General features: G+C 52.6%; 47 protein-coding genes and 1 tRNA gene (2 of these 48 cut by a window edge). 32 read left to right on the forward strand and 16 right to left on the reverse strand.

Annotation, left to right across the window (positions count from 1 at the left end; all coding sequences use genetic code 11):
* Positions 1 to 5,338, reverse strand: the 5' portion of a protein-coding gene (locus tag CEE36_02020) for a hypothetical protein (GenBank protein TKJ43916.1). Its footprint begins 53 nt before the window's first position; the window shows 5,338 of its 5,391 coding nt (coding positions 1-5,338); it begins with the start codon at positions 5,336 to 5,338; the stop codon falls past the left edge of the window.
* Between the two features lie 234 nt (positions 5,339 to 5,572).
* On the opposite strand from CEE36_02020, the gene CEE36_02025 reads away from it, so the two are divergent.
* From CEE36_02025 to CEE36_02050, 6 genes are read left to right on the forward strand one after another with little or no spacing between them, the layout of a single operon-like run.
* Positions 5,573 to 6,082 carry a gamma carbonic anhydrase family protein gene (locus CEE36_02025; protein TKJ43917.1) on the forward strand — a complete coding sequence of 170 codons (510 nt, stop codon included), beginning with the start codon at positions 5,573 to 5,575 and terminating at the stop codon, positions 6,080 to 6,082.
* A complete protein-coding gene (locus CEE36_02030) occupies positions 6,079 to 7,776 on the forward strand; it encodes a hypothetical protein (protein TKJ43918.1) in 1,698 nt (565 codons plus the stop codon). Before CEE36_02025 ends, CEE36_02030 begins: the two co-directional genes overlap by 4 nt.
* Positions 7,773 to 8,003, forward strand: coding sequence for a hypothetical protein (locus CEE36_02035; protein ID TKJ43919.1), 231 nt, complete (start codon positions 7,773 to 7,775; stop codon positions 8,001 to 8,003). The genes CEE36_02030 and CEE36_02035 overlap by 4 nt, the downstream gene beginning before the upstream one ends.
* Positions 7,996 to 8,544: a bifunctional pyr operon transcriptional regulator/uracil phosphoribosyltransferase gene (locus tag CEE36_02040; GenBank protein ID TKJ43920.1), complete on the forward strand. Its 549-nt coding sequence runs from the start codon at positions 7,996 to 7,998 to the stop codon at positions 8,542 to 8,544. Before CEE36_02035 ends, CEE36_02040 begins: the two co-directional genes overlap by 8 nt.
* Before the next feature lie 2 nt (positions 8,545 to 8,546).
* On the forward strand, positions 8,547 to 9,482 hold the full coding sequence (locus CEE36_02045; GenBank protein ID TKJ43921.1) for an aspartate carbamoyltransferase: 936 nt from the start codon (positions 8,547 to 8,549) through the stop codon (positions 9,480 to 9,482).
* A complete protein-coding gene (locus tag CEE36_02050) occupies positions 9,424 to 10,749 on the forward strand; it encodes a dihydroorotase (GenBank protein ID TKJ43922.1) in 1,326 nt (441 codons plus the stop codon). Before CEE36_02045 ends, CEE36_02050 begins: the two co-directional genes overlap by 59 nt.
* A gap of 12 nt (positions 10,750 to 10,761) precedes the next feature.
* On the opposite strand, the gene CEE36_02055 is transcribed toward CEE36_02050, so the two are convergent.
* The 3 genes from CEE36_02055 to CEE36_02065 all read right to left on the reverse strand — a co-directional run bounded on the left by CEE36_02055 (position 10,762) and on the right by CEE36_02065 (position 14,254).
* Positions 10,762 to 12,168: a hypothetical protein gene (locus tag CEE36_02055; GenBank protein TKJ43923.1), complete on the reverse strand. Its 1,407-nt coding sequence runs from the start codon at positions 12,166 to 12,168 to the stop codon at positions 10,762 to 10,764.
* A gap of 313 nt (positions 12,169 to 12,481) precedes the next feature.
* On the reverse strand, positions 12,482 to 13,789 hold the full coding sequence (locus tag CEE36_02060; GenBank protein TKJ43924.1) for a hypothetical protein: 1,308 nt from the start codon (positions 13,787 to 13,789) through the stop codon (positions 12,482 to 12,484).
* Positions 13,790 to 13,840: 51 nt separating this feature from the next.
* Complete coding sequence (locus CEE36_02065; protein TKJ43925.1) at positions 13,841 to 14,254, reverse strand: hypothetical protein; 414 nt, start codon at positions 14,252 to 14,254, stop codon at positions 13,841 to 13,843.
* 104 nt (positions 14,255 to 14,358) lie between these two features.
* Between CEE36_02065 and CEE36_02070 the strand changes: the two genes are divergently transcribed.
* Complete coding sequence (locus CEE36_02070) at positions 14,359 to 15,300, forward strand: UDP-glucose 4-epimerase (protein TKJ43926.1); 942 nt, start codon at positions 14,359 to 14,361, stop codon at positions 15,298 to 15,300.
* 40 nt (positions 15,301 to 15,340) lie between these two features.
* Here CEE36_02070 and CEE36_02075 read toward each other — a convergent pair whose 3' ends face one another.
* Positions 15,341 to 15,946, reverse strand: coding sequence for a hypothetical protein (locus tag CEE36_02075; GenBank protein ID TKJ43927.1), 606 nt, complete (start codon positions 15,944 to 15,946; stop codon positions 15,341 to 15,343).
* 39 nt (positions 15,947 to 15,985) lie between these two features.
* Complete coding sequence (locus tag CEE36_02080) at positions 15,986 to 16,306, reverse strand: hypothetical protein (protein TKJ43928.1); 321 nt, start codon at positions 16,304 to 16,306, stop codon at positions 15,986 to 15,988.
* Between the two features lie 392 nt (positions 16,307 to 16,698).
* Between CEE36_02080 and CEE36_02085 the strand changes: the two genes are divergently transcribed.
* Positions 16,699 to 17,088 (forward strand): hypothetical protein, encoded by a 390-nt coding sequence (locus CEE36_02085; protein ID TKJ43929.1) that lies wholly within the window; start codon positions 16,699 to 16,701, stop codon positions 17,086 to 17,088.
* Positions 17,089 to 17,319: 231 nt separating this feature from the next.
* Here the strand turns inward: CEE36_02085 and CEE36_02090 are convergent, their stop codons facing one another.
* Positions 17,320 to 18,330 carry a methionyl-tRNA formyltransferase gene (locus CEE36_02090; GenBank protein ID TKJ43930.1) on the reverse strand — a complete coding sequence of 337 codons (1,011 nt, stop codon included), beginning with the start codon at positions 18,328 to 18,330 and terminating at the stop codon, positions 17,320 to 17,322.
* The gene (gene yajC, locus CEE36_02095; protein ID TKJ43931.1) at positions 18,266 to 18,709 is read right to left on the reverse strand and encodes a preprotein translocase subunit YajC; all 444 of its coding nucleotides are present in this window, start codon (positions 18,707 to 18,709) and stop codon (positions 18,266 to 18,268) included. The genes CEE36_02090 and yajC overlap by 65 nt, the downstream gene beginning before the upstream one ends.
* Positions 18,710 to 19,296: 587 nt before the next feature.
* Between yajC and CEE36_02100 the strand changes: the two genes are divergently transcribed.
* From CEE36_02100 to CEE36_02130, 7 genes are all read left to right on the forward strand, one after another.
* Positions 19,297 to 19,369, forward strand: a tRNA-Ala gene (locus CEE36_02100).
* A gap of 319 nt (positions 19,370 to 19,688) precedes the next feature.
* Positions 19,689 to 20,123: a hypothetical protein gene (locus tag CEE36_02105; GenBank protein TKJ43932.1), complete on the forward strand. Its 435-nt coding sequence runs from the start codon at positions 19,689 to 19,691 to the stop codon at positions 20,121 to 20,123.
* Entirely contained in the window at positions 20,116 to 20,355 is a 240-nt protein-coding gene (locus CEE36_02110) for a ferrous iron transport protein A (GenBank protein TKJ43933.1), read from the forward strand. Before CEE36_02105 ends, CEE36_02110 begins: the two co-directional genes overlap by 8 nt.
* Complete coding sequence (locus CEE36_02115; protein TKJ43934.1) at positions 20,348 to 22,237, forward strand: ferrous iron transporter B; 1,890 nt, start codon at positions 20,348 to 20,350, stop codon at positions 22,235 to 22,237. Before CEE36_02110 ends, CEE36_02115 begins: the two co-directional genes overlap by 8 nt.
* Before the next feature lie 90 nt (positions 22,238 to 22,327).
* Entirely contained in the window at positions 22,328 to 23,716 is a 1,389-nt protein-coding gene (locus CEE36_02120; protein TKJ43935.1) for a hypothetical protein, read from the forward strand.
* Positions 23,717 to 23,975: 259 nt separating this feature from the next.
* Positions 23,976 to 24,932, forward strand: a complete 957-nt coding sequence (locus tag CEE36_02125) for a peptidase M23 (protein ID TKJ43936.1) — start codon at positions 23,976 to 23,978, stop codon at positions 24,930 to 24,932.
* 495 nt (positions 24,933 to 25,427) lie between these two features.
* A complete protein-coding gene (locus tag CEE36_02130) occupies positions 25,428 to 26,807 on the forward strand; it encodes an FAD-binding oxidoreductase (protein TKJ43937.1) in 1,380 nt (459 codons plus the stop codon).
* Positions 26,808 to 27,506: 699 nt separating this feature from the next.
* On the opposite strand, the gene CEE36_02135 is transcribed toward CEE36_02130, so the two are convergent.
* From CEE36_02135 to CEE36_02145, 3 genes are all read right to left on the reverse strand, one after another.
* Positions 27,507 to 28,304 carry a diaminopimelate epimerase gene (locus CEE36_02135; protein ID TKJ43938.1) on the reverse strand — a complete coding sequence of 266 codons (798 nt, stop codon included), beginning with the start codon at positions 28,302 to 28,304 and terminating at the stop codon, positions 27,507 to 27,509.
* A complete protein-coding gene (locus CEE36_02140; GenBank protein TKJ43939.1) occupies positions 28,301 to 28,618 on the reverse strand; it encodes a hypothetical protein in 318 nt (105 codons plus the stop codon). The genes CEE36_02135 and CEE36_02140 overlap by 4 nt, the downstream gene beginning before the upstream one ends.
* 378 nt (positions 28,619 to 28,996) lie before the next feature.
* Positions 28,997 to 30,310 (reverse strand): UDP-N-acetyl-D-glucosamine dehydrogenase, encoded by a 1,314-nt coding sequence (locus CEE36_02145; GenBank protein ID TKJ43940.1) that lies wholly within the window; start codon positions 30,308 to 30,310, stop codon positions 28,997 to 28,999.
* 178 nt (positions 30,311 to 30,488) lie between these two features.
* Between CEE36_02145 and CEE36_02150 the strand changes: the two genes are divergently transcribed.
* Together CEE36_02150 and CEE36_02155 are read left to right on the forward strand one after the other, a co-directional pair.
* On the forward strand, positions 30,489 to 32,438 hold the full coding sequence (locus CEE36_02150) for a hypothetical protein (GenBank protein TKJ43941.1): 1,950 nt from the start codon (positions 30,489 to 30,491) through the stop codon (positions 32,436 to 32,438).
* Positions 32,428 to 34,581 carry a hypothetical protein gene (locus tag CEE36_02155; protein ID TKJ43942.1) on the forward strand — a complete coding sequence of 718 codons (2,154 nt, stop codon included), beginning with the start codon at positions 32,428 to 32,430 and terminating at the stop codon, positions 34,579 to 34,581. The genes CEE36_02150 and CEE36_02155 overlap by 11 nt, the downstream gene beginning before the upstream one ends.
* Positions 34,582 to 34,636: 55 nt before the next feature.
* Here the strand turns inward: CEE36_02155 and CEE36_02160 are convergent, their stop codons facing one another.
* The 3 genes from CEE36_02160 to CEE36_02170 are packed head-to-tail and all read right to left on the reverse strand — an operon-like array spanning position 34,637 to position 36,357.
* The gene (locus CEE36_02160) at positions 34,637 to 35,269 is read right to left on the reverse strand and encodes a hypothetical protein (GenBank protein TKJ43943.1); all 633 of its coding nucleotides are present in this window, start codon (positions 35,267 to 35,269) and stop codon (positions 34,637 to 34,639) included.
* A 3-nt stretch (positions 35,270 to 35,272) separates the two neighbouring features.
* Positions 35,273 to 35,812: a hypothetical protein gene (locus CEE36_02165; GenBank protein TKJ43944.1), complete on the reverse strand. Its 540-nt coding sequence runs from the start codon at positions 35,810 to 35,812 to the stop codon at positions 35,273 to 35,275.
* Complete coding sequence (locus tag CEE36_02170) at positions 35,809 to 36,357, reverse strand: RNA polymerase subunit sigma-70 (GenBank protein TKJ43945.1); 549 nt, start codon at positions 36,355 to 36,357, stop codon at positions 35,809 to 35,811. Before CEE36_02170 ends, CEE36_02165 begins: the two co-directional genes overlap by 4 nt.
* Before the next feature lie 160 nt (positions 36,358 to 36,517).
* On the opposite strand from CEE36_02170, the gene CEE36_02175 reads away from it, so the two are divergent.
* The 11 genes from CEE36_02175 (at position 36,518) to CEE36_02225 (ending at position 49,406) form a co-directional block, all read left to right on the forward strand.
* Positions 36,518 to 39,709, forward strand: a complete 3,192-nt coding sequence (locus CEE36_02175) for a hypothetical protein (GenBank protein ID TKJ43946.1) — start codon at positions 36,518 to 36,520, stop codon at positions 39,707 to 39,709.
* A 17-nt stretch (positions 39,710 to 39,726) separates the two neighbouring features.
* Entirely contained in the window at positions 39,727 to 41,559 is a 1,833-nt protein-coding gene (locus tag CEE36_02180; protein ID TKJ43947.1) for a hypothetical protein, read from the forward strand.
* Positions 41,560 to 41,617: 58 nt separating this feature from the next.
* A complete protein-coding gene (locus CEE36_02185; GenBank protein ID TKJ43948.1) occupies positions 41,618 to 41,995 on the forward strand; it encodes a hypothetical protein in 378 nt (125 codons plus the stop codon).
* Positions 41,995 to 42,369 carry a hypothetical protein gene (locus tag CEE36_02190; GenBank protein TKJ43949.1) on the forward strand — a complete coding sequence of 125 codons (375 nt, stop codon included), beginning with the start codon at positions 41,995 to 41,997 and terminating at the stop codon, positions 42,367 to 42,369. Before CEE36_02185 ends, CEE36_02190 begins: the two co-directional genes overlap by 1 nt.
* A 223-nt stretch (positions 42,370 to 42,592) precedes the next feature.
* Positions 42,593 to 43,297 carry a TIGR02391 family protein gene (locus tag CEE36_02195; protein ID TKJ43950.1) on the forward strand — a complete coding sequence of 235 codons (705 nt, stop codon included), beginning with the start codon at positions 42,593 to 42,595 and terminating at the stop codon, positions 43,295 to 43,297.
* On the forward strand, positions 43,294 to 43,794 hold the full coding sequence (locus CEE36_02200) for a hypothetical protein (GenBank protein ID TKJ43951.1): 501 nt from the start codon (positions 43,294 to 43,296) through the stop codon (positions 43,792 to 43,794). The genes CEE36_02195 and CEE36_02200 overlap by 4 nt, the downstream gene beginning before the upstream one ends.
* 525 nt (positions 43,795 to 44,319) lie before the next feature.
* Positions 44,320 to 44,877, forward strand: coding sequence for an RNA polymerase (locus CEE36_02205; protein TKJ43952.1), 558 nt, complete (start codon positions 44,320 to 44,322; stop codon positions 44,875 to 44,877).
* Entirely contained in the window at positions 44,874 to 45,431 is a 558-nt protein-coding gene (locus CEE36_02210) for a hypothetical protein (GenBank protein TKJ43953.1), read from the forward strand. Before CEE36_02205 ends, CEE36_02210 begins: the two co-directional genes overlap by 4 nt.
* A gap of 13 nt (positions 45,432 to 45,444) precedes the next feature.
* Positions 45,445 to 46,662 (forward strand): hypothetical protein, encoded by a 1,218-nt coding sequence (locus CEE36_02215; GenBank protein ID TKJ43954.1) that lies wholly within the window; start codon positions 45,445 to 45,447, stop codon positions 46,660 to 46,662.
* Complete coding sequence (locus CEE36_02220; GenBank protein ID TKJ43955.1) at positions 46,659 to 47,492, forward strand: hypothetical protein; 834 nt, start codon at positions 46,659 to 46,661, stop codon at positions 47,490 to 47,492. The genes CEE36_02215 and CEE36_02220 overlap by 4 nt, the downstream gene beginning before the upstream one ends.
* Positions 47,493 to 47,702: 210 nt before the next feature.
* On the forward strand, positions 47,703 to 49,406 hold the full coding sequence (locus CEE36_02225) for a hypothetical protein (protein ID TKJ43956.1): 1,704 nt from the start codon (positions 47,703 to 47,705) through the stop codon (positions 49,404 to 49,406).
* A 135-nt stretch (positions 49,407 to 49,541) separates the two neighbouring features.
* Here CEE36_02225 and CEE36_02230 read toward each other — a convergent pair whose 3' ends face one another.
* Both CEE36_02230 and CEE36_02235 read right to left on the reverse strand, forming a co-directional pair.
* Positions 49,542 to 49,970, reverse strand: a complete 429-nt coding sequence (locus CEE36_02230) for a hypothetical protein (protein ID TKJ43957.1) — start codon at positions 49,968 to 49,970, stop codon at positions 49,542 to 49,544.
* Between the two features lie 2 nt (positions 49,971 to 49,972).
* Positions 49,973 to 51,910 (reverse strand): hypothetical protein, encoded by a 1,938-nt coding sequence (locus CEE36_02235; protein TKJ43958.1) that lies wholly within the window; start codon positions 51,908 to 51,910, stop codon positions 49,973 to 49,975.
* Between the two features lie 66 nt (positions 51,911 to 51,976).
* Here CEE36_02235 and CEE36_02240 point away from each other — a divergent pair, with 66 nt between their 5' ends.
* From CEE36_02240 to CEE36_02255, 4 genes are all read left to right on the forward strand, one after another.
* On the forward strand, positions 51,977 to 52,405 hold the full coding sequence (locus CEE36_02240) for a hypothetical protein (protein TKJ43959.1): 429 nt from the start codon (positions 51,977 to 51,979) through the stop codon (positions 52,403 to 52,405).
* A gap of 44 nt (positions 52,406 to 52,449) precedes the next feature.
* The gene (locus CEE36_02245) at positions 52,450 to 54,126 is read left to right on the forward strand and encodes a hypothetical protein (GenBank protein ID TKJ43960.1); all 1,677 of its coding nucleotides are present in this window, start codon (positions 52,450 to 52,452) and stop codon (positions 54,124 to 54,126) included.
* Positions 54,127 to 54,257: 131 nt separating this feature from the next.
* A complete protein-coding gene (locus CEE36_02250) occupies positions 54,258 to 55,508 on the forward strand; it encodes a glutamate dehydrogenase (protein ID TKJ43961.1) in 1,251 nt (416 codons plus the stop codon).
* A gap of 278 nt (positions 55,509 to 55,786) precedes the next feature.
* Positions 55,787 to 57,671: the 5' portion of a hypothetical protein gene (locus CEE36_02255; protein ID TKJ43962.1), read on the forward strand. 77 nt of this gene lie beyond the right edge of the window; 1,885 of the gene's 1,962 nt are visible here — the first part of the coding sequence; it begins with the start codon at positions 55,787 to 55,789; its stop codon lies beyond the right edge, outside the window.

Raw genomic sequence — 57,671 nt, forward strand, 5'->3', positions numbered from 1 at the left:
GCACTTGAGTCCCCTTTCCCACAGACGAATTCAACTCTATCCTGCCTCCGATCAGAGCCACGCGCTCATGTATCGAACGCAACCCCAATCCGCTGGAGGCAGAGGCAACCTTTTCTACATCGAAGCCCTTACCATCGTCCTCAACCATCACCCGAAGCTTGGGTTCAGTATACTCAAACCTGACTGTAATCTCATCAGGCTCTGCGTGCTTTAATGCGTTTGTAACCGCCTCCTGTATGACGCGGTAAAGCATGATCTCGGTATCAGGATCGGCTCGTGGGAAACCCTCATCCCCCTGAATCACAAAACTAACACCACTGCCTTCGGCTGCGGATCGGGCAAGGGCACGCACCGCAGCGGCAAGCCCAAGGTTCTCAAGCGCGGGTGGCAGCAGTTCGTAGGAGAGGTCTCTTATGAAGTTCTGTGTCTCCTTGACCAGTCCCTTGGCCTCATCCAAGCGTTCTTTCGCTCTACTCTCACGCGTCAACTCGGGAGCGGAAAGGACAAGAGAAACCCCTGTCAACTGCTGGGCAATCTCGTCATGCAGCACCCTTGCGATGCGGCGACGCTCATCCTCCTCAGCCTTAACCAGACGCAGATTGAGTTCTGAGATGCGCCGCTCCCGCTCCTGAAGATTCTCGTAAGACAAGGCAAGTTCCCTAGCCTTGCTTTCAGTAGCAAGTGCGGATGAAAGGATCTTGGAGGCGGTCCAGAGCAAACGTATATCCTCAACGTTCCACTCGCGTCTGCGCTTTACTTCGTCAAAACCGATGGCACCCCAGAAACGACCCTCTACAAAGATAGGCAAAACAAGAATGGCAAGTATTCCCTCGGCCTCGAACACCTCCCGCTCGCTGGCTGGCAGATCATCGGTAAGCCCATGGATTGCCTCTCCCGTGGAAAGGATTTTAAGCCATCGCTCGAATCCCTGATCATAGTAAACCTTGTCCATGCGGTCGTTATCGAGCTCGGAAGCCTCCTCAGAAACCCAACGATGGATGTGCTTCATAAATGGGCGGGAGTTCTCCTCCTCGTGGAAGAAAAGATATACCCGGCTGACCTCTGTGACCCTGGCCAGTCGTTCAAGGAACTCGCCAAGCGAGGAATCCGAAACCCCCTCACTTAAGAACAACGAGGATATCTCAAAAAGAACCTTCTCATACTCCATGCGCAACCGCAGAGCCCGCTCGGCCTGCTTACGTTCGGTAATGTCGCGAGCCACACCCTGCACGGCAAGGATACGTCCCTCATCGTCACGTATAAAGTTCCAACTCACCGCGAACCAATGACTACTCTCCTGGCTGTCATAAACTTTGCAGTCAATGTCGTGAATCGGTTTACCTTCACGCAGGGCCTTTGCAAACAGCGCTTGAAGCATCATAAAGTCATCCGGCGCAATCGCCTTGAGAAACGCTTTCGGCTCTCTCAGGATATCCTCAGGTTTGTACCCCATTCTTTCGATTGCAGGAGAGCCATAAAGAGGCTTACCAGAGGGGGAAAGGAGGAATATGATATCAGAGGATGTCTCCACCAGGGTCCGGTAGCGCTGCTCCGATTGGGCACGCGCCTCCTCTGCAACGCGCCGCTCCTGCTCCTCGAAGTAGCGGTCAATAACGGTACCTATCAAACGCGCAGCCGTGCGGAAAGCCTCGGTCTCACTATTACTCCATTGCCGCGCTACTCGGTACTCCTCGGCAACAATGAAGCCGTAGAAACCGTTGCGAAGACGCAAAGGGGCAAGGATCACCGAAAGCGCACCTTGGTCTCGGAATACACTGGAGTCGGCTTCCGGAAGTGAAGAAACCAAAGCAGCTATAGCCTCATCATCCTTAAGATGCTTGTGGATGTATCCAATCTTGGAATAGGAGTAATCAGTTCCAAGGAGAGTCTCGGCTCCCTGACCCAGCCACTCATGCGTCACATGCGCCCCAGGTCCCTCCTTTGGTGCTGAAGGATGCACTTCTTCTCCCTGTTTAGAGACCTCACGGTTGGTAGCAAGATACACCCTGCTTGCGTCTAAAGCATTGCCGAGAATCTCAAGACAGGCTTGGATAAATGTATCCAGGTTTTCAATCCCAATCGCCCGGTTCATTATCTGAGCGAAGGCGGTCTGGTAGATAAGGCGGAGCCGCAACTCGTCCTCTACCTTCTTAAGGTCGGTAATATCAGTTAATACACCCAAGGTGACGTAGAGTTGTCCTTCAGCATCATAGATAGGCGCAGCATTCACAAGCACCTTTCTTGGAGTCCCGTTTTTGTGGATAAGGGTTGTTTCATAACGGGAGGCCTCCCCCTTCATGCGTCGCCGGCTCTCAGAACGAATGAATTCAACCTCGTCAGATGGAACAAGCTCAAGCAAACTCCTTCCTATGAGCTCTTTCTGATCATAACCCACGAGATTTGCTATCTTCGGGTTAACAAAGAGGAACCTCTCTTCTGCATCTACAAGGCCTATACCCTCCTCGGCTGAATTGACAAGGGTTCTGTAAAGTTCCTCGCTTTCCCGCAGCGCCTCGCTGGCCCGCTTGCGTTCGGTGAACACTCCTATTTCTCCAGCAAGAGCATTTATCAACACCCTCTCTTCTTTAAGGAAAGGTCCCTCATGGGCTGCCGGTCTCTCTTGCAGGTAACATACATCTACAGACCCCACCTTTTCCCCGGAGACCCTGATGTCGGCAGATTGTTTCCAAGCCGTTTCGTTGAAGTTGTCTGTTTTAAACTCTTGCCCCTCGAAAGTGATTCTAGCACATGCTATGTCCGGATATTGCCAGGAGGGCGGAATTAAACGAACAACCCTCTGGAAGACTTCCTCTAGTGATCTGGTCGGTTCCGACATAAGTTTTAAAACCACATAGAGGCAGTTCAGCTCTTTGACTCGTTCCCCGAGATCGTACGTCCGTGTCTGCAGTTCCTCCTCTGCCCGCTTGCGCTCGGCGATATCACGGAGGAAAACAAGATCAGCCGCTCGGCCTTGATATTGGATAATCCCTGCATTAAGCTCAACGTCTATCTCCTCACCATCACGTGCAACTATTTTGGTTTCGTAGACTGAGGGCACCTGCTGGCCTGCCATACGGCGGCGGTAACGATCCAGCACACCATCGCGAAACCCCGGAGCCAGAAGGTCTTGGAACCCCATTCCAACAAGATCATCTAAGGCATATCCTCCAAGATTAGCGGCGGCTCGATTGGCAAACACAATCCTGGCGTCCTGAATAATCACGATCCCGTCAATCGCCTGCTCAACAAAGGAACGGTACTTCTCTTCGGACTCGCTCAGGCGAGAAAATAGACTGCTGTTTACTGCCGCATCGGCCACCTGGTTGGCGAAAAGACCGAACAATTCAAGATCGTGCTCTCTAAAGCCTTCTTCGCTCAGGCGAACAAGGGTCATTACCCCCCAAAGCTCTCCGTGAGCTACGAGAGGTGCAACCAAAAGACATCTAGGCGTCTCCTTGACGCCCGGTATACGTATCGCCCTATCATCGAGGTGAACGTTATTGGCAAGGATCGGCCTGCGTTCAAGCGCCGCTTTGCCGGTAATCCCTTCCCCAAGTGATATGTGATAGGCCAGTCTCTGCTCACGATCCTGGAGGATAGTGGTTGTCTTAGGTATGAGCATTTCGGTCTGTGGATCGAATCGGTAGATGGTGCAGCCGTCGGCCCCTATAAGCTCGGTAGCCCGTTCGGCTATCAGGCGGGCCACCTCCTCCTCATCAAGGGTGGCGGAAACCTGGGTGGTAACCTCAAGCAGGGTGCTTAGCTCCTGGCTGTGACGTTTAACCTTCTCCTCGGCATGCTTGCGCTCGGTGACGTCGCGGGCAACGCCAAGGATACCAATGGCCTGATCCTGTTTATCCCGCAGAAAAGCAGCCTTGGCCTCAATACAAATCGTGGAACCATCCTTACGCTTGATCTCAAACTCCAGCGTCCTCGACCGCCCCAGATCCTTTCCCGGTGTCTCCTCCACAGCCAACTCCTCCGTAAGAACCTCCGTGACCTCATCCAACGAGTTAGGTATCAGGAACTCTCCCAGTTCCAGAGCCATCGCCTCCTCAACCTCGTAACCCGTGAGGTTAGTAACCGAAGGACTCAGGTAGGTTAACTGCAGGTTCGTATCCATGGTAAAGATCACATCTGTAGCATTCTCGGCAAGAAGGCGATAACGAGCCTCGCTCTCCCTCAACGCCTCCTCAGCCAGCTTGCGCTCGGTGACGTCCTCCACCATTCCAAGACCGTAAAGTCCTCCACCGGATGGGTCTCGAACTGTCGTGGCGGTCAAAAATCCCCAGATTATCTGGCCGTCTTTACGGATATAGCGTTTTTCTGTCTGATACAGATCTTCTCTCTTATCTATCCGCCTCTCTTTAATTAAATCAAGCTCTCTCTTGATATCGTCCGGATGTGTAATCTGATCCAACGTCATACCTTGCAATTCTTCGGCGCTATAACCAAGCATCTCCTGAATAGCATGATTGGTTTGCAAAAGATTTCTATCCATATCCATTAACGCCATACCGATACCGGCACGCTCGAATATGGCACGAAAGCGAGATTCGCTCTCCCGCAACGCCTGCTCTGCCCGCTTGCGTTCGGTGATGTCCATGGCTATCTCCAGCCGGACCATGCGGCCATCAACCCATCTGATCGCGCGATCCCGTATCTCACACCAGAATCCATTAATGGTATTCTGAAACTCCCACGCATAAACACCGGTCGGTTCGCCCTCGGCGCCCAGCAGCTTGTCATTCGTACAGAAATCACAAGGTCCGCTCTGACCCTGTTGCAGAACCTGCCAACAGGTTTTGCCTTCGATATTGCCGAAATAATTACGCATCTTCTGGTTCGCAAAGAGAATCTCGTAGGTTTCCATGTCCGCGACATAAACTCCAGAATCCAGACTGTCCAACACGGTAAGGAATCTCTCATGGGACTCCCGCAGCGCCTCGGTGGCCCGCATGCGCTCGGCGCCACTAAAATCAGTGGTTTTACTCTCCACAAGCACGACCCTACTCACCCCTCCTTGAGCCTCACGTAGGGGACAGAAGGTAGTCAGCACCTCAAGCAGACGACCGTCAGCGCAACGACGCCTCAGCTTTATACCCCTCAACTCCTCCCCTGAAAATACCTGACGAATCAAGTCCTCATCGTTACTGTCCGGGGTAGCGATGAGTTCAACTATCTTACATCCTACGGCATCCTGTCTTTTGTAGCCGTAGAGGCGTTCAGCGGCCTCGTTCCAGTCGACAACCACCCCTTCCGCGTCGCATGAAAACGAGGCCAGGGGCAAGCGTTCAAAGATAGCCTCAAACAACTCTTCTGGTACTAACTTATTCACGTCGGTTCTCTCCTTAACGTTAACATAATAAGTATCCTGGGCCTTGAGTCAAGGGGAGAAGATGCTCCTTTTTCGCTACGCGAAAAAGTTCGCAGAGAAAAGACTGGCCAGCCAAGCTTGGCATGTGGTTTCTATCGGTATCGTTCCGTCGGGGTCCCCGCAAAGTTAGTCTCTAACTTTGTGGGGTGAGGACCGCTTGACTTCAGGGGGGTAATAAGGTAAAATTCAGATAAGATGCATGATTCCCGAAAACCCGGTATAGTAGCGAAGCGCTGCTTTATAGCAGCGGGTGCCCACCTTATAGGTCAAGTCGAGTTGGACGAGCTCTCCAGCGTATGGTACAACGCCGTCCTGCGAGGGGATATCAATTACATCAAGATCGGACGTGAAACAAACATCCAGGATAACTGCGTGCTGCACGTTACCCATGAACTGCCGTTGATAGTAGGAGATCGCGTTACCATAGGTCACGGTGCTATCGTTCATGGCTGCGTGATAGCCGACGACTGCCTCATCGGCATGGGAGCTATTGTATTGGACGGTGCAACGATCGGAAAGGGTTCGGTTATTGCGGCCGGTGCCGTGGTCCGCGAGCGGATGGAAGTTCCACCGCACAGTCTGGTAGTTGGGGTCCCCGGGGTCATCAAACGCACACTTGATCCGTCTACTATAGAGATGATTCGCGAGGCAGGACGTTCCTACGTAGAGCTTACCAAAGAACGCCTGGCTAACACTCTAAGATGAGTTACGTAAGAAAGGCCTTAGGGCTGTTGTTGGCCGCCGGGGTTCTTCTCTCGGCCACAGGATGCGTGTGGCTTTTTGTAAACAGGGACAAATACGAGGCCGAGGCCCTGGCAGTGTTCCAGACAGGGGAGGCGTTCTACAAGAAAGCGGACTACGAGAAGGCGATATCTTCGTTCACCGCGGTCATAAAGGGTTATCCACGCTCCGAGCTTGTAGATGACGCATACTACCTTGCCTCGCTCGCCTTTGCCAAGAAAAAGGACTGGGAGCACACTGTGGGTGCGGCCCAGCAGCTTGAGGCGGAATTCCCAGCCTCGCCGCTGATTCCTAAGGTTCAGATCGTTCTGGCGCAGGGCTATGAACACCTCGATCTTTATGTGCCCGCACTTGTAGCATACTTCGAGACCTACCTTTATTCTGAGAGCCCTGGTGAGCGAAAGAAGGCAGAATTACAGGCCAAGAACCTGTTGGGGCGTGAGCAGGACTTCAACGTGCTTACCGACCTTTATGCTAACTATAAAGACACGGACGTAGCGGAGTGGTTCCTTTTCCGATTGGGAATGCGCGCCTATGACGTAGAGAACTTTGCGGCTGCCGAGCGCTACTTTGCCGAGCTTCGAGCGCGCTTCCCGCGAAGCCCTTATATTGACAGGATAGGAGGACGAGAGATTTCAGCTGCAGCGCTCAAGGGCGAACTTGTCTGCGGGGTGCTCTTACCGCTCTCAGGAGACTTCTCGGCATACGCTCAGTCGGTAAGAGAGGGAATTGAACTTGCACACAGCCTTAAGGGAGGCGGCACGATTCATCTGGAGATATACGATACTCGCTCCGATCCAACCCAGGCCGCCAGGGGGGCAGAGGCCCTGATCCGCAAGCAAGCAAAGATCATCATAGGGCCACTGACCTCGGCAGAAGTAAACGCTGTTGCAAAGATCGCAGCCAAAGCCGGTATCGTTATGATCTCGCCTACCTCAACCGACCCAGGTCTGCTTTCGCTTTACGAGTGCCTTTTCCAGCTGAACTCCTACGCCGAGTCCGAGACCCGGGAGATCGCCCGATACGCGGCGCGGCGCGGCACAAAGAAATTCGGAATCCTTCACCCCAATACTGAGCAGGCTAAGACGCTTGCCGATGCGTTCGCAACCACGGTGCGATCCGAGGGTGGCGAGGTTATCTACTCTCTCCCCCTGAGCGACACCGTGGTAGAAATGAGGCAGACTTTTCTCAATGTCCGTCACCAGGGCGCCCAGGCTCTTTTCTTGCCCTTTGACCGTCAACAGCTGCTTTCGGTAGTTCCACAAGTGGTATACTATAGAATGAAGGTACGCATCCTGGGCCTGGATGACTTTGCGGATATGGAGATTCTTCGCCGCGGCGGGGCACCCTTTGAGGGGGCGTGGTTTGCCGCATCTGGAGGGCATCTTGCAAATCCTATACCGTTCGAGACGTTCTTTGCTCACTACACCAGACGCTACAACAAAGAGCCTGACTGGGCCGCAACCCTTGGATACGATGCCTACAACTTCATCTACGAGGCCCTCAGTCAGGGTAAGGATCTCTCCCTGTGCCAGGCGCTCCGAGGACTTGAGAACCGCCGGGGGGTACTGGGACGCCTCCTATTCCTTACCAATCCCAGCGAGCCCTCGGTGCGTATCTACACAATTCACTCCAACGAAGTGAAGGAGATTAAATGAAAAAAAGGAGAAGGAAGGAGATAGTGGGCGCGCCCCAGACGCCCCGCTTTCAGCTTATTAACTGGGTGCTGCTGGCCGCAGCGATTATCCTGATAGCATTAGGTTTCTACAGCCTTTCGCGCGGCTCCATCACCCTTGCCCCAATCCTTCTCGTTGCAGGCTACTGTGTAGTGGTGCCGCTGGCTCTGCTCCTGCGAGTAAAACCCAAAGAAAAAGATCATGCCTGAGCGCTGTGTAGCCGACGCGGTCGAAATAAACCGGATGATCATCCGCATCGCTACTCAGATAATCGAACGCAACAAAGGGGTCGAGAATCTTGCGCTTGTGGGTATCGTTCGGCGAGGAGACGCGCTGGCTCGACGCCTGGCCGCCGAACTTAAGCACCTGGAGGGACTCGATGTCCCTGTGGGAGCAATAGATATAACCCTTTACCGGGACGATCTTCAGCTTGCAGCTGAGATGCCCATAGTCCAGGCGACATCAATACCTTTCGATGTAACGGGCAAGATTATCGTGCTCGTAGACGACGTGCTCTACACCGGGCGCACGGTAAGGGCGGCCTTAACCGAGCTCCTTGACTTTGGAAGACCCAAAATAGTCCAGCTGGCTGTATTGGTCGATCGCATCCACCGGGAGCTACCAATAGGAGGGGATTTCATCGGCCGCAAGATACCCGCTTCAACGAATGAGATAGTAGACGTATTCCTTAAAGAAACCGATGGACGAGAGGGCATATTTATTAAGAAAAAAGAACCAGAGGAGGGATAGAAGTGACCTGGACTCACAAGAACCTGTTGGGTCTTGAGGGATTATCCAGGGAAGAGATAACCTTCATACTCGACACCGCAGAGCGATTCCACGAGGTGCTGGACAGACCCATTCCTCTGGTGCCGGCCCTGCGCGGAAAGACCATCCTGAATATGTTCTACGAGGCCTCAACCCGAACCGCCACCTCGTTCGCCATGGCAGCAAAGAGGCTCTCTGCCGACGTGGTCGGGTTCAGCAAGGCCGCATCGAGCGTGAGTAAGGGCGAGACCCTTCTGGATACGGTTCGCACCATCGAGTCCATGCGGGTAGACGGGGTGGTGATACGTCACTCCTGTCCTGGTGCTGCCCGCTTTATCGCCCAAAGGATCGACGCCTTCGTGGTAAACGCAGGTGACGGTGCGCACGAGCATCCCACCCAGGGGCTTCTGGATCTCTTCGCTGTCCGCAAAAGGTTGGGGAGTTTCGAGGACAGACATCTGGTAATCGTAGGCGATATTACTCACAGCCGGGTGGCACACTCAGCCATCTACGGCTTCTCCACACTGGGTGCTGAGATCACGGTGTGTGGGCCAGCGACCCTTATACCACCTCATTTTAAGAAGGCCTTCCCTGACGTAGAGACCGAGACCGATTTCGACAAGGCTCTTGTGGATGCGGACATGATAATGATGCTTCGCTTACAGCTTGAGCGCCAAGGCAAGGGGCTCTTTCCTTCGATAAGGGAGTACCGCAAGCTCTACTGCCTGACCGCAGAGCGCATGAAGAAGGCGAAACCCGATGTGGTGGCTATGCATCCGGGACCGATTAACAGAGGGATAGAGATAGAACCGGCTGTAGCCGACGGTCCGAACTCGGTGGTATTGGCTCAGGTGCGCGCCGGTGTGGCGGTACGCATGGCGGTCCTTTACATACTTGCAGGAGGTGAGCTTGAGCACTAGATTTCTCATACGCGGCGGATACGTCTTCTTCCCTGAAGAGGAGTCCCTGCGAAGGGCGGATGTTGAGATCGCGGAGGGCCGCATCAAAAGGATTGCAGAGACGCTCCCTGCCGAGGCCGACATCCGGATAATCGAGGCGCAGGATAAACTCCTGTCCCCGGGTTTGATAGACCTGCACGCTCATCTGCGCGAGCCTGGACGTGAGGATACCGAGACCTTAGAGTCCGGAGCCTGGGCCGCGCTTGCCGGAGGATTCACCACAATATGCGCGATGCCGAACACCCAGCCTCCCATGGATACAAGGGAGCAGGCGGCTTTTATCAGCAAGCGCTCGGATGAGCTCGGTCTTGCGCGCATACTACCCGTCGGCGCCGCAACCAAGGGCCGTGCCGGTGAGGAGATTGCCGAATACGCGCTCCTTAAGGAAGCGGGTGTCGTGGCGGTAACAGACGACGGCGACTGGATTTATTCATCCGAAGTAATGCGCTGCGCGCTTGAGTACGCAGGGATGCTTGGCCTCGTGGTTATTACCCACGCGGAGGAGCCGAGCCTGTGCGAAGAGGGGATAATGAACGAAAGCACGGTCTCGGCAAAGCTTGGACTTAAGGTGAGACCTGCGGTGGCGGAAGAAGCCGCGATCCAGCGCGACATAGCGCTTGCCTCATGCACCGGCTCCCACCTGCACGTAGCACATATCACCACCACTCGCGGAGTGGAGCTGGTGCGCCAGGCACGAGTCAAGGGGATAAAGGTTACGGCAGAAGCCACACCTCACCACCTGCTCCTCACGGACGAGGCGCTTTTAAGCTTCGATGCCAACTACAAGGTCTACCCGCCCTTGAGGACGGAGGAGGACAGGAAGGCGCTCCTTGAGGCTCTCAAGGACGGAACCATCCAGGCAATAGCCACCGATCACGCCCCTCACGCGATAGAAGAGAAGGAACAAGAACTTGACCTCGCACCCGCAGGGATGATTGGTTTGCAGACCGCCCTATCGGTACTCTGGGAAGGGTTGGTTGAGCCAGAGGTCATCAAACCCGAACTCCTCTTGCGGCTTCTTACCACAGGGCCTGCGTCGGTCATAGGTGAGAAGGTCGAATTAAAGGAAGAAAGCCCGGCGAATCTCATGGTCTTTGATCCTGCCGCGCGCTGGACGTTCGATGCTCAAAACAACCGCTCGCTGTCGCAAAACTCGCCGTGGTTCGGCAAAAAGCTCAAAGGCAAGATCGAGCACGTCTTCCTGGGAGAGCGCCACTTTAGCTTCTGATTAGAGCCCCTCTTAGCGTATCAAAATCAGTTTCAGGGTTGAAGAAGCCGGTGATAGTTTGACAAAATACACCCCTGGGGATAAAGCCTGACCTTTAGCATCCGTTCCATCCCAATGGATGGTTTGATTGTCACTGATCGTTAGATCCCTAATCACGCGTCCGCTTGCGTCGTAGATTACTATTCCCCTGACAATATTGGAGTGTGATACGCTGAAGGTAAACTCACCCCCCACGCTTTTATCTATAGTGAGGGAAGGGAGGTGGTGTGTTACGGGTGTTACGGGTTCTTTTACACCCACGACGGTAGCGTAGGAGGCCCAGATGCTGTAGTCCCACTCGTCTTCACCCTCTCGATTTGACGACCACACACACCAGATACGTCCCTCGCCGTCAACCGCAATATCAGGGTATTGATCAACTGCCGGATGGGTATCCACCGGTGCAGGTTCGCTCCAACCCTCCCCTGTATTTACCGAGTAGTAGATGTCGCCGTATTTATCGTTATCCTCCAACGCCTGTCGCCACACCGCCCACGCGTTACCGTATGCATCCACCGCTATCTTGCCACAAGGAAACCAATCATTGTAAAAAGCTCCTGCTACGGCAACCGTCTCTGGTGATGTCCACGCATCACCGTTCCAGTAGCTTGCCTTGATGAGGTAGTCTGTATGGAGTCCGCCGTCTTGCTGGTTCCATAATGCCCATACGCCGCCCTTGCGGTCGGGCGTTAACTTCAAACGAACCAACCATTTTGACTCGGCTATCGAGCTCACCTCGCTCCAATTTCCATTATCGTAGTATCTAGTTTCAAAGACCATTTTCCCACCCTGACTTTGGGACCATCCGAACCATACTCGACCATACGCATCGGTTGTGATAGAATTAAGGACATGATCTCCTTCCTCCAAAGTGTCGGTAACCGGTTGCGGTTCCTGCCATACGCCGTTCTGATAACGGTTATACGCTCCCTTAAAGAAACCCCACCACTCTGTGGACCACGCTGCCCATACACCGTTAGTGCTGTCGGCGGTGATCTTTGAACCAAAGTTACACGAAGAATAGGTAAGTACGTACTCCTTCTCGCTCCAGCTTTCTCCATCCCAGCGGATATAGTAAATTTGCCAATCATTATCGTTAAGCAGCCAAAGCGTATCACCCTTGTCAAAACATCCCCTATCCATTCCACTGATTCCGCCGATCCCCCCTTCAGTCATTTTTTGCCAACCAGTTTCACCATTTTGAAACCTCAATACCCAAGGTAAGGCAAGGGCCCAGGCAACTCCACTATTGTCAATTATAACAGCCGGATCCTCATTATGAGTATTGAACGGTACGAGACTTTCCGGTTCAGACCACACGTTTCCGAACGCCAGGCCATAAAGAGACAAGACGCTAAGTACAAAACACTGCAGCTTCATGCCAACCTCCAAAGGGGGCGGAATATCACCGCCCCCTTTAGTATAGTCTGTTTAACTACCTTAGCAAGACGATTCTCTCGCTCGCGTTGAACTCATCGGAGTGCAACCGTACGAAGTAGACGCCTGCGGGCATTGCAAGCCTTTGTTGTCGCGTCCGTTCCAGATAACCTCGTAGTGTCCGGGGGATTTGTTATCCGAGACCAGTATCTTAACTTCACGACCCGTCACGTCGAAGATGCTTAGCTCAATGTGCTGAGTTTCCGTAGAACCAACCTTTCCAGCCACTGAATAGGAGATTGTTGTTGAAGGACCGTCAGGTCTCGGCTATCTCCTCACCCTTTATGCGTTTTACCTTCTTCCAACTGCGGGTCTCGAGACCGCAGATAAGGTTGAAGGTTGCGGCTATCACCAGCGGGAACCAGTGAAACATGTAGAGCATCGTGATGCAGGTGCGACCAAGTATCTGCCAGATAGAGTACCGGCGCTCACGCACATATGCCGATATCAACTTGATTAGAATGAATATGGAAGCCGCTCCCATAACGACGGCAAGGCTCCCCAACCGCAGGTATCCAAGTGTAAATATCCAGACCACCTGGGTCAGGAGATCGAACAGCACGTATATGGGCAGAGCGAACTCGGTTAAGAACATCACCATATCAAAGCGCTGACGCGGATGAAGCGGCCCCTTAAGCAGCCGAGGCAGATACACAAGATACCGCAGCATGCTGCCTTCAAGCCAGCGCAGCCGCTGCCTGGAAAAGCTCTTGAAATCCGGTGCGGCCTGCTCCCATACGGCCGTCTCGGGAACAAAGCGTATCCTGTACCCCCCAAGAAGCATCTTGGTTGAAAGATCAAGATCCTCGGTAAGGGTATGGTTGCTCCAGCCGCCTACAGCTTCAAGTGCCGAGCGTTTTATAAACGAGCCGTTGCCCTTGAACTCCACAGCCCCGCCCACCGAGTCGCGCCCAAGCTGAATGCTTATATCAATCTTGTACTCATCCGCCTGCAGCAGGCACAAAAGGTTGGTCTCAGGATTGGCTATCCGCTTAGCAACCTGTACCCCGCCTATCTGTTTTGGAGCCAGGTAGCCTACCGCACGGGCGATGAGATCAGGGGGAAAGTGGGCGTCCGCATCAAGAACGAGCAAAACCTCGCCCTTTGTGAAGGGAAGGCATTCATTCAAGGCCGCGGCCTTGCCCGCAAAAGCGTCACGCTTGCGGGAAAGAACCTCCAGCTCAGGGTAACATTTCTTTAAGCCCTCTATGACTTGTGGGGTATTGTCAGTAGAACGATCGTCGATCACCCAAACCTCGTAGTTCCGTGCCCCCTTCTCATGATAGCGAAGCTTGAACGCCTGCTTGATGCTCTCGGTAATGACCTCCTCCTCGTTATGAGCCGGGATAAGCACCGAAACAAAGGGACGATAGGTTGCCTCAGGCGGCTTGCGTTCGGCGCCCTTGCCTATCATCAAAGCCGAGTAGCCTATAAGTAGAATGAAGAAAAGCCCGGTTCCTACAAAAAACCACGGCCCTAACTTAATAAACATCTGCAGACCTGCAAGGGCGGCCACAAAGATGAAAAGGATCAACCTTCGGTTAAATGGAATCCGTGCTATCATGTTTGTTAGTTTATCAGTCCTCAGGCAAATTGTCAAGGAAGTCCAGCCGCCTCATCTCTTCAATGCCTTTTTGAGGCGTGAGTTATCCTTCTCAGCGGTTGAGGGAGCCTCCTTAGCCGCAGCAATTCGAAGGGCCAGGTCTTGCCTGAGGATGATAAGGATGACGATAACGGCGAAAACCCCGGAAAGAATACCGATCCTGAAGTACCAGGAGAACGAGGTGGTGGAAAAGAACCGCACTGCAAGAAAACCAAGCAAGCAGACGAGCAGAAACAGCAAGCCGTCTATAGCCCAAAGAATCGCTCGAGACGGCGGTTTTTTGTCTGAATACCGTCGATAATAACCGCTGCGGCGTTTTACGACGTGGACAGCGAGAAGTATCAGGAAAACGAGCCAGAGAGCTCCAACTGTTATCGCAAGCCAGGGCCCAAGACTGGCCTCGATCAGAGGAGTGATACCAGACATTCTCAAAGATACCACTTTCTGCTGAACTGTCAAGTAAAAATCTTGACAAGTAAAGCTGTTCAAATAAAATAGGCACGGATTACTGGAAGGATGAAAGGAGAATCATGAAGGTTCTGGTTACCGGGGCGGATAAATTTCTGGGTTCGCACCTTGTGGATCGTCTGGTGGCAGAGAACGAGGACGTGGTAGCACTCGATCCGACCGGAGGACGAGGATTCATAACCACCAAAGCCCGTGTATATCGCCACGATTATCGCTCGGAAAACCTGCAAAAACTCTTCGAGAAGGAGCGAGTGGACGTTGTTTGCCACTTCGCCTACGAGCACTCTCTGGTAAACAGCTTTGAACGCCCCCTTCAAAACGCAGACCATATCATTTATGCTCTGATCCTTCTTGAGCTATGCAAGCAATACCAGGTGAAACGGGTGATCTACGGTTCTTCCACAGCGGTCTACGGGAACCCCCAGTATCTACCGTGTGACGAGGAGCACCCTACTCATCCGGTCTCGCCGGTGGGGGTCACCCAGCGAACGGTCGAAAACTACCTATACTCCTACTGGGTTAACTTCGGGCTTGATCATGCTATTCTGCGGACGGCAAACGTCTACGGCCCTCGTCAAAGCTTAGGGCCCGAAGGCCGAATTATCTCTATTCTCATCGGCCAAATGCTGCAGGGAAAGCAGGTTATCATCAACGGCGATGGTTGGCAGGAACGTGACTTTGTCTTCTTCTCCGACGTAATAGACGCGGCAATTGCGGCGATAAGACTCCCTGAGCGAAAAACCAAGCGCGCCGCATCCGTTGACTTCATCTACAACCTGGGGACCGGTGAGGGCGTCGCAATCAACCGGATCTTCGCTATGCTCAAGGAACGCATCCCTTACGAACTCAAACCAGTTCGCGGACCCCAACTCCCATGTGAGGTATTCGAGATGCGCCTTGATGCCCATCACGCCGGGACCTCGCTGGGATTCAAACCCAAGGTAGGGCTTGAGGAGGGGATTGACCGCACCCTGCTCTGGTTCAAAAAGGAACTGAACGTCTAGCATCCGCCTCACTTACCAGGCAAGGAGGACGTGAAGGGGATTATTCCTCTTCGTTACCGGAAGGCGAGAAGTCCCTCCTGCACCCCAGGACGTGCCAGTGAAAACTCCCGGGGCTGGCTTGTTCCTCATCCCTTAGATCAATTATCTTAACATCCCGCAAGAGCGCCACCACATCGGCGGCATCACAGTAGTGAGTGAGCAGCCCATTCAGGCTGAGGCTAGCAGGTTCAACCTCCCTCCCCTTGCCGTAGTCGGCATGCCTCGTGGAGATAAGGGTTATGTAAAAGAAACCCTCCTCACGGAGCAGGGCAAGAAGTGAGTCAAGTGAACGCTTCAGCCCTTCGCGATCGGAGTGGTAGAGGGTGTTGAATGCAAGAACAAAGTCAAAAGGCTTTCTGGGAACTGGCAACTCGTTAAGGGGCCCCTCGATCAACCTGGCTCGAAGCCCTTTATCCTCAAGCGTTTTTCTAAGTCCGGTGAGTGCCTCGCGGGATGGCTCGAGGACCGTGACTTCAAATCCCTCGCTGAGCAGAAGAGAGACAACCTCAACCTCCCCCACACCCACTTGAAGAACCCTACGGACAGACCTTGCTCGCAGGAAAGGCAAAAGAACGCTTACGCGTCGCAGGGCATAGGATTCAGCCATTACTTCTCCCTCTCATGGTATCTATCCGAAAGGATTTCCCTAGTCTCTTCGGCGGATACGGCCACGCCGGCTTGCGTTAATGGTAGCTCCGCCGCCTCCACCCCATACGAAGATAACGCCAAGTAAGAACCCGAAGTCGTACCAGCCGCCGTTGTTGAAGCACTCATACATATTGACGTTCTTGGAGAACAGGGAGATGATGAAGGTTATGACTGAGATTATCCCATGCCACAGCCCGGCCCAGAAACCGGCAGGATTCGCCGTATTCCAACGAGTAGGATCTCCTGCCGCACACCCCAGAAAAACCAACGCAAACAAAACCAAGAAGACAGGTAGATAGTTCCAACTAAATCTCTTCATTAGCTCCTCCTGCCTGAACTATACGCAAACGAAACGATTAGTCAAGGGTATCACCCCTCCCCGCCTCACCCCCTACCTTCCAACTCCCCTGCACCTCCTTCCCCACACCCTCGTCCCTTCCATTGATTCTCACCTCACTCCTCTCGATTCTGACTATCTCCTCTCCCCTGTTTTTAGAGAGCAATTATCATGCCAAGTAGACCGTCATCCAAACAACGTGTATACGAGGATTCCGGAACCCGGATCCATAAGGGAATCAAGGATTCTTAAGGATAAAGATAATCCTGTTTCACAACCGGTAAAATCACGTGATGCAACCAACAGCTTTTTGACCACCTATGAATTTGCCAATCCATCGTTGACATAACCCTTTTCCCGGATAGAGTCAAGGTGTGCAGGAGATCGTAATCAAACAACTTACCCCGGCCGATTACGAGAAGATAGTCGAGCTTTGGGAACGCGCCGGGCTTGTGGTTAAAACTAAAGGACGCGATTCTCGAGAAGCTCTAACCAGACAGATGAAGCAGAACCCAAAGTTCTTTCTGGGTGCCGAGGTTGAAAGCCAACTGGTAGGCGTAATCATAGCCTCAAGTGACGGCAAAAAGGGGCACCTTAACCGAATCGCGGTCCAGGCTCGCTACCGGGGCCAGGGCATCGCCCAGAGACTCACTCTTGCCGCAGAGGATGCTCTGAGGCAGGAGGGAATAAAGGTCATCACCTTGCTCGTCGAGCGCGATAACATCCCCAGCATCCAGTTGGCCCACAAGTTTGGCTACGTTTAGCACCCGGACATAATCTACTTTTCCAAAATGGACTCGGAAGAGGATTAACCAGTTCATGGAAAATCGCAACATCTTGCCGAGATATTACGTCTAAGATATAGACAATCCGACTCAATCGTGTACTTAGAGAGTTTGATCATTGAGGGCCGGTGTAAGCACCGGCCTTTTTATAAAGATTGCAATATAGACGCCTGGGATACACTCTGGACCAAAGGAAATACCTAAGGTGTGTTACGGGCAAGAGTGTGTGTTACGGGAACCCAGGATCTCGTTTGACTTTGGACGGTAGCCGTTTGCGAATGCCGCGGCATCCATCTGTGCTTTGCCCTCCGGCTTCACCTTCAGAACCTCAAGGAATCCTGATCCACACTGAACCACAAGTTTTCCGCTTTCAAGTATCATGCTTCCCGGGACTCCCGCACCCTCCTCATCGGCTATACGCGAGTGAACGATCTCAAGGCGCTTGCCTCTGAAAAAGGTATACGCCAGGGGTTCAGGCGAAAGCGCACGAACCAGGTTGTGTATCTTTCCTACCGGACGAGACCAGTCAATAAGTCGCTCTTCCTTGCGGATCTTGGGCGCCTTTGTAATACCCTCGCTGGATTGAGGAGATGGTTTAAGCGTACCATCAAGAAGCCCTTCGATTGTCTTCTCCACCAGGTAGCCAGCTGCACGGCTCACGTGCTCGGCAAGGTCCCCGTAGGTATCATCAGGTTCTATCGGAAGGGGTTCGGAGAGAAGGATGCCGCCTGTGTCAACACGCTCGCTCATCTGGATGATCGTGATGCCGGTTTCTTCCTCCCCTTCCATGATAGCACGCTGCAGGGGAGCGGCACCTCGATAGGCGGGGAGTAGGGATGGATGGACGTTAATCGCCCAGCGCGGGATAGCAAGAAGTTTCCCTGAGAGTATCTGACCGTAGGCGAAGAGTACGAAGGCGTCAGGTTTATGTGATGCGCACCATTTTATAGATTCGGGGGAGTTAACATCAAGGGGCTGGTATACCTCAACTCCTATCTCTAAAGCGGCCTGTTTGATCGCCGAGGGTTTAGGTCTCCTGCCGCGTCCAGCCCGCCGATCAGGGGCGGTTACCACCCCTGCCACCTGGCCTAACGAGACACACCGCCGCAAAAGGGGTATACCTATCGCGGCGGTGCCGAAGTAAAGAATCCTCAGGTTACTTCTTCTGTGAGACAACGGATTTGTCGATCTCCAATTCCGTCTTATCGGCGGTCTTGACAATGAAGCTTTCCTCCTTCACCCTGGTGATGGTTCCGATTACGCCGCCGTTAGTGACGATACGATCCCCCCGGTTCAACGACTTAAGCATCTCCTGGTGTTTCTTCTGCCGTCTGCGCTGTGGCAGAATCATAACGAGGTAGAATACAACGAGTATACCCAGGAGTATAACCCACGTAATCCATGCCGGGCGTTTCTGCTTGGGTGGGGGTTGTTGTTGCTCCACTGCAGGCTGCTCTTCTGCCTCTTCTGCCTGAACCTCGGCTTCGCCGGTCTGGGCTGGCTGCACCACCTCGGTGGCTTGCTTTTCTGGCTGTCCAGGCTCCGCCGTGGGTGGGGCCTGACCGAGAAGCAAGAACAATAACGCAACTTTGCAAATCATCTGTCCTCCAATTTCGGTTTGATTACTAATTCTACACAAACACGCCCCCCTGTCAAATGCAGAATCTCGGCATCGAGCGTGTTCTGACCAACGACCCAGGCATAGGCGTGGCTCGGCATGTTGATGCGGGTTATGAGATAGCGAAGAAGGTGGCTAAGAAGCACTGGGTAAAGATTCCGATGAAATAGTGATTTCCCCTTCCCTGGTGGAAGGTGAGTAAGGGGAAGGGGATTCACCTCCTCCGACCTCTGCTCCGCAGAGGCCACCTCCTCCATCAAGGAGGAGGAGACTGGAATGTAAGGGTGGCGTTTGCGGAGTACCGAAGGGCGACGGTAACGGAGCTATCTCATATATCTGACGCACAGCAATTAGAGAGGGTTTTTAATCCCCCTCATTTCGGATAGGTGGGTGATCAACGGATTGATGTATATCCCCGGATACAGCCACATATGAGATTACTCACTGCGTTCGTCCTTCGGTGCTACGTCCTGCTCTCTACGGTCGCAGTCCTCGCAACGACAGCTTGTTCCTCTGTGGTTTAGTGACTGTTGACACCGACAGCTAGCCATTTATAATTCAGTCTAACCGGGGGCGTAGCTCAGCCGGGAGAGCACCTGCTTTGCAAGCAGGAAGTCGGCGGTTCGAGTCCGCTCGCCTCCATTTTTTACCCCACGCAGATACGTCGTATCTGCGTGGGGACCCCGATTATGCACCCCGCACGATCGCTACGCGCTCGTGCGGGGACCCCGATTAAAATGCTCCTTTTTGCCTCTGGCAAAAAGATCGGAAGTAATAAATCGAAAAGTCAACCCTTTAGGTTGGCTTTCATTATCTCCTCTGCGATCTTTTTACCCTCTAGGGTAAAAAGGAGCATGTTAACAAGGTATGGCCGATCTTCGGATCGGCCTTTTTTACCCCTTGACAACTATCCAGGTTCACCTATAATTAGTCCAGGCTAACTTTTTTAGAGGAGTCTAACATGACAGCCTTGACTGAAGGCCTGCAGGACTATATTGAGGCGATACTCTTGTGTTCTGCCGAGCACAAGTTCGTTCGAACCAAGCATCTGGCTGAAAAGCTCGGTGTAAAGAGCCCCAGCGTAAATGCTGCGGTAAAGGAACTTGCTCGGCTCGGATTTGTTGAACACGAGTCTTACGGGTACATTGAACTCACCGCCGAGGGTCGCAGACAAGCCGAATGCATCTACTCAAGACATAAGATCCTCTACCGCTTCTTTGCCAAGACCTTGAGCTTGCCCAACGACCTGGCAGAGGACACCGCTTGCGGTATTGAGCATCATCTTGACGAGCTGACACTTAAGAAGATAACCAAGCTTCTGGATTTTCTGGAACAAAAGATGAAGCAATCCGAGGAGTTCACGAGTGAACTCAGGAAGACGCTTGACAATGAGTGAGAAATTACTGACCGATCTTTCCATAAACGAAGAGGCTGAGATCGTGGAGATAAGGGGCGGACGGGGTATGCAGGCGCGGTTGAGGGCCCTGGGATTATCTGAAGGGCAGCATGTGAAGAAGCTATCCCATGTGGGGCTGGGCGGGCCGGTAGTCATCCTCGTGAACCGCGCGCAGGTGGCGATTGGCCGGGGTATGGCTCGCAGGATTATAGTGAGGAGTAACGATGGCTAAGGCGAACAAGGATTCCTCAAAACCTACCAGGAAGCGAAAGCACGTAGCCTCAGACATTCTTCTTGTGGGACAGCCCAACGTTGGCAAGAGCGTTTTGTTCTCGCGCATGACCGGCATCCGCACCATCGCCTCCAACTATCCAGGCACCACGGTAGGCTACACCTCAGGCAGGATGCGGTTTGCCAACGATATTTATGACGTAGTGGATGCTCCGGGCACCTACTCGCTTGAGCCTTTAGACGACGCGGCAAAGGTGGCCGTTGATCTCATTGACGAAGCTAGGCGGATCATCAACGTAGTAGACGCGACCCACCTGGAGCGGCATCTCACCCTCACCCTTGAGCTTATCGCCCAGGGAAAACCGATGGTTGTTGCTCTAAACATGAGCGACGAGGCGCGGCACAAGGGAATCGAGATAGATGTCAGCAGACTGGCAAAGAGGCTGGGTGTACCGGTTATCCCGACGGTGGCCCGTACCGGCGAGGGAGTGAAAAGATTGATCCTGGCTACACTTTCACTAGATCTGAAGAAAATAGGGAGGGAGGAGGGCGGCCATCCAGGGCACCATCCTCACATTGCCCATCATCCTGTCGGAAACCACACAAGGGGGCATAAGCATATACCGGAGAAGAAGGCGTGGACAAAAGTAGGAGAGATTGTGGATGAGGTGCAAATTCTGCATCATCATCATCACACCTTCGGCCAGTGGTTTGAGGAGGCAAGCGTACATCCGGTCTGGGGCGGATTGGTTGCAATACTGGTTTTAGCCGTCTCCTTCATCCTCATCCGGATTATCGGCGAGTTCCTGATCGGAGGGGGGATTGGGATCGTAGGAAATCCATGGGTCGAGCTCCCCTTCGGCACCGAGAAACTGTTCGAGGTTGCGTGGAAGCCTGTGATGATGAAGCTTTCCGGGTTATTGGGTGAGGGAAGCTTTCTGCACAATCTATTTATCGGCCAGCTCATCGGCGGCCAGATAGACTTCATGCAGTCCTTCGGGATATTGACTTCCGGTCTGTTTATTCCTCTTGGAGCGGTGCTCCCCTACATCGTAAGCTTCTACTTCGTACTGGGGATATTGGAGGATACAGGTTATCTGCCCAGGCTGGCGGTGTTTTTGGATAACATCATGCACCGGCTTGGACTGCACGGGTATGCAATAATACCAACGCTTCTGGGTCTGGGCTGCAACGTGCCCGGGGTGATGGCGACAAGGATTCTGGAGACAAAGCGGCAGCGCTTCATCACAGCTACGTTGATATCCATAGCCGTGCCGTGTGCGGCGCTTCAGGCGATGATTATCGGCCTTGTGGGCGAGCGCGGGTTATGGCCGGTGGCCCTGATCTACGGCATCCTTTTTGTGGTGTGGATTCTGATCGGGGTGATCCTGCGGTTCACCTCAAAAGGGTTCCGGCCAGAGCTTCTCATTGAGATCCCCCCTTACCGGGCACCTTCCTGGCGTGCTCTGGGCTCCAAGCTGTGGATGCGCATCACCGGTTTTTTAAAGGAAGCCTTGCCGGTTGTTTTGGGAGCAGTGGTTGTTGTTAACCTTCTCTATCAGTTCAACGTGTTCCGCTACATAGCCAGAGCCGCAGCACCTGTGGTGAGTTTCCTCTGGGGCCTGCCCAAGGAGGCCATCGCGCCCTTGCTGGTAGGGATATTAAGGAAAGACGTGGCTATCGGCATGTTCGCACCATTGAATCTGACAATCAAGCAGTTGGTGATCGGAAGCGTGGTTTTATCCATGTTCTTCCCCTGCATCGCGACCTTCGTTATCATGTTCCGTGAGCTGGGCCTAAAGGACGCGTTGAAATCTATAGGCATCATGTTTATTGCCGTGATCATTGTAGGTACGGCCATAAACTTCCTCTGGCCGGGATGACGCAGCAAAAACCTAGGTTAGTATGTGTCAGTTGCCCAACTACCCACAAAGATAGCTTGACACGTGCGGCTGACGGCTCTATAATGTTCCATGACTGAATTGGTGATGGATGACCCTTTTGGCTTCCACAAAAGCCTTGAGGAGGGTGTGTTCAAGCTGGAGGAGGTGGGAAAGTTGTATGGGGAAGATGAAACTAGTTATTTAGATGGTAAGGAATTCCAATTTGAACTTGTGGTTCGACTGAAAGGAAACATTGGGGGGCGAATAGTTTTATCTCCCGTTGATCCATCCTCCAATATAGATGACATAGAGAACGAGATTAACCAAATCAGAAGCACAAAGCAGGATGGTATATCTGCGTTTACATGGAAATTGGTTGGAGAATTAAAAGGCGAACCGATAGTAGTGAAAACCATATATATATCCTCTGAGGAGAAGAGTTATCTGCCGTCTCCTAATTATAAGTTGATTTGTGGGTTCTTTGAGTTTGAGTGGGGAGAGGATAAAGGGAAATATGAATCTTGTTTGACTTGGGTTCCCAATGTGGAATTCGGAGGGTGTGCAGGCACTACCTATCAAGAAGGTAACATCTCTAAGAGTCGTTTGGATCACTGTCAACTATCTTATCCATCCTTGCTTGGAGGATTGGAAGTCGAGATGCGTCAGCTTCGTAACTATAAGAAGATTTTAAATCACTTGATGTTGAATGGCGGATCGGCGGTTACCTCTATTTGCAACTTTGAATCCTCATCACCAGCTTCGATAAAGGATTTCTTAGAAATTATAAAGAGATTTTTTCGCCTAGTTTCTTTTGCTTCCGGGAAGTCTATTCTTCCTTTGGCCTATCATTTTAAGGGTGAGACTGAGATTCTTATCTTAAAACCTCTCAACAGAGTCAGCTACACCAAAACACTAACATGGTGCGATTACGATGATACCCCCCATTTTTTAGCAGAAGCGCTACAGGAACTTCTGCCTCATTACTTTTCGCTTGATGTGAAGCTACGAGATTTACTTGAGCTTGCATTTTACTTCTACATAAACCTGAAGACGATAAGTCACTTCAGTACGGATATTATTCTTCTGGCAACGATCTATGAAAGTTACACATGTTCGGATTTTTTTCTACCTAGTAGCTTAAGAGAGGGTAAGAATTTACAGGAAAAAATCAAAGAACTATTACTTCGTGAGGATATGTCTTGCGAAAATGATCTTCTGAAGGTTTTCATTGTTTTGAGAAATGCAATCATACATAGCCCTCATAAGCTAGTTAATCTTATAAATTCAGATGCTAAGCGTTCAATTCGATACATGCTTCGACAAGCTGAAATACTGACCTTGAAATGTCTGAATTACACTGGTCAATTCCGTGATACATGGCTAGTGGTTAAAGACCCATCTAAAACGTATCCTGTCTTTAGATTTGGCACAATCCTGAAGCGGCTGAAGAAAGAGAAAGAAGCTGCGGAATCAAATTAGGATATACCTCAGCACACCCTCGCCTGCACCACCGCTTGGTGGTGGGTGTCAGGTCGACCCGAAAACTTAAAATGAGGTCAACTTGAAAAACAAAGGTCTCGTAACCTTCCTGATCACGCTTGCCGCGTTCGGAGCAACCTACATGCTGCTTGTATTCACATCACGGTGGAGCAACGCGGCCTACAGCGTCGCAAGAATTTAAGAACCGGTGTAAGGTGTGTCTTATTGACACGTTAACTTATCGCAAGTATAATTACCCATGCTCAAGCGCGTCATGACCTTCCTGAGACAAAGAGTTACAATACTTGTTGACTTTCGTATCAGGTTGAAACCAATTCGTCTCATTGCTCCCAAGTGGATATTGTTGGTCATCTGTCTTATTATGGTGTCCTTCATTGGCACTGGTGGACGCTCGATTTTCTGCTGTGTGGGAAATCAAATCGTTTCCTGTAAGTTAATCCGACTGGAACAAAAGAATCAAGAGCTGCTGGGAAAGTATACGGAACTTGAAGAGGATGCGGATTCCCTTGGAGAGTTGCTGGCGCTTATGGAAAGCCACGATATTCAACTCCGCATGTATAAGAATATGGAGATATGGCCTGAAGATATCCGCCAGCTTGGTGTCGGTGGTCCTGCAGTAGAAACTCCGGAGATGATCGAACTGCGAGAGATGGGTAGTTCACATTACCATGGAGTTGCAGAGATCAAGAAATCCATAGATGCGCTTCTTCGCAAGGCGCTCTACCAGCAGGAAAGCTTTGTCGAGATCGAAAAAAAGCTCACCAAAGACGAATACATGCTTGACCATACCCCTTCAATTACACCTACTGAAGGGCATCTGACCAGCGGTTTCGGTTACAGAATAGATCCCTTTCTCCACTGCATCAAGATGCACACCGGAGTTGACATATCCAACAAGCCGGGGACTCCAATCCTGGCCAGTGCCGACGGTGTAGTCTCCTTCACCGGCTACCTGTCAGGGTACGGTCTTACCGTAAAGATAGATCACGGGAATGAGATTGAGACCCTGTACGGACATCTTTCCGAATTCTACGTCAAGGAAGGGCAAAGCGTGCTGCGTGGAGAAGCAATAGGTGCTATGGGTAATACCGGACGCTCCACCGGCCCGCATCTGCACTACGAAGTAAGGGTTGCCGGTAGGCCAATCAACCCCAAAGGTTACTTCCTCGACGAAGTTCGTAGGGGCCAACCTTAAGGTTGGCCCGTTCATAATATTCTTCGTTATCATGTTCCGGGAGCTGGGCGGCAAGGACGCATTGAAATCCATCGGCATCATGCTGGCCGCGGTGATAGTAGTGGGCGCGGCCATAAACCTCCTCTGGCCGTAAGTATATTGGAGATCCCCCGCCCTTTTCAACATACCCCTCACCACCTGGTAACGATCTCCTGGCGCACAGACTATAATTGACAAGAATCAATTTTGGACTAAAATTAATATATCTTGGCATGGCGGCTTCTGAAAGAGAAGTTGCGAAAAACAATGGCTTCGTTGAACCAGCCGCAGAGGAACTGTTTTTGCCGTTGTTTTACTGTTGGTTCCTTCGCCATGCCAAGATGTAGCCCCTACCTGCTGCAACGACACACGGGGTCCCCGCACAACGGCGAAGCCGGTGTGTGGGGTAAAGCGGCACGGTCGTTGCACTCCATAAACATTGCTTGACACACAGAAAGGCGCGACTAGGATTAAGGGATGACTGAAAGGCAGGTAAACGAGTTAAAAGAGCTATTCGGAGAGAGGTTTTCAACGCTTCCAGAAACCCTTGATCGCTACTCACGCGACGAAACCAGCAACCTTGAGGCTAAGCCGGAGGCGGTTCTTTTTGCCGAGGAGACAGATGATGCTGCACGACTCCTCAAATACTGCACTGATAACAAGATTCCGGTGACACCGCGGGGCATGGGAACCGGGGTATCGGGTGGGGCATTGCCGATCGAAGGCGGGGTGCTTCTAACCCTGGAACGGATGAATAAGATACTGGAGATAGATGTTCCCAACCGCATGGTTGTTGTCCAGCCCGGGGTAATAACCGGAGAGCTGCACAAGGCGGTGGAGGCAGAAGGGCTTTTCTACCCTCCCGATCCGGCGTCGCTTGAAAGCTGTTCTGTAGGCGGCAACGTGATAGAGGGAGCGGGCGGGCCCAGGGCAGTGAAATACGGAACGACCAGGGACTACGTTACCGGTCTTGAGGTTGTTCTACCCACAGGGGATGTGTTACGACTCGGCGGAAAGCTTCGCAAGAACGTTACCGGGTACAACCTGATTGGTCTCATGATTGCCTCCGAGGGTACCCTGGGGGTGGTAACCGAGATCACGCTGAGACTCCTGCCACTTCCCAAAGTAAGAACCGACCTCCTCGTCCCGTTCAAGAGTTTTGAACAGGTTACACGCACCATCAACGAGATCCACAGAACCGGCATTATCCCGGCAGTGATCGAGTTCATGGAGCGGCGCGCCTTGGAGATAGTGGAGGCGTATCTTGACTCCAAGCTGCCCGTGCCTGGCGCAGGTGCCTATCTAATGATCGGACTTGACGGCCAGGATGCCGAGTCGGTGGAGCGCGACTACGAAAAGGTAGGCGAGATTTGCCTTGAAAACGGTGCGGTGGACGTGTTCGTGGCCGAAGGTTCGGATATGAAGCAGAGATTATGGAAGACCAGACGGTCTCTGCATGACGCGCTGCACGATCTCTCACCCCAGATGGAGCGTGAGGACGTGGTGGTGCCGGTGGCCAGGATTGAGGATTTATTGAAAGGGGTGGACGGGATCAGGAACGGGACAAAAGTAGAGGTGGTGGCGTTCGGACACGCGGGTGACGGCAACGTGCATGTTAATCTCCTGCGCGGCAAGCTGGATGAGGAGAGGTGGAACACCGAACGAGAGCAAGTGTTAGCAGAGCTCTTTGATTTGGTCGTTTCACTCGGCGGCACCCTCTCCGGGGAGCATGGGATAGGGGTGGTGAAGAAGGAGTTCATGCCACTGGTTACCAGCGATGCGGAACGCAAGCTTTACAAACGGCTGAAACAAGCGTTTGATCCTGCGGGAATTCTAAATCCGGGAAAAATAATATAAGAAGCCAACCTTTGGTTGGCTTACATGTTGGTTCTTGCAATCCTTTGCGCGTAGCGCAAAGGGAGCATTTAAACACCCCACACATCTGCTACGCATCTGTGCGGGGACCCCGAATATGCTCCTTTTCTCCTGCGGAGAAAAGATCGCAGGGATAAAATTTAAAGTGCACCGACCACATTGTTGCATTCTCTTTTTGTCGCTTTCTCATAAAGTAAGCATTTCCTGAAAATCTACATTAAGAATCAAAAGATGCACCCTTAAAGTTTTGTGAAACCTGCCAGCTTCCTGACCCTCCTATTCTGCGATCTTTTTGCGCTCTGCGCAAAAAGGAGCAAATATTTGGGGTCCCCACAAAAACGTGAAACGTTTTTGTGGGGTATTAAAATCCCGGCTTAAGGCCGGGATTTTAAGTGGGTATCTCACTGCCTTTCGGCAAACCCACCCATACTGAACGTATTGATTATAGGAGCAAGGCAGACGTCGTCAAGTGAAAATCTGTTGTCGGGAAGTCAGGTCACTCAGAAAGCAGGTCTTTATCGATCTCCTTCTCCTGCTTGCGTTTGCGCTTGTAGGAAGGTTTTTCTTCTTTCTTCTCTGACCAGCGTATGTTCTTTGGAGGCCGGGGATGCCTGGGTTTCTGCTTTATAACCTTCTTTTCAACCGTCTTCTTTTTTCTCGGCACAACCCACCTGATGAAGTTTAAGGCAATTCTATCTCGCCCTTGAACACCACAGCCGTCTCACCGCCCAGCATCACGTTGGTGGGTGTTGACGTGCTAGACTCAAAGCTGACGCGAAGCATTCCGCCGGGGAAGTTGAGCCCTATTGGCGGTTGTATCCCTTTAAGTCGGTGCAGAATGGTAGCCACGGCCACCGCGCCTGTGCCGCATGCTAAGGTCTCTCGCTCCACCCCGCGCTCGTAGGTGCGCACCGAGATTGAGTTATCCGGATGGATCTGGACGAAATCGGCGTTTGTTCCGGCAGGTATGAATTTCGGATGATTGCGGATCGAACGGCCGACTCCATCTACGTCGAAAGAGGCAAGGTTTTCGACAAGAACTACGACGTGAGGAACACCGGCGTCAACGAAGTGAAGCGGGAAGTCGAACTCATGCAACGTCAGGTTGAGTTTTATATCCTTGGGATCGGGCAGGGAGACGCTCGGTTTGCCGTCAACGACCAGTCCCTTGTGAACGCCCGCGTCGGATACGAACCTCATCTTCCGAGGTGCCATACCTTCCTTCCACATGTAGAGCACCAGCGCACGGGCCCCGTTCCCGCAGAAGGAGGCTCTGGAGCCGTCTGCGTTGAAGTAGACCATGCGGAAGTCGTGCTCAGGATCTCTGAGAACCAGAAGCAGACCGTCAGCACCTATGCCCTTGCGGCGATCGCACAGGATTGGTGCCAGTTTGGCAAATTCTTCATCGGACAGTTCAGGATACTTGACGACTACAAAGTCATTTCCTGCACCGTGCACCTTGGTGAATGGAAGCTTCATATATAAATGATACTTGTCTGCCTGGAGGTGTCAATATAATAAAGGTGTGGAACAGCCTCTCCAGGCTGTTCATAAATAAGCACAGGCCGACAATTGTCACCCCCACCTTTATCCTCCCCCATCAATGGGGAGGAAACTATAAGGTTGATCTCTAGATCGACCTTCAAATATCCTGCATGCGATCTTTTTAGCCTTTGGCTAAAAATGAGCAAATCCAGATCGCCACGTCGCCTTCGGCGGCTCGCGATGACATTCATTTTGTGGAGTGCAACAACCGCGTTGTTGCGTTTATAATTATGCAATGACACGGTCATTGCACTCCAAAAGATCCCAAGATTAAAAGGAAGGTCAACCTGACGCGAAGCGCGCAGGCAAAGGCTGCGAACGTCGACCCATACGAATTTCACCGATTTCAATATTCTTCCCTTGATGGGGGACGAACAATAAACCCTCCCAAAAGGTAGGGGCACGCTGTGCCGTACCCTTACTGATCTTTGTGGAACAGCCTCTCCAGGCTGTTCATAAATAAGCACAGGCCGACAATTGTCACCCCTACCTTTATCCTCCCCCATCAATGGGGAGGAATTATGAGGGATGTCGAATCCACAAAGGAATCCCCCTCCCTTGATGGGACAGTGTGCCCCTTGAGTGCCTGGTGCACTCATATGGTAGGGGGTAGGGGAAGGGTGAAATTATGCCTTGACTATTTTCTCGCGGCCTTGCTTTACGTCGGCCGTCGCGTTGCGGGTATCGATCACAAGCTTCGCGTGGGCAACCACCTTGGCGTAGTCCAGGCTGTCGTGGTCGGTGGCGATTAATACGACGTCGTATTTGGCGATATTCTCAGCGCTCAAAGGCACGCTCTCCTTGTCGAACTTGTAACGACGTGTAGGCGGAATCTTGGGGATATAGGGATCGTGGTAATCGACCACCGCACCCTTCTCCTCAAGAAGTTCAATGAGACGCAACGCTGGCGACTCGCGCATATCGTCAACGTTCTTCTTGTACGCCATGCCCAGAATAAGCACCTCCGAGCCGTTCAACGCCTTCTTGTGGTCGTTGAGCGCCTCCATTATCTTGCCTACCACCCAGCGTGGCATGGATGTGTTGATCTCACCGGCAAGCTCGATGAACCGGGTGGGCATCTCAAACTCCTGCGCCTTGTAGGTGAGATAGAATGGATCGATTGGGATGCAGTGACCACCCAGACCAGGACCGGGGTAGAACGGCATGAACCCGAACGGTTTTGTGGATGCGGCACGGATAACCTCCCACACGTCTATCCCCATGGCGTCGAGGATCACCTTCAGCTCGTTTACGAGCGCGATGTTAACGCTGCGGAACGCATTCTCGAATATCTTGGTGGCCTCGGCCGCCTCGGCTGAGGAGACCGGCACCGTTTGATCAATTACCGCATCGTAGATGGCCTTGGCCAGCCCAAGGCTCCGCTTGGAGTTGGCACCCACCACCTTGGGGATGTTCTTGGTGTTGTATTTAGGGTTATTGGGGTCTTCGCGCTCAGGAGAATAGGCGAGGTAGAAATCGGTGTGGGCGACAAGACCGGAGCGCTCCTCCAATACTGGCCGCATTATCTCCTCGGTGGTGCCGGGGAACGAGGATGATTCAAGTACAACAAGCTGCCCTTTTTTAAGATAGGGGCCGATCTGTTCTGCAGTACCGGTTACGAACGAGAGGTCGGGCTGAAGGTGATCGTCAAGCGGTGTGGGGACGCAGACAAGCAAAGTATCAGACTCGGGGATGCGACTGAAGTCGGCAGTTCCCTCAAGAAGACCTTTCTTAACCGCATCCTTGATTCTAGCCGAGGGGATGTGTTTTATGTAGGTCTTCCCTGCGTTAAGCGCCTCGGCTTTGGCCTCGTCTATGTCATAGCCAATCACGCGGAAACCCTCCTCGGCGAACGTCAACGCCAAAGGAAGCCCCACGTATCCCATCCCCACCACACCAACAACCGCCTTGCGCTCGGCTATCCGCCCAAGTGTAAGCATGCCCACTCCTTTTTTGACGCTAGGCGTAAGCTTAGTCGAACCTCGGCTAAAGTCAAGCTAACCGCAGATTTCTATAAGGATTTTAATTCAAGTAATCCGTGTAATCTGCGAAATCTGCGGTTTAAATCCTTGACTTCGGGAACTTATTCTCTAGAATTCACGAAACAAGGAGGCTTGCGTGAAGCGTGTCGCATGTTTGATATTGACGGGTGTGGCTTTGATGATGGCCGCGCAGGACCCCATTGACGAGGTTTTAGCCAAAGGAGGATTAACGAGAGAAGATGTCCACTTCGATAGAGCACTAATGGATTTCTACGGCGGCGGGCCTTACCGATTGAAGATATTTGATTTATTGGTTAATCGTCCGTTGGATATTCCTTACTACAACCATCTGTTCGTGCACCAGCTCTTTGAAGGCGGCGACAGATTGGCCAAGGGTGTGTTCTTTGCATCTCTGAGGACGGACGCCCCGGTCCGCAGAGGCCTTATCGAGCACCCTTACACCTCACTGAAAGAGGAATTAGACGAGGAGGAGGATAAGTTCTTCTACGCGTTTGATCAGCTCAAGGAGGTGGCTGGCAACCAGGATGTGCTGTATGACTTTGAGCTTCCCCCGATGTCACCCGAAGTTGAAGAAGCATTGGCGACAATCCTTTTAGCCTCAGCTCAAGCGATCGAGATGCGGGACCTGGCATTCCGCTATCTCTCTGAAGAGGAGCAGGAAAGGTTATGGGATAAAGCTTTGGGATACGTTGGTGACGACACCACCATCACCATCGAAGATGTTTATTTCGTTGAGGAAGCGATCGGCAAGGTGGAGTTCTCGCTTCTCTACGCAGGTCTTGAGGATTTAGCCATGGTTCTTGATACCCTGATGCCGTTTATAGATTCTGTCAGGGATGACCTTCCTCGCTTCGAGATCGAGACGCCTTACGGGACGGCAAAGATCGCAGGAGAAAGCGATGACAAATATGATGGAGACTATCTGCTTCTTATCGAGACCGGAGGGGATGAGTATTACGAAAGAGCCGGTGCCAATCCCGATTTCCGCCATCCGGTGAGCATCGTGATCGATCTGGATGGAAATGACAGCTACGTTAACGAATCATATGATCCTGCGATCGCCGCAGGCGTGCTGGGTGCAGGGATTCTTATAGACTGGCGCGGCGACGATGTCTACGAGTCCAACGGTCCAGGTCAGGGCGGCGGCCTGTTCGGTCTGGGTCTTCTTTACGACCGCGAGGGTAGCGATCATTACGCGGGCTTCGTCAACTGTCAGGGTGCAGGGGTGTTCGGTGCAGGGATTCTGGTGGACGTGGCAGGAAACGACACCTACCGCGGTTTCCGCGGCATTCAGGGCTACGGTTTCACCAAGGGATGCGGACTGCTCCTCGATCTTGCCGGAGATGACCAATACGTGGCACGTAACGACTCTGTGCCCTTCCCCTCGCCGCAGTCTGCCGAGCACAATGCCGCGATGGCCCAGGGGTTCGGGTTCGGTAAGCGCGCCGACTTCACCGACGGCCGCTCCCTGGCAGGTGGCGTCGGAGTTCTGGCCGACGCTTCGGGCAACGATACCTACGAGGCCGGGGTGTTCGCCCAGGGAGCGGGCTACTGGTACGGGGTAGGGATGCTCACCGATAAAGAAGGGGATGATAACTACTCCGGCGTTTGGTACGTTCAGGGCTCGGGCGCTCACTTCGCGGTGGGTATCCTCAACGACGTGCGAGGCAACGACACCTACTCGGCCTTCAAGAACATGGCCCAGGGCGCAGGCCACGATTTCACGGTAGGATACCTGATTGAAGATAGTGGTGATGATACGTACAACGCCCCCAACCTGTCTTTGGGCGGCGGCAACGCCTCAGGCATCGGCATCTTCTGGGATAGAGAAGGTGATGATGTCTATAACGTGACCGCGGCGACCACCCTGGGGCTGGCCAACATAGGCAAGCGCGGCGGGATGCGCGACCGCCTGATCTGTGCAGGAATATTCCTTGATACCGGCGGGGGCAAGGACACCTATCCTCGTGACAAGCCTGCCAACAACAACAAGACCTGGTTCCAGCCCGGACTCAATACCAAGGAACCCTTGGATACTGAGATAGGAGTCGGTCTTGACCGTTAAACCTCTGTGGATTTTCCTTATACTGATAGTTCTTACCGGGTGCATGCCCAGGGGGATGAAAGAAACCATGACCGTCCGGCAGCTTCAGGCATTGAAGGGCGACTCTACCCTTGCCCTTGGTCATTACTGGGAGGCTTTAGATTTCTACCGTCACGCGTGGATGCTTTCGGAGACCGACGAGGAACGCGCCGAGATCGGAGTAAAGCTCTACCGCGTCTTCTACGAAGGTAGAGAGTGGGACAGCTGCGTAGTCCAGGCCGAGGCGTTACGTGGAACGCCTTGGTTCGACTCCCTGTCCTACAAGGGCCTTGTCTACTGGCGGGCAGGTTACTTTACCGAGATACTTGGAATCACAGACGCCTCTCCCCTGCTTCGTGCCGAGGCCGCGACAAGGCTGGGGCTTGAAGATTCGGCAGGGGTACTTTACGCTGAGGCTGAAAGACTGTTTGGTGAGGTGGCACGAGGCCGCCGGGCAGAGGTTTACGCTGAGATAGGCAAAAAGGACAGCGCCGTAGTGCTTTTGAAAAAATTGAAGTACCCATCCAATCCACAGAAAAGGCTGCTTGTCGAGCTCCTCTTTGAGCAAAAGGCCTGGCGCGATCTCCCTGCAGCGATAGCAAGGCTTCCAAAGGAATCGGAAAGGCTGACCGCTCTGGTTCGACTCTATGGTGAGGTGGGTGACGCTAAAAAGAAACGCAGGACCCAGATGCAGCTTATCCGCACCGCACCTTGGTCTTCTGCCGCAAGAGAGGCAGCTAAGGAGATCACCCCTGCAGATGCCGAAGAGACCTTTGCCGTAGCCAGGGCCTACGTGGGGATTGATCGAGAAAGGGCGCTTGCCCTCTTTGAAGAGGCCGAGGCCAAAGCCAAGGGATATTCACGAAAGGCCTGCCAGTGGGAGCGGGCACAACTTCTCTACCGTCTCACGAGATACGAGGAGGCGTACGAGCTTTTGAAGAACATGCGATCAGACGAGGCCAAGTTTCTTCTGGCAAAGGTGGAGTCTAAAATGGGCAGGGACGCCGAGGCGTTAAAGGTGCTTGCCGATCTTAGGGAGAATGCAAAAACACGTAAGAATCGGCAGGAGGCATGGGAACGAATGGCAACCCTACTGCAGGAGCAAGATAAGAACCTCGAGGCGGCCGAGCTGGCAGCCGAAGGGGCGCGGGCGCTTTCAGATGAGGGGTTAGGCCACCGCGCCCTGGTGCTCTGGCTTGCGGAAGGGGATACCACCAAGGCATGCTCGGCTCTGGCCGGAGGAGTCCCGCTTGATTCAGACATCTCACTTTTCTTCCGCATCTGGCTTGCCCCTGATTCGGCAGCCGCCCTCCTCTCCCGGCTTGATGCGAATGACCCCTTCTCGTATTACTCCCTGACCGCGCGAGGAAAACTGGATCACACCCCACCTCTTGAAGACTGGTTCATCGAGCTTGGCGACACCATCCGCGTAATCTCGCCCCGGGACTCGGCAGTCGAGAATCAGGCCTGGATTTTGGCTGAAGCAGGATTCATGAGCCAGGCCTCAAGCAAACTCAGGGGAATAAAGAACCCGCCGATGCCGGTGATGCTTGACTGGGCCGAGCGTTTCTCAGAGCTGGGCGCAGATAACATCGCGATAGATTGGATCGAAAGGCTGCTACTTGAGGCCCGCAGGCGCGGCGTCTATACACGACCGATTGAGGTGCTGAGGCTGCAGTATCCAACGGTCTATCTGTTTCAGATCCAAAGTCAGATAGACGATCCCGTTACCTTCCTTGCCCTGACCCGGCAGGAGAGCTGGTTCAATCCACGTGCAAAATCACCTGCCAATGCGTATGGGCTCTGCCAATTGCTCTACTCTACAGCTAGAGGTATGGATACAACGGTGGCCGTGGATTCATTGTACGAGACACATGTTAGCATCAGGTTGGGTGCCGAGTTCCTTCGCAGGATGCAGGCCAGGTTCAATGGCCGTAACGTGACCTACATCGCGGCCTACAACGCAGGGCCCGGAGCGGTGAACCGTTGGCTGGAGTATCTGCCACAAGACGACGCCCTGTTCGTTGAGCTCATACCCTACGACGAGACCCAACGCTACGTAAAGCAGGTGCTTAGAGGGAAGATCATCTACCGCTCCCTCCTGTCCGCAGAGAATCAACAATAAGATTTGCGGCGGTCTGTGGATCGCCGCAAATCTTCGGGGTGATTTTTATTCGTTGCTATCTTGACCGTCCCCCTCTCCCATGGTCCTCTCTTATCTCATCTATAAATCTTCGGATTCCCCGCTCAAACTCCACCTCGAAGATAACGAATCTCGCTTGCTGTTCTACCGAGAGCACGGATAGCATCTCGTCCCTTAATTCCCTCATCTGTTTATGGTGTTCTGCTTCTCTTTTCTTCAGGCGATCCATTATTTGGCTGAGTTTGGACTCACTTGGGTTTCGTTTGGCAAGCTCCTCTTTGAGCAGTTTGAAGTCGGCGGCCTGTGCTTTGCGATGGCTCAAGACCAGGGAGTCTCGTTGGCTCAACTTAGGCAGCAATGCAGCGACCTGTTCATCACTCAGATTCAATCCCTCACGCATACGCATTATACGCATGGTCCGGATCATCTCCAGCGCCCTTTCCGAGGTTGGTGCCATTGCGGCCCTGGCTTTCTCGAATTCGGCCCTCTTTTCCTCCAGTGCGGCTCTGGCTTCCTCTAGTGCGGGCCTTGCTTCCTCCATTGCGACCCTGGCCTCCTCCATGGTTGTTCGCATCCTCTCCAGCTCCTTTTCTGAATCTGCCGCACCATCACTTGTCTGAGCCGTGACAACGACGACAGCCAAAGCCATCAGTATAAATAAACGTCTCATCCGTTAACTCCTTTCCAGGCCCTCGGTCATCTCCTCAAGCAAGGAGATCAAAGCGGCCTTCTCCTCTTCGTTTAACTCATCAATCTCGGTGTAGATATCTGTAGGGAAAGCCTCCTCATAACTCTCCAGACCTTGCATCAACTCCTCATCCTCAGAGATAAGCAGTAAGGCAAGCTCCAGCCCCTCATCGGCAGAAAGGCTGTCTCCTTCAACCACCACCCATCCCTCCTGCGGAGCAACCGGACGTTTCAGGACGGCGTCCCCTCCAAAGATGATCGCAAGGAGCACCGCTGCGGCTGCCACCGGCACCCAGACCCAGCGCCACCAGGGGACGCGACGAGGGGCAGAGGTCTGCCATTCGATACCGGTAAATCGAGGCGGCGCATCTGCGGAGGTTAGTGCCAAGGCTGCCTTGATTGTCTCAAGCTCCTTACGACACCCATAACACTTCTCAAGATGTTCCTCCAACTCCGAGCGTTCAGAGGCATTCAGTTGCCCATCAAGGTAGGCGACCAGTTTATCACGAAATAGGTCTGCATTCATTTTTTATCCCCTTGAGGGACAAAACCCTTCAGGCTCTTGCGAAGCTTTGTCACCGCATGATGGTAGCTTGCCTTGACCGCACCCTCGGAGATTCCGAGTATCTCGGCAATCTCCGCGTGGGAATGCTCCTCTTCGTATCTCATATGGAAGATGGCGCGCTGGCGGGGCGGAAGCTGGTCTGTAGCACGTGCCACCGCGACCTCGAGTTCCTTTTGACGTGTAGCATACGAGGGAGTTAAAATGCTTGGCATCCGTTCCAGATCAAGGTCAGCCTCGCGCATCCTTGAACCCCTGCGTAAACGGTTAAGGATGTGGTTTAAGGCAATCCGGTAGAGCCAGGTGGAGAAGCGGGCCTCACCGCGAAAACGCTTAAGAGATCGGTAGGCCTTCACGAACGCCTCCTGGACCGCATCATCGGCGTCGGCACGGTTGTGAAGCATCCTCCAGGCAAGGGCAAACAGTTTGCCTTCATAACGCCGCACGAGTATCTCAAAAAGGTCCGCTTTACCCTTCTTGACTCGCTCGATAACCTCATGATCTTGCATCTCCTCATCACCCTTTTGACACGGGAGAGGCGAAAAGGTTTAATCGGTGTGGCACGGCTAATGATAGAAACTCCTTGAATGCTGTCAAGTCCATACCGGCTGACTAATGGAATCCAGGTAGGAGTTGACAAAGGATATTCTGCGATTATCCTTTCCTATCATGCAGGTCATTCTTGGTTTGCTTTTGTTGGGCCAACTCTTTGAGCCGGTAGACGCCTTCGGCGGAGGGGAATGCTACGGTGTGGCCTGCGTGGACCTGGACCGTGACGGCGCATATGATGTAATAATTGCATCAAACCAGGGCATAGGCTACTACCGCAACCTTGGTGATATGACGTTCGAGCAGCGCAGGGAGCTTCACCCTGATCCACCGGTCCCGGCCAGGGCGGTCCTGGCAGGGGATCTGGATAACGACTCGGACATTGATCTTTTCGTTGCTACAACCGGGCAGGATTTTCTCCTCATAAATCAAGGTGATGATATCACTTTTCAGGAGATCACAGTCTACTTCCCGGTGGAGTCCAGCCGTGCCGCTGCCCTGGTGGATTTCGATGCGGACGGGAATCTTGATCTGTTCGTGGCCGCTGCCACTTCAAGGCTTTACCACAATGAGGGGGATGCATCCTTTGTTGTGGTCGACAGCTTCCCGGCAGGCTTCGCCGTCTCATGGGCGGACTACGACTCCTCGGGCTGGGCGGACTTTGCCTTAGCCTCGCTGGATAGGTTAAGTTTCTATCGCCGTTCACTCACCGGCGAATTCGTTCGGGATACGACGATTCAAGTCACGGCACCGCGCGGCTTGTGCTGGTTTGATTGGGGTAATGACGGAAGACTGGAGCTGGCGGTGGCCGATTCGGCCGGGGTGAACATCCTGATTAAACCCGATTCCGCATTCGCGATCCATGCTATCGGAACGGAGACAGAACCCAGCGTTGCGGTGGCCGCAGGTGATTTTGACGGAAAGCCAGGGGTGGACCTCTTATTTATCAATTACGGCATCGAGGACCGCATCTATGAAGGTCCTGATTTCATCTCTCAACCGGAAGATACGATCTCTTGCGGCACAAAAGAGGCCCGCTCGGTGGCTCTGGGCGATCTGGACACACTGAATGGGATGGACGCTGTGGTGGTCGGTGTGGGTGGCAACGCCATTTACAAGAGCCTTGTATCAAGAACCAACAAACTGATCGTTAACCTGGTGGGACGAAGGGATGTGGTGGATGGACTTTCAAACACCATCGCGGCAGGAACGCTTCTGAGGCTCTATGAAGGTGACACGATCAGGGGTTTCTGGGAGATAGCTGCAGGCTCAGGACATGCCGGCCAGGATGCGCCGCAAAAAAGCTTCCCCTTACCTGATACTACCGGTTATCTCTTGAAGATAGAATGGCCGCGATCAGGGGTTGTGGATTCAATCCATCTCGATACTTTCACCCTGCCAGTGCTAATAGACGCCTACGAGGATATAACCCCTCCCCTGCCCCCGTCCAACCTTAAGTGCACCTCACACGACACCCTTGTGTGGAGCAACGACAATCAGGTTGAATTTGAGTGGAAAGCAGGCAATGACCCTCACGGAAGCGGCCTGGCAGGCTACAGTACCCTATGGAGCAAGGACACTCTTGCATACCCTGACAATGAAGTGGAAACCTCTGATACTTTCATGACCGTTAGTACGGATCTCGAAGGTGACTCCTGCTTCTTCTTTCTCTCCTCGGTGGACTCGGTAGGCAACGTCTCCACCCCGGTGCGGTACGCACCATTGAAGCTGGATTTTCATCCGCCGGACAGTATCGAGCTGATACATCCTTCTGTCTACTCGTATGTGAACGACACCTTTGTAAGGTACGAGTGGAGTGCTGGGGTTGATACGCTTTCAGGGATAGCCTCCTACAGCATGGAGGTTTCGAATCGTCATGACTTCCTGGGCCAAAAAGCGGACAGCCTGCTTGATACCCAGGATACCTTTTACCAATCCGCCGCCAACCTTGGGGAGATGTGGCATTACTGGCGGCTAACAGTGAAAGATACAGCAGGGAACACCGATACCATACCGTCCCAGCAAAACGATACGTTAGGGATACCCTTCAAGGTTGACGTAACCGCTCCCAGGGTGGTTAAAGTGGTCCCTAGGGATGGTGAGATCGGCATAGCGACGAATATTACCATCCGTGTCGAGTTCAGCGAACCAATGTTGCCTAGCTCGGCCGAGGATGAATCCAATTATCTGATCGAGCAAGATGCGCCCCTTCTATTTGAAGTTGAACAACATAATCCATATACCTACCGTCTTAACCCCATCCAACTTCTAGACCCTAATACCGAGACATTCGTGACGGTTCATCAATCTGTAACCGACCTCGCAGGTAATGGGCTTGCTGCCCCCTATTCCTGGAGTTTCAGAACAGGTAAAGCGCCTGATCTTAAAGGGCCGGTGATTGACCTTGTAGTTATCGACCCCAACCCGACCGGTGGACATAGGATAGTAAAGATCCAGGCACGAGCTACGGATGAGGATAACGGCGGAGGCGTGCCGATAAGGTGCGTTTTCTTCATTGATGATTCCCCTGATACGAATGAAATGGAACTCGCTGACGGAACCTATAACTCCCCGGTGGAACTCTATACCTTCGATCTTGACGTTGATACCTTTGAAAAAGATAGTTCCTACCTTTTGTCCTTTAGGGCTATGGATGGTTCCGACAACTGGGGACGTATAAAAAATGATGATACATTGTATGTAACCGATGATGTTGACCCACCTGAATTGAATCTTGCTGTCCTAAGCGATACAACCGACCTTCACACCGGGGACACCCTTTCCCTTGAGGTTACCTCAAACGAACCGCTTCGCAGTCTTGCGGTGGCCTTCTCCCAGATTACAGAACAGGACTCTTTCTATAGTCAACTATCCGTTTCCATTCCGGATGACTCTATGTTCTTTAGGGTAGACGTTCATCTTTCCGGTTTCCCAGCAGGACGTATCGATGGCGCGGCAACCGGCAGGGACAAAGGCGGAAACTTAGGAACCACCACCTTTGGTTTTCCTCTTCTCTCAGGTGATCTTTTACCCCAAGAGAAGGCCTTCGCCGCCCCCAACCCGGCTTCCAGCCAAGTGGGTATCTACTTTACGCCCGGGGAGAACGTGGAGGCAAGCCTGCGGGTATTTACCATAGATGGGCAGGAGGTGTGGACTCCTGATCCAATTGAGATTGCTCCGGGCGGAGAACGTTCAGTATTCACCACCGACGTATCCCAGTGGCCTGTGGGTCTTTACATCTTCGTGCTTCAGGCAACCAATGATCAAGGACAAAAAGCAAAAGTCAAGAAGGTGTTCGCGGTGGTGAGATGAGGCTTTTTCTTCTTCTAATGGCGGGCGTTCCTTCGCAGGGTGTGCGCGAGTTCCTTATCCCCACCTCACCCATATCAGCACTCTATGGGGAGGCATTGGTAGCTTCTCACGAGTGTGGTGCGTTTTTTGCCAACCCGGCACTCGCTGTCAGGGAGCCTTACCCTTGCGTCCACCTTGCACATACCGAGTGGTTTGCATCAACGCGCAGGGAGCGCGTTGATTTTCTCTTACCCAAAACCTGGGGCACGCTGGGGATTGGCGCGAGCGGCTTTCATGTGTGGGATCTTGAGCATAGGGATGATCCTGACGACGATCCGGAGACCTTTTCGGCATACAATACAGACCTTGTGATCAGGTATGCGCGAGGTATAGGAAGATTCGCTCTGGGTGCTGAAGCAGGGGTATTTCTACAACGCATCTATGAATACTCAGCAGCAGGGTTTCATGGATCGCTCGGTGCAAGCTTTAACAAGAAGCCATTTTCTGTTGGACTTTCCATAATCAATTTGGGTCCGTCTGTAAAGCTCTCAACCGAAGCCACGCCACTGCCAAGTAGGGTCCAACTGGGCGCCGCGTGGAACCCTTCGCTACCTTTAAACATCCAGACCGGCCTGTCCTACGCCTTTGACGGATCGTTTAACGCATCGGCAGGGATAGGTGGAGTATTATTTAAGATCCTTCACCTACACGCTGGCGGCGGATACGGCACGCGTCCACGTATAGGGGCCGGTGCCTCACTTGAGTTCAAACATCTCCAGATTGCCTACTGTGCCGTGTTGAGACCGGGAATCGGTCTATCCCACCACATTGGGGTAAACCTAATTTTCCCTCCCAGGCAGCGTGAAGACCCTCTTATGATTGCCATGATACAAACCTCCCAGACGTTCGTGGAGAATGGGAAACGCGACATGCTGAATCGGGATTACCAACACGCCTTACAGCAGTTTGATCTTGCTCTGGTGTGGTATCCTGACAACCCCGAGGCCCAGGCCGGTTACAACGAGGCACTGGCAAAAGAACGGGAGCTACAGGTCAGCCTGCATCTTGATGCAGCCCGTGCCTACCGTGAGACGGAAGGGTATCTGGATGCACTGCGTGAGTACGAGTTCGTGCTTTCTTTAGCCCCTGACAATGCGCTTGCACTCTCCGGAAGGACCGACATGCAGCTTGAAATGGAACAGATACCTATACTTGCAAGGGGGCAACTTCCCGAAGATGCAGTTAGACTATTCGAGGCAGGTGTGGAAGCCTTTCACAACGATCGTTTCAAGGAGGCGCTCGCCTATTGGCAGGAGATCAAGGAGCGCTTCACATACATTGAGGAGATCGATCCCTTCCTGGATCTGGCCGCAGAACGCCGCGATGAGAAGATAGACAGCCTTCTGCTCGACTCCTACGCCGCACGTGAAGGGGGTGCGTTGCGCCAGGCTCTGGAGTTGGTGGAGCAGGTGCTGAAGATCGATCCCACAGAGAGAAGAGCCCATACCCATCGTGAGGAACTCACAAGTCTCATCCACAGAAGGACCTCAGATCTGCTCGTAGAAGCAATCGAGCACTTCGATTCAAGACGCTATGAGCTCGCGGCAGAAACCTTCAATAGGATCCTTGCCTTGGAACCCGCCAATCCCATAGCCCAACGCTACCTTAACCGCTTGCAAAAGGAAGAAAGGCTCAAACACAAGGATCTTGGCCAGCTTAACGTAAGCGCTACCAATGCCTACACTTCGGGGGACTACGAGACAGCCATCCGTATATGGGAACAGATACTTGCCGTAGACTCCACCTTTGCCAATGTTCAGCGAAACCTTGAACGCGCCAGGCGGAAAAAAAACATGCTTCGATCCCCTTGACCTGGCTAAAAATCCGCTTAGACTCACGAGTAAAATCATAGAGACTGAGAGGTGAAAGATGAAAAAGATAGCCCTCGTGGCCACGATTGTGCCCTTACTTATAATATCCCTGGGATGTGCAGGACCACCGCCTCCTGAACTGATCTACCCTGAGGACGGTGGAATCCTGCTCAACCTGCCCTTCACCTGGTCAACCGTGCCTGAAGCCGAAAACTACCTCTTCGAGATCGCCACAGACCAGGTCTTCGCAAGTGTTATCCTCGATGAAGTCCTCACAGACAACACCTACCAGATTCAAAACACTGAGATTTTCCAGACAGGCATCACGATGTACTACTGGCACGTTTACGCCGGAGACGGCGAGAACTGGGGCGAGGCCTCGGAGACCTGGATGTTTACCATAACCAGCGGAGGCAAGTCTTGGGGAAGCTTTTGATGAAAGCCTTTGCCGCTGCATTCGTTGTGCTGATTTTCTCAACGGTTGCCTGTCTGATAAGCCCTGACGCACCAGGCCTTCTTTACCCACCCGACGGCGACACCATCTCAGGCAGCCAGGTTACGTTCTCGTGGAGCGCGGTCGAGGACGCAACATACTACAAGCTTGAGATAGCCTCGGACGAGTACTTTACGAGCACGGCCTTGAGCGAGGACTCGGTTGACGCCACGTCCTACACGGTGGATTTGGAGTATGAGACCAGTCCGCTTAACGGTCAGAGCACCTACTACTGGCACGTGGCGGCTTTTAAGGAGGGTTGGGGCTCCTGGTCCGGGGTGCGCAGCTTCTACAACGCCAACCAGGAACACCCGTAACCCGTCGCGCGTCACTATGATGCAGGACGAAGAAGGCGGCTAAGAAGAAGGGGATTAAGATTCCTATGAAGCGATCCCCCTTCAATTCCCCCTTAATAAGGGGGACATAGGGGGATTGTCATTACGAGCGACTGACGACCGCAGGGAGGAAGGACGAAGCAATCTCAGAGGGGTTGACATAACCTTAGTTTAAGAGTATATTTGGGGGAAATAGGAGGTTAGCATGGCTTTAACGAAACAGCAGAAACTTCAAGTCTTTCGTATCATTGAGGAAGCGGAAGAAGGTGTAAATCTCAATAGAATTATAGATGGAACATTGAAAGACGTGATCCGAGGTAGTGGCTCTTCACCTGAATTTGGGTACGATAAAGTGGAAGCATCTAAAGAAGAAATCCGGTCATACTGGCAAGAACTTCAAACTAAAGGGTATATTATTCCCATAAATAATTACACTAAGGACTGGTTCAAGCTTTCACCAAAAGGCAAAAATTATTGCGAAAGACTAAAGGCTTCACAAACGGAACCACTTGATGTTGATCTGGACTCCGTGATTTTCCATGAGCAGCTTCGGGAAGAAATAAGGACTCTCTTTGAAGATGGCGAATATGCAGAGTGTGTGGTTAAGGGTGCAAGATTGCTAGAACGCCTGCTCCGAAACAAAACGGGGTCACCTACTGATGTAAAAGGGGTTGGGTTAGCTTCATTAGCTTTCAAGCCTGAGGAAGGTGAGCTAATTGCACCATATTGCCAAGAAAAAAGTCACGAAGAAGGCTTTCACTGTTTATACTTAGGTGCTATTAAGTTTATTCGGAATCTAGCCATCCATCATTCAGAAACATTAAACGATCAGATTGATAATCTGCAAATGCTTATCTTCCTTGATCTTCTTTTTCGACTATTGGAGAAGTCAAAACCCAGGAAACCATGATGATGGTTGAACTGCTTGTGAGCACGATAGCAGGCGCTATTGTTGGTGGAATACTTGTGTTTGTTTCGACGTGGTTATTTGACATAATCAAAATAAGGCCGCGATTCGGCGTTCAAGTTCCTGCAGCCTCTAAGTATCATTCTACCGGAAGACGCAAAGGAGAAGACGTTATCGCATGGAAAATACAATTGACTTTATTGAAGGGACAGTTCCCAATTATCCATGGGGTTCAACTATTAAATAAACAGAAAACCCCATGTTTGCTTTATAGTGACAATACGACAGAACACATGCCTACTGGGGATACTTACATTCGATCGTATAAAATAAGACCAGTTGAATCTAAAGAAACGATTAATCCTGCTGTTTCCTTCAGGGCTAATTGTGCAATGGAGGAAAAACCATATTACTTAAAACTCTATTTTAATTTGAACAAACGTAAGATTATTAAAATCCCCCCAATCGAAATTGAGAAGTACCTAGAAGATTGGCAATAATCTAATCCCTTGACATCCCCACCCTCCTTCAGTCCTCTCAACCAAAAACAAAGGAGGCACGCATCAATAATCACCACCCCATACCGTTCATACCCGTTGGCGCGGGGCACTCGCCTGGCGTGTATTTCTTCAGGATTGAGGGTGACGCGTCAGCTACCACTCAAAAGGTGATCCTGATCCATTAACTCCCCCTCCCTGGTGGCGAAGTGCCCCCGTCGGGTAAGGGGGATAAGGGGGGAGGGGATTCACCCCAAAAACCCTCAAAAATACCCCAAAATCGCCCCATTTTTGTCCAACTTTTGTCCAACTTTTGACCAGCTTTTGACCATCTTTTGACCAGCTTTTTTGCGACGAGTTGCACTCAAACCTGACGAGTTGGAACAATAGAATGGGGCGAGCAGATGTCGCGAGCAGGGGGTGTTTAATTGTTCTTCCACCCGTAACACACCTCCCTATCACGCTGAAGGAGTGTATGTTACGGTGTGTTACGGGTTGACAGGTCGGTTTTAGCACTTATTATCCGCAATGGAGGATCGGCTCCGCATCAACGCAGAGGACATAGCTTTAGTAGAGCGTGTCCTTGCCGACAACCGCTCGGCGCAGCGCGAGCTGGTGCGCCGCTATCAGGGACCGATCTTTGCATACATCTACCGCTGGCTGCGCAACCGCGCAGACGCCGAAGACCTGACCCAGGACGTATTCCTCAAGATGTTTCGAGCGCTTGGCACCTACTCCCGCAAATCAAGCTTCCGCGCATGGCTCTACCGCATCGCCCGCAACCGGGTCATAGATTTCATTAGGCGCAAGAAACCGGCAGCAATCGATATAGATAAGGTGGTGATAGCCGGTGAGGACTCACCGGTCAAGACCTATAGCCGTGCCGCGACAACAGAAACCCTTGAGGACACGATCGCTGAACTGCCGCCGATCTACAGTGAGGTTCTGCTTCTAAGGCACAAAGATGAGTTGACTTACGAAGAGATAGTAGATGCAACCGGCCTGGCCCTGGGAACGGTAAAGGCGAGGTTGCATCGTGGCAGGGCCTTGCTGCGAAAAAAACTTGACGAGGTGAAACCTTTATGACTAAAACACCGTCTGCCAATGTGATGGACTGTGCACAGACCAGACGATGGGTCCAGCTAAAACTGGATGGCGAAGGACTACCCCCGGAGCTAAAAGGGGCCTTTGAGGGGCATCTGGCATCGTGCGTAAGATGTGCTACGTGGGTCGCCAAGATGGAGACTATGATCGCCAAATTAGCCAGGCTGCGTGAACCCAGGCCCTCTTTCGGATTCGAAGCCAGGCTTATGCGGGCGCTCGGCCTTGCTCCTTTGCCCTTGTGGCTGCGATGGGCCGCGGGCGTGGCTCTTGGACTGGCAGGTGCCTGGAGTGTTGTCTTACTTCTGGTTGGAGAGAACGCCGTTTTCCATGTCCGCGAGGGTCTTTACCTAGTTCCGCGTGCACTGCACCTTAGTAAACTTATCTCTTACCTGCGCCCCAATCTTGCCGAATACCTCCCCGGTATACTGAGCGCAGCGTCTATACTGCTTGGAGCGTTAGTAATACTACTTGTCCTGGGTATCCTTGCCAGCCGGATGTTGAGCCGAACACGACCGCTTGCGGCAAGGAGCATATAATTATGGAGGCCAGATGCACCCTTTCCTGTGTTGCCTGACCTTCTTAACCCTTATCGCCTCCCCTCCCGAGGCCGAAATTGATATAAGCCTCGAGTCTGCTAAGGATATCTCGGAGAATAGTACCAAAATAGAATGTTGCGCTCACCTCCCTATTCACTCTGTGCATGCTCGCGTTTCACATGATCATAGACGTAGGAAATCACGGGTTCACATACCGTTTGACTCCGTGCACCCCTACGACATAGCCATTACTGGCGACGCCACGATAGAAGGAACCGTCGAGGGCGACATAGTAATCTCTGAAGGGATGCTTACGTTAGAAGGAAGCACAGAAGGCGACGTTGTGCTGATTAGCGGCGATTTCCTTATCTCAGGCGCCATCAAAGGCGACCTGGTAGCGATTGGTGGTGAAAGTGTGGTTTCAGGCAATATAGAGGGAGATGCGGTGTTCATCGGCGGTGCCCTGGAGCTCGACTCGACCGCAGTGATTGAAGGAGACCTTGTGGTGGTAAGCGTGGAGCTGAAAAGAGACCCTGCAGCGGTAGTAAAAGGCGATGAGACTGAGGTTTCGCTGGGGCCTTTGGGCAAGATTCTCGCAGGTGTTCTTTCCCGTCGTGTGCCACCAGGGGAAATAGAGGCAGGTAAGCCTGCCCATGCGTTTGCGTCAGGTATAGTTTTTATTGCTTCGTTTGCTCGTCTAATCTTGATTGCCGTTCTGTATCTTTTGGGTTTGCTTATGCTCCTAGCCATACCTCGCTGGCAGCACCGTTCAGAGCTGGCCGTGGAGCATGTCATATGGAAGACGGTACTTACAGGTGTAGTTTACCGGCTGGCAGTTGGAGGAATCTTCGCCATACTTGCGATTTCTATAATAGGATGGCTGCTTGTGCCTTTAGCCGTGTTAGGGTGGGCTTTTATTGCACTTATGGGCATCCCTCAAGCCTCTCTGTGGGTTGGACGATGGATCAAGAAGTGGCTTCGATTTTCATTCGAGTCCCGAATCGGGCTTTATTCCCTCGGATTCATAACCATTTACCTCTTAAGCATTCTCTCGGCGGTTTTATCGCTTCTCCTTAGAGGAACAAGCCTGCCTGCCCGCATCGTTCACGTGATAGGCTTTCTTCTTATCTTCGGCGTTATGACCGTGGGGCGAGGCGGCATCATCTATACGCTTATCTTCCCTCGCGAAGTGCGTGCCTTGGAAAAACACCTTAAACAAGGAGCCGAATGAGAAGGGGTAGGAAGCGAACGTTTTTTGCCCGCCTCGGCCGCGGGTTGGGCGATCTTTTGGCTAAATACAATCGCCGCAACGGCCCGCTTCTGGCCAAGGGTTTGGGATTCAGCTTCCTTTTCGGGTTGATCCCGTTGCTTTTTCTCTCTGTATCCCTTGCCGGTTACCTTTACCGTGTGGCCCCGGGTCTACAGCGTTTCATCACCGAGGAGTTCCTGGCCTTCATACCAACTCAGGCGCGATCGGTGCTTCTTTCACACATAACCACCGCTTCAGGTAACTGGGGCGCTATCGGGATATTGGGTATTTTAATCCTCCTGGGTATCTCGGTGGCGCTGTTCGACTCGATCGAGCGTGCTCTTGCCACGATGCTTTCGGCCCCACGACGCAAATTCCACTTCGGCAGGCTCATATCCCTTGCTCTTATGGTTGGTGCAGTGCTTTGCTTCTTCGGTGCTGCGGCACTTTCTACAACCGCAACCTACTTCCGCAACGCCATCTCGTTTTCACCTGCTCTTGTCTACTGGGGCGGTAAGGTACTCTCCGGCTTGATGTTCGCGTTCATACTCCTTGGTCTTTACTATCTCTTTGCACGCAGGCGTCTTCGCTTCTGGCCTACCCTGGGCATAGCGATTGGAGCCTCGCTGGCATGGCAGATTATAGTATCGTTGGGCTCGGGTTTGATCCGTTACGCAGGCCGCCGGGTTATAGTCTTCGGTGCATTGGCCTGGGTTACGGTGTTCTTGATCTATTTGCGGGTGCTTGCCGAGCTTTTATTGTTCTCAAGCCTTCTGGTGAGCCGCGCATCACCACCGCAGGAAACAGAATAGCATAACTCCTCTCGCTTTCCAAGGTGTTGCACTTCATTATTGAACTCACGAATACAAAATTTAAAATTGGTAACGGAGTTCCCGCCCTTTGCATTTTACAATTTGATATTTGCATTTTGAATTTTGCACTCGGGGCTTTGCCCCGCTCGTCCTTGACATAACCCATCTTCCGGATAGTATTTTTCCTGTAGCTATCCCAAAGGAGGTAAAATGTCGATACTTTTGCTTTCCGCGATCCTTTTCTCCCAGGCTGGCGACACCACCCAGCCGGTTTTGACCTGGGAGCCACAGATGCCAGGGTGGGGAGATACGGTGACCATCCTCTATCACCACACTGCACCCCAGGCCCAATTTAAAGGGTTGACCCCTTTGTGGATTAAATTCACTGAAGGCGGACGGTACGAGTGGAAAACCCGGAAGATGGAACGTGAAGGTGGAATCTCCACCGTCGGATTTGCGGTGCCCGAGTCGGTATTAACCATAACCGTAGGAGTGCACACCGTCGAAACCATAGACTGGCAGGCCTATAAAAGTATACCGGTAGCAGCCCCTGAAGGATGGTTCTCAATTGCAGAAAAGCTGGCGGAACTCAGAAGTCTCTTTCTTGCCATAGACATGGGACGTATCAGCAAAGAAGAGGCCCAAAGAGTGCTGGACAGCCTTCGGGCAAATCCTCAAGATGATCCCGGCTACCGTTCGATATGTCTCTATGGCTTTCTTAAGCTGGATGAACCGGATTCTGCCTGGGCTATACTCCAATATATGCAAAAAAAGGATGCGGGAACCCCTCAATACAGTAGTGCTCTTTCCTCCTTTGCCTACGAGCTATCCAGCGGGAAGGTAGATCTGTCCACCCAAAAGAAGGATAGGCTTAATCACTGGATAGACCAAGAGCTTTTAGAAAGCGGTTCCTTTTCCACATCCTTGCTCAGCTTTGCCGCTTCACGCTGGGGAAAGGACAGCACCCATCTATCCGCAGGAGAGCAGGGGAAGATACTTCAGAAGTTTATAGAAAACAACCCTTACGACCTTTACGTCAGGGATATGTTGGTCGGTTACTATCTCCGGGCGGGCGACACCGCCGCGGCGAAAGAGGAAATTGCTAAAACGCTCCAATTGAACTTAAGCAACGCCCCCCAGAAGGAAGGCGAATACTTTCACACTAAATCCAGTGATCGGATACTTTCCTCTCTGATGCTCGAGCAGGGCAGATTGCATGCCGCTCAGGGAGGGTTTGACGAGGCGTTGGCGGATTTCAGTTTTGTGATACTCCTGAAGGATGACAACGAGGGTGCGGCCTACTTTGAGCGTGCCAAGGTATGGCAGAGGCTTGAGCGTTATAGAAGGGCCGAGGGTTCGTTTGTCAAAGCACTCAAAGCAGGGTATGCTCATGCAGAACCGGCACTTAAAGGCATCTACCTTCTCAACCACGGCAAGGAAGGCTACGACGAGTACCTTACCGAGAAGTTGAAGCCCTCAGAGGATGAAGAACTAAGGATGACCAAGGATTTCGGTTTTGCCGATCTTGAGGGTAATCCGGGACGGTTCTTCGACTACCGCGGCAAGATCGTGGTCGTAAACTACTGGGGACTGGGCTGTGGGCCGTGCAAGAGGGAGATACCGTGGCTCAACGAGCTGGTTGAAGAGTATACAGGCACCGATGTCGAGTTCCTTGCCTTCTCCTTTGACAAAGCCGAGGCACAGAAGGACTACTTCAAAGACCATCCGTTCGAATATACCAACCTCATCCAGGATGGTCCAGGGATCTTCCAATCCATAGGCCTTGGTTCCTCTCCCCTGCCCTGGCATGCAGTCGTTGATCCCGAGGGTCGGGTCCGGTTTACACGCATCGGCGGCCGTGAGGACAACTCCGACATGAAGCTAATAATCGACCAGCTTCTGCGCGAACAATAAAACACCCCAAGGCGTCACTTCGTTACGCCTTGGGGACCCCGAGGAGGGATTTACACGGAAGGATGACCGAGTAAAGGATAGAAAGGCGGCCCGGAACTCCGGGCCGCCCTGTCAAAATGCCTCCTCGGAGAAAAACTAGGGCGAGTGCCTGGCCGGAAGCTCTTCCCAGGCTTTCTCGGTCTTCTCCTGGGCGCCCTGCGCCTTCCAGTAGAGGTTTATCCAGCGTACCCCACTAACGCGGCTCGTCTTGTCCCACAACTCACGTGTCTCCTCTATCTGCTTGCGTAGTCTCTTGACATCGTTCACGTAGGGTGATTTTCCGTCTTCGGAAGTAGTCTTCACGAACTCATCAAGCTCCGCCTCCATTACGTCAAGCTTCTTTGTGAAGTAGTTATTCACCGGATCGCGCATCTCGTTTACGGTTCGCTTAAGGCCTTGAATTGAAAGAATGGTAAAGACGTTTATGAACCCGGATACGATCAGAAGTCCAAAAAGCACCCATCCGATAATCGTTGTAGAGTCGGGTTGCCTTTGCTTGACCTCTTTTTGCCTCGTCCGAGCCATGCCTACATCTCGCCAAGTATAACGAACTCCACACGACGGTTGAGTTCGCGTCCCGACTCGCTGGTATTGGATGCGATGGGCATCGTCTCGCCATATCCGCGTGGAACCAGCCGACGCGGATCTATCTGATGGGTCATCACGAAGTAGTTGACCACCGAGGCCGCGCGAGCCTCTGAAAGCTTCTGGTTGTATGCATCGGAGCCGACGCTGTCGGTGTGTCCCTGAATCTCAACACGTATGGATGGATTCTCCTTGAGGATCTTGGCCGCCTCATCGAGCACCACATAGCTCTGAGGCTTGATCGTGGATTTGTTGAAATCGAAGTAGATGCCGCGAAGGGTGAAGGTCATACCTTTCTTGACCAGCTTGAACTCCTTCTCAGTAACCTCGTCCTCACTGATCACCAGAGGGGAAGGTTGTTCGATGTATCCTTCGGCTGAAACGATGATAGCGTAGGTTCCTGCAGGGATCTCCGCCTTGAACACGCCCGTAGTGGCATCCGCCTGGACCGGTGGGATATCGGTATCAGGAAAGCGTACCACACCGGCTAAGAGTTCCTCGGTCTTGCGGTCCTTGATCTGACCTATGAACTGTCCTACAACCTTGGTGGTCTTAAGCATAACATCCAGATTAGATGTGCGGTTGACGTCAATCTGAACCGTGTTGATTGCAGGCACGAACTCCGCTGCCGTAACCTCGACTGAGGCCACACCCGTGGGCACCGAGTCCAGACGGTAGAATCCGTTGGCGTCTGTTTTGACAGGTGGACGCTCAATCCCTTTGAGCGCAACCTGGGCATCCGAAAGCGGTCGGCCGGTCTTCGCGTCCTTGACCACCCCGGTAATCGAACCGTAGGTCTGCCTGGGCATAAGCAGTATATCCTGGGTGGTGGTCTCGTCCTCCTTGACCACCATGGGGATACTTGTCTCCCGGTAGCCTTCTGCCCGGGCTACAATGGTAATCACTCCCACAGGAACATTCTCAAACTGGAATACACCTGTAGCCGGATTGGTATTAACCTCAGGGATCTTAATGGAGGTATCGGCGAAGGATACCCGGGCGGCAATCGGTTGCTCCGTGACGGCGTCACGTACGGCACCGGCGATCACCCCCACGGGCACAGGTGCGGGACGAAGGAAGGGTGATACGAAGTTTATCCCTAAGATGCCCTGGAAGGTGGGGGCGTTACCGAAGGCGATGTCCAGACCCAGATCAAGCCCTACACCGAAGGGGAAGGTGAATTTGATCCCCGGAGTGACGCGAAGCGCGTTTTGGTTGAAGTCAAAGAGTGCGTCCAGTCCCTGTACCGTTGTCGCTTCTAGCGTGACCGCGTACGTCTTGGCAGGGAGCTCAAGCCCCACCCCCAGAGCAAGTGAATCCTCGACGTTGGTGCCGGTGCTGGTAAGGTATCCGACATTGAAAACCAGGTTAAAGGGAGCGGAGATCGAGACGTCTGCGAAATCAAAACCCAAAAGCAGGCCGCCGCCGTAGCCGAAGCCCGGATTTACCGTATCAGCAGGATCATGTAGAAGTTCGAACTCCTCACTGAGGGTATTAATAGAACCCAGACCCATGAGGCCAAACTTGAACACAGGAACGGCCAGAACACTTGCCTTAAGTCCGAAGCGGGTGTCGTAGAAACCTGCCCGGGTGTTGGTAAAACCAAAGTCCTCGGACCAACCCGCGTAGGTAGGCGAGACCCAGAACCCCATCCAGTCCAGAGGAGCGTAGGTCACCCCGCCGTGCAAGGCTAACTGGTACCAGGAGGTATCGCCAACCTCCTGATTCTGTATTGTGTTGTGCAGGGAAAGGGAAAGCATCCCATAGCCGTCTGTTTTTGTATCGATCACCCTGTAAAATCCCCGGCTCCCCCCTATCGCAGGGAACCCCGCGGCAATCCCAACCACTAAAAGCACCGCAACCAAACTACGTTTGAGCATGACGTCTCCTTATTTTTTTATACTCCATTTTAAGGAAAAGGGGCGCGGTGTCAAGAACTGTATCGCGTGATTGCTGTCGTGAAGGCATGGGGCTTCAAAGCAACTATATGGAAGGATGTTTACACCTCTACCCTATCCGTCACTGAGGGTTGGTATTGGCTCTCGATCTACGATGAAGGCTCGGTCCTGCTTGCTCAATCCGATTCCGTGTTTTGTGGAACCGATACTCTACCTCCTCTCCCTATAGCTGATTTTGGGGGAAGACCAACTGCGGGTCCTGCCCCTTTAGCAGCCTGGTTTTATGATCCGTCAATCAGAAACACGATGAACGAATGGGATTTAGGGGACGGATACAAAACTTCTGAATCCCCCGGGGGTGCCTTTCGTTATATTTACGAAACCGCTGGAATCTATACCGTTACCCTTATAGCTAGAAATGAGTACGGGGCCGATACGCAACCGGATATGCCACCATCCACCTTGACAAAGGGGTAATTTCTCGGTAAACTTTACTAAAGTCTAAGTCGAAAGGAGGCGATATGGGCAAAAAGATCGTGGTAGGGCTATTAGGCTTAGCCCTGGCACTTTTTGCCGAGTTCAATCGTTCTTCCGTATTGATAGATGTCCCGACCGCCTATGTGCTGCGGCACAAGGTGATTCAAGGGACGGCGGTTGGAGCGTTTGCTTTAAGCGCCTACGATTCTATACCCCCACCTTACGATTTCGATCTCTGTCTGGGCGCAGGGATAGGGAACTTCCTGGAGATATCCCTCTCAGCCTACAGCCTTGAAAACTACTCTCTGGGCTTCACCGCCCTCTTGCTGCGGGAGAAGAAGTACTCCCCATCTGTGGCGATAGGGGTCCATGAGATAACATGGGTGCCGTACATCGGCTCCTTTGGAGGAGGCAACGAACTTAGTGCGGATCCTGGCTCCGGTAACCGGAATCCCGAGGATAAAATCATCGACAAACCAGGATTTATCTACTGGGAACAGCAGGAGTGGTTCAGTGCATTCGCTGTGGTCTCAAAACAGTTCTGCAACTACTTCCGTATCCACGCAGGTCTTGGTCGAGGCCGCTACACGGGTTACGGACGCATCTCCCAGTACTTCAACACCGATATCTTCAACGAGAACGCGGTCTCCGAACTGGCGTTCGGGCTTTTTGGAGCAGTAGAGTTCAACTACCGTGATTGGTTTTCTGTAGCCGCAGAGTACGACGGAAGGGATGTGAACTTCGGCACCAAGGTGGGATTTAATCACTGGGAACTCTATCTTGCAGTAACACGTCTTGAGAACCTCATTGACACCACTACCAGCTACTCACCCCGGTTGGTTGCCGGGCTGAATCTCTACACCTCGCCTTACCATAAACTCCCCAAGGGAACGGAAATAGTAGGCAAGGCAGCCTACCCTGACGGTAATCCTGCGTCGGGTGCCGAGATCGAGGTCTTTAGCGATAACTACACCCAGGAGACCACCGCTAACGAAAGAGGCCTCTACAAGATGCGTGCGGTGCCCGCCGGCATGGTGACGCTCGTCGCATCCCAAGAAGGATACCGCAGCAAACCTAAGCTGCTGAAGGTTACCTTGGATTCTCCGACAAAGGCTGAGGACCTTGTTCTTAAGGACATCCGCAATAAAGGGACAATCCGCGGAACGGTAAAGGATGCGGAAGACGGCTCAGGCATCCTTGCAAACGTCTACGTAGTCGAAACGGGTGACGCGGTTCGTGCCGGTCCACGCGGCGGGAGCTACGAGATCGTGGGGCTTGAAGCGGGCAAGTACACCCTGCATGCACAAGCGCGAGGCTACTTCGATCACGAGATCACCTCCGAGGTAGGTGCCGGCTCCACTACTGAACTCGACATCAACATGAGCAAGAACTGGATCATCTTCCACTTCAGACCGGGCGAGAAGCTGATCGAGCCGCGCTATGTGCCCGTACTTGAGGACGTCGTGCGCTTCCTTAATGACCGACCGAAGATGGTCGTCGAGATACAGGGACACACAGACAGCGTAGGTGATGCCAAGGCCAACAGAGAACTCTCACGCAAACGTGCGGAAGCGGTACGAGACTACCTAATCAAGAGGGGCATCAGCAAGAGAAGACTGGTAGTCAAGGGCTATGGAGAGCTTGCACCGATAGGAGATAACCGCACGATCCTGGGACGTGACATGAACCGCCGCGTGGAGCTGAAGGTCTTAAGCGAATAGGGAGAAGCGTTATAGGAGTTTTTAATCCCCGCCCCTTGCGGGCCGTCGAGAACGGAGCCGAGCTGAACTCATGCTTCTCGATGGGAAAACAACAAAAAAATCTCAACCCTCTGTAGCTAGGAGGATGACCAATGAGTGAAGAGCTGAATCCCTTCAAGATAGCACAGGCTCAATTCGATGAAGCAGCCGAGGTTCTCGGACTTGAGCCAGCGATGCGCGAGATTCTTCGCTGGCCGCGCCGTGAGTACTCCTTCACCATCTCTGTGAAGATGGATGACGGAACCACCGAGGTCTTCCACGGCTACCGCGTTCAGTATAACGATGCCCGCGGTCCTACAAAGGGCGGCATTCGCTGGCATCCTGCCGAAACCATGGATACCGTGCGCGCCCTTGCCGCATGGATGACCTGGAAGACCGCGGTCGTTGACATTCCCTTGGGCGGTGGTAAGGGCGGTGTTACCTGCAATCCCAAGGAGTTCTCCGAGGGCGAGAAGGAGCGTCTGGCCCGCGGATGGATGCGTGTGATTGCCCGTGAGCTAGGCGAACATCGCGACTCCCCGGCTCCTGACGTCTACACCAACCCACAGATCATGGCGTGGATGATGGATGAGTTCGAGAGCATCGTGGGCCGCAATCATCCTGCGGTGATCACCGGCAAGCCCATCCCGATCGGCGGCTCCCAGGGACGCGGCGACGCTACCGCACGCGGCGGCATCTTCACACTCCGTGAAGCCTGCAAGATCCTTGGTGTTGATCCCAAGGGGACATACGCCATTCAGGGATTCGGCAATGCCGGTCAGTTCGCGGCGCTTCTGCATCCTGAGGTGCTTGGCGGCGGTAAGCTGGTTGCTGTTTCCGACTCCCGCGGCGGTATCTATGTAGAAGGCGGCATGGATCCCAAGGCCATCGTTAAGCACAAGCTTGAGACCGGGAAGGTAGGCGACTTCCCAGGATCCACCAAGATCACCAATGAGGAGCTTCTGGAGCTCGATGTGGATGTTCTCTATCCCGCCGCGCTGGAGAACGTGATAACCAAGGAGAACGCGCCGCGCATCAAGGCCAAGATCAGCTGCGAGCTGGCGAACGGACCTACCACTCCGGAAGCCGACGTTATCCTTCACGAAAAGGGTGTGCACGTGATCCCGGACTTTTTGGCCAACGCAGGCGGCGTGACCGTCTCCTACTTCGAGCAGGTTCAGGGCACCTACAACTACTACTGGCCACTGGAAGAGGTTCGCAAGCAGCTGGATGCCAAGATGACTGCGGCCTACCACGCGGTTTACAAGATGCATAAGGAGAAGAAGGTGCACATGCGTCTGGCCGCCTACCTGGTTTCTGTGGCGCGTGTGGCCGAGGCGGTCAAGCTCCGCGGCTGGGTATAACAAATCACCCCAACCGGTTACTTCGTAACCGGCCGGGGACCCCAAAAACTTATGCTCCTTTTTGCGTCTTAGGACGCAAAAAGATCGCAGAATTGAAAATGAAGGCCGACCTTAAGGTTGGCCTTACCTTTATTATCTCCGATCTTTTATCTTAGTGCACTACGTGTACTAAGATCACAAGTATGCGTAAAGTACAAAAGGAGCAGGTCAACACTTGACACCCAATCGGAAGTTGTGTATAGTCAGACAAAATAATCATAACTTAGAAGGAGATCGAAATGAGACCGAGTCAGTTGCATAGTAGAGGTAAAGGATTCCTAGGGGGCATAATCCTTCTCTTGTTGACTGTGCCCATCGCGATAGCTGGAGAAACTTCATCCTCTTACCCTGAGAAGAAAACGATTCCTGTTAAAGGAATTCTTAACTTCATCTCGCAGTATTGCACGAGTGCCGATAGTCTCCCGATCCTCGTTCAATTCTACGATAGCCTTAACCGGCCAGAGCCAGGAGTGTTATGCACCCTCACCATCGGATCGGAAAAGCTTGCGCGCACCTCCGACGACAACGGCGAGGTGCTTTTTTGGGTGCCCTCAGCGGAGATTTCCTCGGAGATTGAATGTGTGGCATATTCACGTCGCCCCATCGAACACAGTTATGAAGTAGAGGTTAGCCCTTTAGTAGATTGGTTGATATCGCAAGGTAAAGAAGTAGGCTTTGAAACCGGTGTAGGCCTCCCTGAATTAGCAGACGATGGGATCAGGGTGCTTTACCCGGAAGGACGCGAGGAAGAAGCTCACAAGATGATGGCTACTCTGAAGGAAGAAAAGAAGATCATCCAGAGTATCACCAAGATGAGACTAATGCCCCGGAAGATTATACTGACCGACAAACCTGAGATTGCAGTTTTTGTGGGAGGGGGTGGTTTGCCTTTAGCGTCCGGTTCTTTTATGAATATCTTAATCTATGAAGCTCTACCTCACGAGTGGGTGGAGGGTTCTCTCTCCAAGAACTATCAAATCTACGAGGACTCAACAAATCGCTGGATTGGTGACGGGTTGGCCAATTATATCGCTTTTGAGATTTGCAAACGATTCTACCTGCCCGCATTGCGTGACCTATACCGTCTTTCTCATGAGGATTCGGGCAAGGTTTACGATCTTCGAAGTTGGCTTAGAGCGGGTGTCGAAAAGCGAGCGTCTAAAGAAGGCCGGGAGCTACCCAAAGGTACAGGAACAACCTATGTGGGTTGGAAAGGCTATGCACTTGCCCCTTACTTCTGGGCAAAGGTGATTGATAAATCCGGGGATTCCTTGATCATAGCTAAGTTCCTTGAGGAGTTCCGGAAGGCCGAGGATAAAAGATCTCAAAACGCCATCGCAATCCTCGAACGCCTCAGTGGACTGGATATAAATAAGGAACTGGTTATTACAGGCAAGGAGTATATCGAGAACGTCAATCGCTACTGGCCGGTTGCTATCCCTCTGCCCGGAATGGTTATGATTGGGCTTATTGGGATTAATAACCGCTTTTCAATGGGCGACAGTACCGATAGAAACACTTCACCTGTCCGGAATGTTCACCTTAATAGCTTTTTTCTCGACAGCTATGAGGTAACCAACGAACAATTCTGTAAATTTTTAAACGCTATGGGCAACCAGAAAGAAGGCGGTGTGTACTGGTTTGATGAGTGGTTCTACTCCGATATTATACACGAAGGAGATTCGTTTAGAGTCAAAGCCGGTCGTGAGAGTTATCCTGTAAGCCAGGTGAGCTGGTACGGAGCGGCAGCTTACGCAGAATGGGCAGGTAAGCGTCTTCCAACCGAGGCAGAATGGGAATTCGCTGCAAGCAACAACGGGACTACCCTCTATCCCTGGGACGGCGGGTGGCACGACGATTACTGCAACTGGGGCGAGGAGGGCAAGCTCGACGGCTATGAGTTTACCGCCCCCGTAGACTCATTCGCAAAAGGTAAGAATCATTACGACTGCTATAACATGGTGGGCAACGTTTTTGAATGGGTATCAGACTGGTATGCGCCTTACAGCCCGGCGGATACCATAAATCCAAAAGGTCCCCAGACCGGAACTCAGAAGGCCTATCGCGGCGGTAGTTTCGCAGAGGGAAAGGAATGGATGACTACACGCGCCCGACAGGGAGCCG

Source organism: candidate division TA06 bacterium B3_TA06, from assembly GCA_005223075.1.
Classification (GTDB): Bacteria; Hydrothermota; Tepidihabitantia; order B3-TA06; family B3-TA06; genus B3-TA06.

Bases quoted from the DNA above. Each gene is read 5' to 3' on its own strand.
- CEE36_02025 (TKJ43917.1), top strand. From the start codon at position 5,573: ATGCATGATTCCCGAAAACCCGGTATAGTAGCGAAGCGCTGCTTTATA.
- CEE36_02030 (TKJ43918.1), top strand. From the start codon at position 6,079: ATGAGTTACGTAAGAAAGGCCTTAGGGCTGTTGTTGGCCGCCGGGGTT.
- CEE36_02035 (TKJ43919.1), top strand. From the start codon at position 7,773: ATGAAAAAAAGGAGAAGGAAGGAGATAGTGGGCGCGCCCCAGACGCCC.
- CEE36_02040 (TKJ43920.1), top strand. From the start codon at position 7,996: ATGCCTGAGCGCTGTGTAGCCGACGCGGTCGAAATAAACCGGATGATC.
- CEE36_02055 (TKJ43923.1), bottom strand. From the start codon at position 12,168: ATGAAGCTGCAGTGTTTTGTACTTAGCGTCTTGTCTCTTTATGGCCTG.
- CEE36_02060 (TKJ43924.1), bottom strand. From the start codon at position 13,789: ATGATAGCACGGATTCCATTTAACCGAAGGTTGATCCTTTTCATCTTT.
- CEE36_02065 (TKJ43925.1), bottom strand. From the start codon at position 14,254: ATGTCTGGTATCACTCCTCTGATCGAGGCCAGTCTTGGGCCCTGGCTT.
- CEE36_02070 (TKJ43926.1), top strand. From the start codon at position 14,359: ATGAAGGTTCTGGTTACCGGGGCGGATAAATTTCTGGGTTCGCACCTT.
- CEE36_02075 (TKJ43927.1), bottom strand. From the start codon at position 15,946: ATGGCTGAATCCTATGCCCTGCGACGCGTAAGCGTTCTTTTGCCTTTC.
- CEE36_02080 (TKJ43928.1), bottom strand. From the start codon at position 16,306: ATGAAGAGATTTAGTTGGAACTATCTACCTGTCTTCTTGGTTTTGTTT.
- yajC (TKJ43931.1), bottom strand. From the start codon at position 18,709: ATGATTTGCAAAGTTGCGTTATTGTTCTTGCTTCTCGGTCAGGCCCCA.
- CEE36_02105 (TKJ43932.1), top strand. From the start codon at position 19,689: ATGACAGCCTTGACTGAAGGCCTGCAGGACTATATTGAGGCGATACTC.
- CEE36_02110 (TKJ43933.1), top strand. From the start codon at position 20,116: ATGAGTGAGAAATTACTGACCGATCTTTCCATAAACGAAGAGGCTGAG.
- CEE36_02115 (TKJ43934.1), top strand. From the start codon at position 20,348: ATGGCTAAGGCGAACAAGGATTCCTCAAAACCTACCAGGAAGCGAAAG.
- CEE36_02120 (TKJ43935.1), top strand. From the start codon at position 22,328: ATGACTGAATTGGTGATGGATGACCCTTTTGGCTTCCACAAAAGCCTT.
- CEE36_02125 (TKJ43936.1), top strand. From the start codon at position 23,976: ATGCTCAAGCGCGTCATGACCTTCCTGAGACAAAGAGTTACAATACTT.
- CEE36_02130 (TKJ43937.1), top strand. From the start codon at position 25,428: ATGACTGAAAGGCAGGTAAACGAGTTAAAAGAGCTATTCGGAGAGAGG.
- CEE36_02135 (TKJ43938.1), bottom strand. From the start codon at position 28,304: ATGAAGCTTCCATTCACCAAGGTGCACGGTGCAGGAAATGACTTTGTA.
- CEE36_02140 (TKJ43939.1), bottom strand. From the start codon at position 28,618: ATGACCGTGTCATTGCATAATTATAAACGCAACAACGCGGTTGTTGCA.
- CEE36_02145 (TKJ43940.1), bottom strand. From the start codon at position 30,310: ATGCTTACACTTGGGCGGATAGCCGAGCGCAAGGCGGTTGTTGGTGTG.
- CEE36_02160 (TKJ43943.1), bottom strand. From the start codon at position 35,269: ATGAGACGTTTATTTATACTGATGGCTTTGGCTGTCGTCGTTGTCACG.
- CEE36_02165 (TKJ43944.1), bottom strand. From the start codon at position 35,812: ATGAATGCAGACCTATTTCGTGATAAACTGGTCGCCTACCTTGATGGG.
- CEE36_02170 (TKJ43945.1), bottom strand. From the start codon at position 36,357: ATGCAAGATCATGAGGTTATCGAGCGAGTCAAGAAGGGTAAAGCGGAC.
- CEE36_02175 (TKJ43946.1), top strand. From the start codon at position 36,518: ATGCAGGTCATTCTTGGTTTGCTTTTGTTGGGCCAACTCTTTGAGCCG.
- CEE36_02180 (TKJ43947.1), top strand. From the start codon at position 39,727: ATGGCGGGCGTTCCTTCGCAGGGTGTGCGCGAGTTCCTTATCCCCACC.
- CEE36_02185 (TKJ43948.1), top strand. From the start codon at position 41,618: ATGAAAAAGATAGCCCTCGTGGCCACGATTGTGCCCTTACTTATAATA.
- CEE36_02190 (TKJ43949.1), top strand. From the start codon at position 41,995: ATGAAAGCCTTTGCCGCTGCATTCGTTGTGCTGATTTTCTCAACGGTT.
- CEE36_02195 (TKJ43950.1), top strand. From the start codon at position 42,593: ATGGCTTTAACGAAACAGCAGAAACTTCAAGTCTTTCGTATCATTGAG.
- CEE36_02200 (TKJ43951.1), top strand. From the start codon at position 43,294: ATGATGATGGTTGAACTGCTTGTGAGCACGATAGCAGGCGCTATTGTT.
- CEE36_02205 (TKJ43952.1), top strand. From the start codon at position 44,320: ATGGAGGATCGGCTCCGCATCAACGCAGAGGACATAGCTTTAGTAGAG.
- CEE36_02210 (TKJ43953.1), top strand. From the start codon at position 44,874: ATGACTAAAACACCGTCTGCCAATGTGATGGACTGTGCACAGACCAGA.
- CEE36_02215 (TKJ43954.1), top strand. From the start codon at position 45,445: ATGCACCCTTTCCTGTGTTGCCTGACCTTCTTAACCCTTATCGCCTCC.
- CEE36_02220 (TKJ43955.1), top strand. From the start codon at position 46,659: ATGAGAAGGGGTAGGAAGCGAACGTTTTTTGCCCGCCTCGGCCGCGGG.
- CEE36_02225 (TKJ43956.1), top strand. From the start codon at position 47,703: ATGTCGATACTTTTGCTTTCCGCGATCCTTTTCTCCCAGGCTGGCGAC.
- CEE36_02230 (TKJ43957.1), bottom strand. From the start codon at position 49,970: ATGGCTCGGACGAGGCAAAAAGAGGTCAAGCAAAGGCAACCCGACTCT.
- CEE36_02235 (TKJ43958.1), bottom strand. From the start codon at position 51,910: ATGCTCAAACGTAGTTTGGTTGCGGTGCTTTTAGTGGTTGGGATTGCC.
- CEE36_02245 (TKJ43960.1), top strand. From the start codon at position 52,450: ATGGGCAAAAAGATCGTGGTAGGGCTATTAGGCTTAGCCCTGGCACTT.
- CEE36_02250 (TKJ43961.1), top strand. From the start codon at position 54,258: ATGAGTGAAGAGCTGAATCCCTTCAAGATAGCACAGGCTCAATTCGAT.